Consider the following 47,700-nt stretch of genomic DNA (forward strand, 5'->3'; position numbering starts at 1 on the left):
GCTGGTGCATTTTAATACAGCTGGGCGCGGGTTATTAACACTGTTTTTTCTCTGAAACAATTTGGTCGCGTTACAATGATTTAAGCATAAGTTTTCACAAATTGTTCTAACTCAATCAAGACGTAAGATTTCTTTTCCTGTTTGCTGGACGGTTCGTAATGATTGAGCTATGTTAAAAAAGTCTTAGATTACAGCGGTTGTGAAAGCAACGCTGGGTCTTTGTTACGCAGCAGGGCTGTCTGGACGTGATGCGCATAATTGTGCAAAACCTGACAGGCACTGTTCGAATTTGTGCGGCGGATCGAGACATGTTTAAAAATGGCTTGCCATATTAAACATAGTGTGTGATAACACGTTTTGGGTCAAACGAGGTACAGTTCTGTTTATGTGTGGCATTTTCAGTAAAGAAGTCCTGAGTAAACACGTTGTCGTTGAATACCGCTTTTCTGCCGAACCTTATATTAGTGCCTCATGCAGTAATGTCTCAGTTTTATCTCAGTTAATGCCTGCGGGCCAAGAAAACACTCTAAGGAATTTTGCAAAATGGCAAAGATTAAAGGTCAAGTTAAGTGGTTCAACGAGTCTAAAGGTTTTGGTTTCATTACTCCTGCTGACGGCAGCAAAGACGTGTTCGTACACTTCTCTGCAATCCAGGGTAACGGCTTCAAAACTCTGGCTGAAGGCCAGAACGTTGAGTTCGAAATTCAGGACGGCCAGAAAGGCCCAGCTGCAGTTAACGTAACTGCTATCTGATCGAACCGCTGCTGACTGAAGCGCTTAGCACTTCACTCTCAGACATAAAGCCTCGCATAATGCGGGGCTTTTTTATGTCCTTAATCTTTCAAAATATTACCATTCACGGTCTTGTTAGTAACTTGTTGCAAAGCTGCGAGGTTAGTAGCACTGTTTCGCCTCCCTAAGCGCATCTTTTCCCGTTAAATCAGGGCGTTGTTTAACAGTCCTGGGGTTCAGGTGAAGAAGAAATTGATAATGACCGCTGGCAATTTCACGCCAGCGCGTTTTGCGCTGCTCTGTTTAGCTATTTTCTGTAGTCTGGCCTTTTTACTTGGCCGCGTAGCCTGGCTGCAAATCATCAAGCCTGACAATCTGGTGAAGCAGGAAGATATGCGCTCCCTCCGCCAGCTGGCGATTGATGCGCCGCGCGGCATGATAATGGATCGCGAAGGTCGTCCCCTGGCGGTGAGCGTGCCTGTACGGGCCGTTTGGGCCGATCCTAAAACGGTGCTGGCAAAAGGAGGCGTTGGCGTCGACGAACGCTGGCAGGCGTTGGCAAACGCGCTACATCTCTCCCTGGGCGCACTCTCGGCGCGAATCAACGCCAACCCGCAGGGCCGTTTTATTTATCTTGCCCGTCAGGTCGATCCGGCACAGGCAAAGTGGATAGATAAACTCAATCTGCCCGGCATCAATTTACGCGATGAATCCCGCCGTTTTTATCCTGCCGGCCATGTGGCAGCGAACCTGATTGGCTTCACCAATATTGACGGGCAGGGCATTGAGGGCGTGGAAAAAAGCTTCAACGCGCAGCTGACCGGCAAGGCGGGTGTGCGCCAGGTAAGGGAAGATCGCTATGGACGCGTGGTTGAAAACCTGACGGAAGTTGCGCCCGCGCCGGCGCATAACATCCAGTTAAGTATCGACGAGCGTCTGCAAACCATCACCGAGGATGCGCTCGATAATGCCGTGGCCTGGAACAAGGCCGAGTCTGGGGCCTCGGTGCTCATTAATATCCCCACAGGGGAAATACTCGCCATGGCGAGCTATCCGGATTTCAACCCCAATAACCGGGAAGGCGCAACGATAAACGATTTTCGCAACCGTGCGATCAGCGATACGTTCGAACCGGGTTCCACGGTCAAGCCGCTGGTGCTGATGACGGCCCTGCAGCAGGGGCTGGTGCAGCCGGACAGCGTCATTGACACGCATCCGTATACCCTCGACGGGCATCGTATCCGCGATGTGGGCTATTATCCTGAACTGACAATGACCGGGATCCTGCAAAAATCGAGCGACACCGGCGTGTCCCGACTGTCCCTGGCAATGCCTGTCCAGCATCTTATTGATACCTACCGAAATTTTGGATTCGGCACGAATACGGGGCTTGGCTTAACGGGTGAGAGCGCGGGGCTGTTGCCCCAGCGTAAATACTGGAGCCAGCTCGACCGCGCGACATTTGCCTTCGGCTACGGGCTGATGGTGACGCCGCTCCAGCTGGCGCACGTCTACGCCACGATTGGCGGCTTCGGGCTTGAGCGACCTCTCTCGATTACGCGTATCGATCCCCCTGTTATCGGGCAACGCGTCATGCCAGAAGAGATTGCGCACGAGGTGGAGCATATGATGGAGAGCGTTGCGCTGCCGGGCGGCGGAGGGGTTAAGGCCGCCGTTCGTGATTACCGGGTGGCGGTGAAAACCGGTACGGCGAAGAAAATTGACGATAGCGGGAAGTATGTCGATAAATACGTCGCCTACACCGCAGGGGTTGCACCTGCCAGCAATCCGCGTTTTGCCCTGGTGGTGGTGATTAACGATCCGCAAAATGGTGCCTACTACGGCGGGGCCGTCTCCGCCCCTGTCTTCAGTGAGATTATGGGCAACGTGCTGCGTCTGGAAAATGTGAAACCTGACGGGTTACCGGCAGGGTCCGATCACCTTATCGTTATGCGTTAACCGGGCGTTTATAACCAGGGCGAATAGCGGTACACTTCGCCCTTTGATTATGCTCCGGAGTCACCATGTCCTTCAGCTGTCCCCTTTGCCACGCCCCCCTGACGCACTCAGATAAAAGTTATACTTGTCCGCAGGGGCATCAGTTTGATAGGGCAAAAGAAGGCTACGTGAATCTTCTGCCGGTGCAGCATAAACGCTCCCGCGATCCAGGCGACAGTGCAGAGATGATGCAGGCGCGACGCGCATTTCTTGATGCCGGGCACTATCTGCCGCTGCGGGAGACCGTCGCGCAGATGCTGGATGACATTCTGCCGGATTCAGCCACCGCCATGCTCGATATCGGCTGTGGGGAAGGATACTACACCGCACGGTTTGCGGAGGTTGCTCGTGAGAAGGGCGCACAGACGTTCGGTCTGGACGTGTCGAAAGTGGCGATTCGCGCAGCTGCAAAGCGTTACGCGGACGTGACGTTCTGCGTGGCGTCCAGCCACCGGCTGCCGTTTGACGATGCCAGCATGGACGCGGTTATTCGCATTTACGCGCCCTGCAAGGCGGAAGAGCTGGCTCGCGTGGTAAAACCGGGCGGATGGGTAGTCACCGTGACGCCGGGCCCGCGTCATCTGATGGAGCTGAAAGGGCTGATCTACGACGAAGTGCGTCTGCATGCCCCGCATTCTGAGCAGCTGGCCGGTTTTACCCTGAAGCAAGCGGAATCGGTGGCGTACGAAATGACGCTGAAAGGGGAAGAGGCCGTCGCGTTATTGCAGATGACGCCGTTCGCGTGGCGGGCAAAACCGGAAGTATGGGAAGCGTTAGCGGCACACTCAACATTTGGCTGCCAGACGGACTTCAGTATCCACCTCTGGCAGCGCGAAGATTAACCGGCGAAGTGTGCCCAGAGGATTTGGGCACCAATGCCAATCAACACAATCCCCCCCAGGATCTCAGCGCGTTTACCCAGCAGCGGGCCGATAAACCGTCCGACCATCATGCCCAGCGTGGACATAATCAGGGTTGCGCAGCCGATGGCCAGCGCGGTGGCAATGATATTGACCTGCAGGAATGCCAGACCGACACCGACGGCCATCGCATCAAGGCTGGTGGCAATGGCCGTGGTGACCAGCAGCCAGAACCCGTGGCGGTGCTGAGGCTCCTCGTCTTCTTCATCGCTGCCGCGAAAACCTTCAATCACCATTCGGCCACCGAGAAATACCAGCAGGACGAACGCAATCCAGTGGTTCCACTCCAGCACGAACTGGCTGGCGAGCATGCCAAGACCCCAGCCGATAAGCGGCGTCAGCGTTTCGATAGCGCCAAAAATCAGACCGGTACGCAGGGCTTCTGAGAACTTAGGTTTGTGGAGCGTGGCGCCTTTTCCGATGGAAGCAGCGAATGCGTCCATGGACATGCCAAAAGCGAGAAGGATCGTAGCGGAGATATTCATAACAGCGTCCAGACCGGGGATATCCATATGACACATCACTGCCCCCAGTAAACAGCAGTTGATGTATCTATGGTCTCGCCTGATCGCGCTGCACATAAGATGTGCTGTCAGCGATCCGTACGTGCCACGTTTTTCAACGAGTATGTTGACACGTACATTTCCTGCGAACAGGAAATCGGCTACTCCCCAACGACGGGCGCAACCTTAACATATTTTGAGAATATAAAACAACATTGAAGAGGCATTATTTAAAACACTTGTTGATAACGATTTTCATTTGTCTTTAAGCGTGAAAATATCGTTAACAAATAGAGATAAAATTAACGAAGGAGATATAGCTTTGGCTATATTTCTTGCGCAAGATAAACGCAATATATAGCCATTGCTATATATCTAACTCATTGAGTTTTAACGATTAACTTGTATATCTTTTCCAGGTCGTCAATATTCTTCACCCGAATAAGCAGGCGGCGTTGTTCTAATTGCATCACCAGCACGCCGTCTTCGGATAAATTCATCTCTTTAATACGGTTATATTCTATCCACACATTGGCGAAGAAAAATCCGTGGGATTTAAAAATGATTTTCGGCGTGCGGATCCAGAACAGATAAATCGCCATTAATGCCAGCGCACATAATAACCATGTGGTTAATAATGCACCATGGCTGGTAACGTTATTGTAAATAAGAATGGCGATGAGACCCACGAAGATAAAGGCATCCACGCGCCCGCGTCGCAAAAGGGGAAGGGAGAGCAGCGTCTCGCCGTGACGGCGGGGCATGATGAACTCGTCATAGATCGCGTAAGCCAGAAGGGCAACAATAAATAAAACCAGTACGATGTCCGTGACAGTCATTCATCCTCCAGATAAAAAAAACCGGGGGCAAGCCCCCGGCCTATAGCATTGAAACTTACAGACCCAGCAGGCCGACAGCGTAGCCCGCGATACCGATGACGAAGAAGCCAACGATAATCCACAGCGGGTTCACTTTCTTACGCAGCAGCCACATGCAGGCGAAGGTCAACAGCAGCGGCACCAGGCCCGGCATCAGCTGGTCCAGAATCGTCTGCACGGTGGTGACGCGGGTCTGACCATCCTGTCCGGTGATGGTCGATACCACCAGCGGGATGTTCACGTGCGTCCACTTGTTAACCAGCGCGCCCATGACAAACAGGCCAAGGATTGACGCCCCCTCAGTCAGTTTCTGCAGGAAGCCGCCGCCCATGTCCTTAACGATGTCCACCCCTTTACGGTAGCCGTAGGCCACACCGTAGTAACGGGTCAGCAGACGCACGGCGTTGAACAGGATGAAGAACAGCAGCGGGCCAAGCAGGCTGCCGCTCATCGCGATACCGGCACCCAGTGCCGCGAAGACCGGACGCACGGTACCCCAGAAGATAGGGTCACCGACACCGGCCAGCGGACCCATCAGACCGACTTTGATACCGTTGATTGCACCATCGTCAATCTCTGCGCCGTTTGCACGCTGTTCTTCCATTGCCAGCGTTACGCCCAGTACGGGAGCCGCAACGTAAGGATGGGTGTTAAAGAATTCCAGGTGACGCTTGATGGCCTGACGGCGCGCTTCGTTGTTTTCCGGGTACAGGCGTTTGATCGCCGGTACCATGGAGAAGCAGAAGCCCAGCGCCTGCATACGTTCGAAGTTCCATGAACCCTGAAACAGGTTAGAACGGATGAACACGCCACGAATATCACCCGGAGTGAGTTTTTTCTCGGTGGTAGTTTTTGTCATATCAACCATTTCGCTCACCTGTTAGTCCAGTTCGTTATCGAGATCGTTGTTACCAGCAGCCTGCGCTGGGGCACCCGCGACGCGGTTATATTTCGGGCTGAGCTGGATGTAGAGAATCGCCATCACCGCACCAATCACGCCCAGTGCAACCAGATTGAAGTTGGTGAAGGCTGCAGTCACGAAGCCGAGGTAGAAGAACGGCATCAGGTAGCCTGCGCGCATCATGTTGATGACCATCGCATAACCAACAACCACGATCATACCGCCCGCGATGTTCAGGCCGCCGGTGACCACTTCAGGAATGGCGTTCAGCATGCTCTGGACTTCACTGGTACCGACAGAGATCGCCACGATAACCGCCGGGATTGCGATACGCATCGCCTGCAGGAACAGGGATGAAACGTGGATCCACGACAGGGCCGTGAGGTTGCCGTTGTCGGCCGCCTTATCCGCCGCGTGCTGGAAGGCAACGGTGATAGTACGAACGATGATGGTCAGAACCTGGCCTGCGGCTGCCAGCGGGATCGCCAGGGCGATACCGGCACCAATACTCTGGTGACCGGCAATAACCAGAACGGTCGAAATGATAGAGGCCAGCGCGGCATCGGGCGCAACCGCCGCGCCGATGTTCATCCAGCCCAGGGCGATCATTTCCAGGGTACCACCGATGATGATACCGGTTTTCATGTCACCCAGAACGGCCCCAATCAGCGTACAGGCCACCAGAGGACGGTGGAACTGAAATTCATCAAGTACGGATTCCATACCCGCAATACATGCGACCACGAACACCAGCACAATCTGAAGAGTGGTAATCTCCATTGCACTTCTCCTATTACGTAAACTTTATATGAGAACCGGCGCGGGCTTATTTCCCAACTTTGCCGATCAAATCCATCATTTTCAGTTTTTGATCCGTGGAAACCTTACGGGCTTCCAGCTCAATACCGCGCGCATTCAGCTTGTTGAATGCCTCGATATCTTTCGCATCGACTGAAATGGCGTTGTTGACCTGCGTTTTGCCCTGACGGAATGCCATACCACCAATGTTCACGGAGGTGATTTTCACGCCGCCTTCAACAATGCGCTCAACGTCTGTCGGGTTAGTGAACAGGAGCATCACGCGTTCGCCCGCGTATTTCGGGTTGTTGTAAACGCGGATCATCTTGGCGACATCCACGACGTGCGCGGTAACGCCAGGAGGAGCAACCTGAGTCAGAAGGGTTTTACGAACGGAATCGGCGGCCACTTCGTCGCTGACCACGATAATGCGTCGAACGTTGGTCTCTTTGGTCCAGCGCGTGGCGACCTGGCCGTGGATTAAACGGTCATCAATACGCGCAAGGCCGATAACCATGTAATCGTTCGGGCCCATCGGTTTTGCCGGTGCTACCGCTTTCGGTGCCGCTGCAGGCGCAGGGGCAGGTTTTTCAACCGGCTGCGCTTTCAGGGCCTTAACCCCTTCGCGACCAGTTTCAACGGCCAGTGCCACCAGCTCATCGAACGCCGGATTGTCGTCGCGCGCCATGAAGGTTTCCACCAGCATGGGAATGTTGACCCCGGCGACAACTTCATAGTGCTCTTTATCGACGACAATGCGGCTGGCAGCATTGAACGGGCTGCCGCCCCATGTATCAACGAGAAACAGCACGCCTTTGCTGGTATCCAGCTTCTCGAGTTGAGCGTTGTACTTCTCAATCAGCGTCTCGGCGTTTTCACCGGGAACGAAATCGATCCAGCCGACGTTTTCCTGCTCGCCCAACAGCATCTCTGCCGTTTTGAGTAGCTGCTCAGCAGCCCAACCATGTGTGCCTATGACAATAGCAATGGTCACTTGCTACCTCCTTTTATTATCATTAATACGCCTGCCAGGCAGTCGTACTGAGAATCGTATTGGCGAACCGAATCGATTCAGATAAGGGTTAGAGTTCAAAAAACTAAGACTTCCGCGAATTATTTTAGATAGTGAAAAAATAATTTATGTGATGAAGATCCGTAATTTAGCCACGCGTTACAGATTTATCTGTAGCGTAAAGCGGCTGTGTTACAGAACTTTGCAAAGGAACGTAAATCTTTGCTAAAAACACAGTGTCTCTGATATGTTTAGCCTCCGTTTAATTGTTCAGGAGTATAGGGCTACAGCCCACTATATGGACCGTCACCGACGTCAGTCATCTACCAGGCCATTTCGCGCCTTATTCACCGGCGATCCTCGCCACGTATCGACTCTGTTTACCTCTGTTTTGCCCACATTGAGTGGGGCACCGTTTCGTCATTCCTTTAGCAGGAGCTTGTCATGGAATTCTTAATGGACCCGTCAATCTGGGTGGGATTGCTCACGCTGGTGGTGCTGGAGATTGTTCTCGGCATTGATAACCTGGTGTTTATCGCCATCCTTGCGGACAAACTGCCGCCAAAACAGCGTGATAAAGCGCGTCTGATTGGTCTCTCGCTGGCGCTGGTCATGCGACTGGGGCTGCTCTCCGTCATCTCCTGGATGGTCACACTGACCAAACCGCTGTTCTCCGTCATGGATTACACCTTCTCCGGGCGTGATTTAATCATGCTGATCGGGGGGATATTCCTGCTCTTCAAAGCGACGACAGAGCTTCACGAGCGGCTGGAAAACCGTCAGCACGATGATGGGCACGGTAAAGGCTATGCCAGCTTCTGGGTGGTGGTACTGCAGATCGTGGTGCTTGATGCGGTCTTCTCGCTGGATGCGGTGATCACTGCGGTCGGCATGGTCAACCATCTGCCGGTAATGATGGCGGCTGTCGTTATTGCAATGGCGGTTATGCTGCTGGCCTCGAAGCCGCTGACGCGCTTCGTCAACCAGCATCCGACGGTGGTCGTGCTGTGTCTGAGCTTCCTGCTGATGATTGGCCTGAGCCTGGTGGCGGAAGGTTTTGGCTTCCATATTCCGAAAGGCTACCTGTACGCCGCGATTGGCTTCTCGATCCTGATCGAGCTGTTCAACCAGATTGCGCGTCGTAACTTTATTAAGCAGCAGTCGAATCAGCCGCTGCGTGCCCGTACCGCAGATGCCATTCTGCGCCTGATGGGCGGTCGTCGTCAGGTGAACGTTCAGTCTGATTCCGAAAACCATAATCCGGTTCCGGTCCCGGAAGGGGCGTTTGTGGAACAGGAACGCTACATGATTAACGGCGTGCTCTCCCTGGCCTCCCGTTCGCTGCGCGGCATCATGACGCCGCGCGGGGAAATCAGCTGGGTCGATGCTAATCTGAGCGTGGATGAAATTCGCCAGCAGCTGCTCTCTTCACCGCACAGCCTGTTCCCGGTGTGTCGTGGTGAGCTGGATGAGATCATCGGCGTCGTGCGGGCGAAAGAGATGCTGGTGGCCCTGGAAGAGGGCGTCAACGTGGAAGCCGTTGCTGCGGCGTCGCCTGCGATTGTCGTGCCGGAAACGCTGGATCCGATCAACCTGCTCGGGGTGCTGCGCCGTGCTCGCGGTAGCTTTGTTATTGTCACCAACGAGTTTGGCGTGGTGCAGGGGCTGGTGACGCCGCTGGACGTGCTGGAAGCGATCGCCGGTGAATTCCCGGATGAAGACGAAACGCCGGAAATTGTTGCCGATGGCGAAGGCTGGCTGGTTAAAGGTACCACCGACCTGCACGCGCTCTCGCATACGCTGGGGCTGGAAAACGTGGTCAACGATGAAGAAGACATCGCGACCGTTGCCGGTCTGGTTATCGCCGTAAACGGCCAGATCCCGCGTGTTGGCGATGTGATAGAACTGCCGCCGCTGCATATTACCATTGTCGAAGCCAACGACTATCGCGTTGATATGGTCCGTATTGTTAAAGAACAATCTGCCCACGACGAAGATGAGTAAGTCTGCTTAACGCAGCGGCATTAAGGGTACGATGTGCCCGTTATGACGCGCTGGCGGGGGAGCACTTCCCGCCAGCCAGTCTGGAAAGTCCCGTAGCGGCATCGGCCGCGCATAGAAAAAGCCCTGCAGGACTGGAACGCCATGACGGCGTAAATAGCGCGCCTGCTCTTCCGTTTCGACCCCTTCCGCAACCAGCTCGATATTCAGCCGCTGGCCCAGCGCAATGATCATGTCCGTCACGGTTGAATTCACGGCATCCGTACCAATGGCGGTGGTAAAGGACTGGTCGATTTTCAGTACGTCCGGGTGCAGCTTCTCAAGCCAGGAGAGAGAGCTGTTTCCGGTGCCAAAATCGTCGATGGCGAGCTTCACCCCTTTGTGATGCAGTTCGCGCACGATGCGATAATCCGCATCCAGCAGCGCATCCCGTTCCGTGAGTTCTATCACCAGCTGCTGGCGCGGAAAGGCGCTGAACCAGAGACGGTTCAGGTCCTGTATCAACACCGCGTGACGGAAATGGCTGGCGGCAACGTTAATGCCGATGTGAAAACTGGCGCTGGAAGGGAAGTAGCCTATCTGGCGCACCGTTTCGGCGATGACATAGCGGGTCAGGGGGACAATCTGGTTATGTTCTTCTGCCAGAGGAATAAACACCTCCGGGGTGATCCAACCCTGACGGGGGTTGTTCCAGCGCAGCAGGATCTCCACGCCAGTACACGCCTGGGTGCGGGCATTCACCAGCGGCTGGCAGAAAAGCTCAAATTCCCGCCCCGCAATGCCCATATCAATCTCCCACGTAAAGCTCATCCGGTTTGCCGTCGCCAGCCAGGCGAGATAGCCCAGCAACAGGCTCAGCATAAGCCCCAGCGGCAGCTGGGCTGGCAGGCTTTTTAAGGCTAATGCTCCAGGACCTGGCCCGCTGACCGTAATGATGAAAGGATTTCGGGTTGATGACTGCTGGAAAAGAGAGTCTTCATCATCAAACGTCAGGCTGTCGCTGACGCGTTGACCATAGCGCAGAAAGCGATCGCCCACGGTCAGCGCCACGTCATTGATAAGCGGGCGCTGGGGCTCGAGGATCATTTTGGCGATCAGATCGATATTGATGATCTCGATGACGCCTGCTTCACCGTCCTGAGAAACGGGATACCACTGAATCAATATCGGGCTTTCCTTAAGCAACCACTGGTCGGTGGATAAAATCAGCTTCGTCGTGCTGGCGGGGAGTTCTTTCAGAAAGTCACGAACGGGCACATCGCGGCTCCCGAAAATACTCGAGCAGTACAGGATACCGTCTTTAATCAGGGCGATAGAGCGTACCGTCTGCAAAATGGCGGCCTGCTTTCGCAGCGCCAGCTGCGCCTGGGGACAGGGCTGTCCCACCAGGGGCTGCAGCACGCTGCGGCGGTTCTCCAGAGAAAGGAGTATGTTATCAAGGGCGCGGACGGTGTGGCTGGTAAAATCGAGGATCCGCTGTTGGTTAACATTGCGCTGCGAAATAAAGCGAATGCCTAACGTCAGGATGAGTGTGAGGAGCGCAACCGTGACACAGACGATAACGCGTTTTCGGCGATAGTTTTTAATGATCGTTTGTGCAGTTTGCATGAACGGTCGCCTGATAAGCCACCAGCCACAAAAGCCGGACGCAACAGTGAAAGTGTAGTGGGGAAAACAGCGGGAGACGAGGAAGAAGAGGGAAATTCGCCCATCCGTTGCAGATGGGCGAAAGGCAGTATTAGTCGCACTGCACCTTAATGGCCAGGCCACCACGGGACGTCTCGCGGTATTTCGCGTTCATGTCTTTGCCGGTTTCGTACATGGTTTCAATCACCTTATCCAGCGATACGCGAGGTTCGCTGGTACGGCGCATCGCCATACGTGAGGCGTTGATGGCTTTCACCGAGGCAATCGCGTTACGCTCGATGCACGGCACCTGCACCTGGCCCGCGACCGGGTCACAGGTCAGACCGAGGTTATGTTCCATACCGATTTCAGCCGCCACGCAGACCTGCTCAGGGCTTGCGCCCAGCAGCTCTGCCAGACCCGCCGCCGCCATGGAACAGGCCACGCCGACTTCACCCTGACAGCCCACTTCCGCACCGGAGATGGAGGCGTTCATCTTGTACAGCGCGCCGATGGCACCTGCCGCCAGGAAATAGCGAATATAGATGTCCGGCGTCACGGGCTCAATAAAGTGGTCGTAATACGCCAGCACCGCAGGAACAATGCCGCACGCGCCGTTGGTTGGCGCCGTCACGACGCGGCCACCGGCGGCGTTCTCTTCGTTAACGGCCAGGGCAAACATGTTTACCCAGTCAACCACGTTCATCGGGTCGTTGGAAAACTTGTCCGTGGTCACCAGCATACGGCGCAGGGCGGAGGCACGACGCGGTACGCGCAGTGGACCCGGCAGAACGCCTTCGGTGTTCATCCCGCGATCGATACAGGCGCGCATGGTTTGCCAGACGTTCGCAAAATAGTCTTCAATCTCTTTTTTGCTGTACAGGGCCAGTTCGTTCTGCATCACCATACCGGACAGTGAAAGACCGGTCTCTTTGCAGTAGCCCAGCATCTCGGTAGCCGATTTGAACGGGTACGGTACGTTGACGTCGCCGACGCTGTCTTTGCCAAAATGCTCTTCATCCACGATGAAGCCACCGCCGATGGAGTAGTACGTCTTGCTGTAGATCTCTTTTTCACCGCTCCAGGCGTGAATGGTCATGCCGTTTTCATGCAGCGGCAGGTTGTCGCTACGGAAACGCATGCCGTCATCCTGCGGAAAATCGACTTCCTGCTGGCCGTTTGCCAGCAGCAGGCGACCGCGTGTTTCCACGTCGCGGATAAATGCCGGGATGGCATCAATATCAACGGTATCCGGCATGTTGCCTGCCAGACCCATAATAATGGCGATATCGGTGTGGTGGCCTTTACCCGTTAATGACAGCGAGCCGTAAACATCCACGGCGACACGGGTAACGCTTTCCAGTAATCCTTTTTCGACCAGATCATCGACGAACTGTTTACCGGCCTTCATCGGGCCAACAGTATGGGAAGACGAAGGGCCAATTCCCACTTTGAACATGTCGAATATACTAATCACTTTCACACTCCTGACAGGGTTACCGGGGTTCCAGTAACGATGTTATAACTGCGCATAGTGTAAGAGGGAACACCGACCTCGGCTTAACTATTCACATGAATTAAACTAATGGTTAACGATGGGTTTTGCTAATAGCGCGACGCAGATCGCAAACCTGGCAGAAGAGGGCGGAATGTAAAGTATAGTCAAGGCTTCAGGCCGATTTGCAACGCCAGCTCACGAATAATGCCCGCCGTCATGCCCCAGACAAAATAATGCTGATACCAGGACAACCAGACCCGATGGTCATGCCCGCGACGCTGAATATCCAGCGGGTGGTAACGACTCAGGCGGAGGGCCTCCTCCAGCGGCATTTCAAACACCGCAGAGACTTCATCGACGCTGGCGTGATACTGCAGGCCTGGCGGGATAATGCCCACCACCGGCGTGACCTGAAAACCGGTGACGCTGTCGACGGGCGGCAGCACGCCGATGACCTCAACGGCCTCCGGCGGAATGGCCACCTCTTCCTGCGCTTCGCGCAGCGCGGCGGCAATCAGCGAGGCGTCGGAGCTGTCTACCGCGCCCCCCGGAAAAGCGACCTGACCCGCGTGCTTGCGTAAATGGGCGGAACGCTGGGTGAGCAGCAGGCCCGGCTGCGCGCGACGCACGACCGGGATCAGCACGGCCGCCTGACGTTGATTCAGCGCTTCGCGGTTAACCTGCGGTCGTAATAGCTGAAAACGCGATAAAAAGTCATCCAGCGTCAGGTTCTCTTTTTCCACCCGTGATTACTCCAGTTGTTTCAGGATACGGTTAACTTTATCAAAGGTTTCCTGATATTCCGCATCGACCTCACTGTCGGCAACAATGCCGCCCCCGGCCGAACAGTAAAGGTTTCCGTTGCAGGCGGTCAGCGTACGAATGGTAATGCTGGTATCCAGCGTGCCGCACAGACTGATATAGCCGATGCTGCCGCACCAGGCGTTGCGGCGGTGCGGCTCCAGCTCATCAATGATCTCCATCGCCCGCACCTTTGGCGCGCCGGTGATGGAGCCGCCCGGGAACGCCGCGCGCAGCAGGTCGCAGGCCGTACGCGAGTCAGGCAGCCGCGCGGTAATGGTGCTGACCAGATGATGCACCGCCGGGAAAGGCTCGACGACAAACAGTTCCGGCACGCGGACGCTCCCCGGAACGGCCACCCGGCCAATGTCGTTACGCATCAGATCGACAATCATCAGGTTTTCGGCGCGGTCTTTCGGCGAGGCGGCGAGTTTTTCCGCCTGCTTGCGGTCGGCGTCGGGATCGGCAAGACGCGGCAAGGTGCCTTTAATCGGACGGGTTTGAATCGTGCCCTCGGCCAGATGAATAAAACGCTCGGGCGACAGGCTGAGGATCGCCCCCTGTTCCAGACGCACAAACGCGCTAAACGGCGCCTTATTGCTGGCATTAAGGCGGGTAAACGCCTGCCACTCATCTCCCCGGTATGTCGCCTGGAAGCGCTGGGCAAGGTTAACCTGGTAGCAGTCACCGCTTTGCAGATACGCCTGAACGCGCGCGAATTTTTCGCCATACTCTGCGGCGCTCATGTTCGAGCGCCAGTCGGAGGTCAGCGTGAACATCTCTGCGGGTGCAGGCTGCTGTGCCTCAAGCCAGGCCAGACGCGCCTGCACGTCACGATGGCTCAGCAGGGAAACCGTTTTTTTCTGGTGATCAACAATTAACGCCCAGTCATACAGCCCGACGGCCATGTCGGGCAGGGGAATATCAGCCTGCGCATGCTCGGGCAGCGTTTCGAAACGGCGACCCAGATCGTAGCCAAACAGGCCCAGCGCGCCACCCTGAAAAGGAAGGTCCGGGTTGGGTGTGGCAGATAAGCCCAGCGCGTTAATGTCGTGCTGAAGCTGCACCAGCGGATCGTCCGTCAGCGAAAGGTCATCGGTTGTCAGCGTCTTCAGCGGATCGGCGACCAGAATATCAAAGCGGCTATAGGGGTGATCCGCATGGCCGGAATGCAGCAGCATCGCAAACGGAAGATGGCTCAGGCGGGCAAACCAGTATTCAGCGGCGTCTGTCCGCCAGGGCAGGGTAATAACAGTGGGGAAGCGCATGTTCATGTATGGCATACTACCGGGCAGCGTGAAATAATTAGCGCGAATAATTTAGCAGGAGTTGACGATGTTTGCAGGTTTACCTTCTCTGAGCCATGAACAGCAGCAGAAAGCGGTTGAGCGAATTCAGGAACTGATGTCCCAGGGGATGAGCAGCGGACAGGCGATTTCCCAGGTGGCGGAAGAACTGCGCGCCACGCATACCGGCGAGCGGATCGTGGCGCGTTTCGAGGATGAAGATGAAGAGTAATCGGGCTTAAACCGCCGCGATAATCTTAATCTCGACCTTGTATTCCGGCTTCATCAGCGTGGCCTGTACGGTGCAGCGTACAGGCGCGTGACCCGCCACCACCCATGCATCCCAGGCTTTGTTCATTGCCGCGAAGTCATCTTTGTTTGCCAGGAAAATCGTCGCATCCAGAATGCGGGATTTGTCGCTGCCCTGTTTTTCCAGCACCGCGTCAATCTGCGCCAGGGTATTTGCCGTCTGCTCGAACGCATCCGCGTCCAGGTTAGCCGGGACGCCGGTGTAGTAGAGCGTCTGGTTATGGATCACCACATCAGACCAGCGGGCTTCGGCATCAATGCGCACAATTGTCATAAACGTTTCCTCGTTATTTTTCGTCATCAGGCGGCAAGACTGCCATATTGTTCTCCTGTCGTCACTATTTGGGGTGGCACATGAGAGGATGGGCTGACATAATCCCTGTGCAAAAATACAGTGAGAGAGCACCGTGGCAGACGATTTTTCCCCTGAAGGTCAATTAGCGCAGGCTATCCCCGGCTTCAAACCCCGTGAGCCTCAGCGACAGATGGCGCACGCCGTTGCACGCGCCATCGATAAGGCTCAGCCGCTGGTGGTTGAAGCCGGTACCGGCACGGGTAAAACCTATGCTTACCTTGCGCCGGCGCTGCGGGCGAAAAAGAAGGTGATTATTTCCACCGGTTCAAAAGCGCTGCAGGATCAGCTCTACAGCCGCGATTTGCCCACGGTAGCTAAGGCGCTGAAATACAAGGGACGTCTGGCCCTGCTGAAGGGGCGATCCAACTATCTCTGCCTGGAACGCCTTGAGCAGCAGGCGCTGGCGGGCGGCGACCTGCCTGTTCAAACCCTCAGCGACGTTATTATCCTTCGTGCCTGGGCGAACCAGACCGAAGAGGGCGATATCAGCACCTGCGCGAGCGTGCCGGAAGATTCCCCGGCCTGGCCGCTGGTGACCAGCACTAACGACAACTGTCTCGGCAGCGACTGTCCGCTGTATAAAGACTGCTTCGTGGTGAAAGCGCGCAAAACGGCGATGGATGCGGATGTGGTGGTGGTGAACCACCATCTGTTCCTCGCGGATATGGTGGTCAAGGACAGCGGCTTTGGTGAGCTGATCCCGGAAGCGGACGTGATGATCTTCGACGAAGCCCATCAGCTGCCGGATATCGCCAGCCAGTATTTCGGCCAGTCGCTCTCCAGCCGCCAGCTGCAGGATCTGGCGAAAGATTTCACCATTGCGTACCGGACCGAACTCAAAGATACCCAGCAGCTGCAGAAGTGCGCCGACCGCCTGGCGCAGAGCGCGCAGGATTTCCGTTTACAGCTCGGCGAGCCGGGCTATCGCGGCAACCTGCGCGAGCTGCTGGCGGACAAAAATATCCAGCGCGCGCTGCTGCTGCTCGATGACGCCCTGGAGCTCTGCTACGACGTGGCGAAACTGTCCCTCGGCCGCTCCGCGCTGCTGGATGCAGCCTTCGAGCGCGCAACGCTCTATCGCGGGCGCCTCAAACGTCTGAAAGAGATTAACCAGCCGGGGTACAGCTACTGGTACGAGTGCACCTCGCGGCATTTCACGCTGGCGCTCACGCCGCTGACGGTGGCCGATAAATTCAAAGAGGTGATGGCGCAAAAGCCGGGAAGCTGGATCTTCACCTCGGCGACCCTGTCGGTGAATGACGATCTGCACCACTTCACCGAGCGCCTCGGCATTGAGCAGGCGGAATCGCTGCTCCTGCCCAGCCCGTTCGACTACGAAAAACAGGCGCTGCTCTGCGTTCCCCGTAATCTGCCGCTGCCGAACCAGCCGGGTGCGGCGCGCCATCTGGCTGCGATGTTAAAACCGATGATCGAGGCCAACAACGGCCGCTGCTTTATGCTCTGCACCTCCCACGCCATGATGCGCGATCTCGCCGAGCAGTTCCGCGCCACCATGACGCTACCGGTGCTGCTGCAGGGCGAAACCAGCAAAGGCCAGCTGTTACAGCAGTTTGTCAGCGCCGGTAATGCCCTGCTGGTCGCAACCAGCAGCTTCTGGGAAGGGGTGGACGTGCGCGGCGACACGCTTTCGCTGGTGATCATTGATAAGCTGCCGTTTACCTCCCCGGACGATCCGCTGCTGAAGGCGCGGATGGAAGACTGCCGTCTGCGCGGCGGCGATCCGTTTGACGAGGTACAGCTGCCGGATGCGGTCATCACGCTTAAGCAAGGGGTAGGGCGCTTAATCCGTGACGTCACCGACCGCGGTGTGCTGGTCATCTGCGATAACCGGCTGGTGATGCGTCCTTACGGTGCGACTTTCCTCGCAAGCCTGCCGCCCGCGCCGCGGACGCGGGACATAAAACGCGCGGTGCGTTTCCTGGCAAACCCAACGGCGGAGTAATTTACCCCGGAGTGTGCTAAGATGCGCGCCATTTTGTGACTGACCCTTGCGAGAGCGCGACGACTGATGCGAATTCTGGCTATTGATACCGCGACAGAGGCTTGCTCTGTTGCCCTGTTGAACGACGGTGCTGTTTCTGCCCATTTCGAAGAGTGCCCCCGGGAACACACCCAACGCATTCTGCCCCTGGTAAAAGCCATTTTAACCCAGGGCAACACCTCCTTAACCGACCTCGACGCGCTGGCCTTTGGCCGCGGCCCCGGCAGCTTTACGGGCGTACGTATCGGGATTGGCATTGCGCAGGGGCTGGCGCTGGGCGCCGAACTGCCGATGATCGGCGTCTCTACCCTCGCCACCATGGCGCAGGGCGCATGGCGCATGACCGGGGCAACGCGCGTCCTGGCAGCGATTGATGCCCGCATGGGCGAAGTCTACTGGGCCGAATACACCCGCGACGAGCAGGGCGTGTGGCACGGTGAAGAGACGGAAGCCGTGCTTAAGCCAGAAGCGGTCACAGAACGACTGAAGCAGCTGTCCGGCGAGTGGGCGACCGTCGGCACGGGCTGGCCAGCGTGGCCTGAGATGGCGAACGACACCGGATTGACGCTGGAGGACGGCAACATGCTGCTCCCGGCTGCTGAAGATATGCTTCCGATTGCCAGCCAGCTGCTCGCAGCAGGAAAAACCGTGGCCGTTGAACAGGCGGAACCGGTTTATTTGCGAAACACCGTCGCGTGGAAGAAACTTCCGGGCCGCGAGTGAATCTCAGTAACAGGAACTGAGAAAAAGGAGTCGCATCATGGCGGTTCAGACTAAAGTAGTACGCCTTATTATGGCAGGCGCAGTTGCCATAGCACTGAGCGGATGCGTTTCCGTTCCTGATGCGATTAAGGGCAGCAGCCCGACGCCACAGCAGGATCTGGTTCGGGTGATGAATGCCCCTGAGCTGTACGTCGGCCAGGAAGCACGCTTTGGCGGTAAGGTCATAGACGTGCAAAACCAGCAGGGGAAAACCCGTCTGGAGATCGCCACCGTTCCGCTGGACAGCGGCGCGCGGCCTGTACTGGGCGAGGCCTCCCGGGGACGTATCTACGCGGACGTCAGCGGTTTCCTCGATCCGGTCGATTTCCGCGGACAGCTGGTGACCGTCGTCGGGCCGATTACCGGCGCCGTGCAGGGCAAAATCGGCAACACGCCGTACAAATTTATGACCATGCAGGTCAACGGGTATAAACGCTGGCGGCTGGCCCAGCAGGTGATCATGCCGCCTCAGCCGATGGATCCGTGGATGTGGGGTCCACATCCCTATCGTTATGGCTACCCGGGTTGGGGTTGGTACAACCCGGGCCCTGCACAGGTTCAGACGATCGTTACTGAGTAACTTACTGTTATTGTTAGAAAAGAGACAGCGGCTCAGCCGCTGTCTCTGTTTTTTTACGGATAAAACGAAAAAAAAGAGTGACGCGCTTCGCAACCTTAAATCTGAACAATTAATAAACTGGTACGCTGAGTTAATATAATGTTAACAAACTGTTTATTATCGGGGTTGTGATGACGACGAACACTCATTTCAGAGGTGATGCATTGAAGAAGGTTTGGCTTAACCGTTATCCCGCAGATGTTCCTGCTGAGATCAATCCTGACCGTTATCAATCCCTGGTGGAATTATTTGAACACTCGGTAAGGCGCTACGCGGACCAGCCCGCATTCGTGAATATGGGCGAGGTGATGACGTTCCGTAAGCTGGAGGAGCGCAGCCGGGCGTTTGCGGCGTATCTGCAGGAAGGGCTGGGGCTGCAAAAAGGGGATCGCGTCGCGCTGATGATGCCGAACCTGCTGCAATACCCGGTGGCGCTGTTCGGTATCCTGCGTGCCGGGATGATCGTCGTCAACGTCAACCCATTGTACACCCCGCGCGAGCTGGAGCATCAGCTGAACGACAGCGGCGCGGTTGCGATTGTCATTGTGTCCAACTTCGCCCATACGCTGGAAAAGGTGGTCGACAAAACCCAGGTGAAACACGTCATCCTGACGCGCATGGGGGACCAGCTCTCCACCGCCAAAGGCACGCTGGTTAACTTTGTCGTCAAATACGTCAAACGTCTGGTGCCAAAATACCATCTGCCGGACGCTATCTCCTTCCGCCGCGCGCTGCATGCGGGCTATCGCATGCAGTATGTGAAACCCGAAGTGGTCGCGGAAGATCTTGCGTTTCTGCAATACACAGGCGGGACCACCGGCGTCGCCAAAGGGGCCATGCTTACCCACCGCAATATGCTGGCAAACCTTGAACAGGTGAACGCCACCTACGGGCCGCTGCTGCATCCGGGCAAAGAGGTGGTGATCACCGCGCTTCCGCTGTATCACATCTTTGCGTTGACCATGAACTGCCTGCTGTTTATTGAACTGGGTGGTCAGAACATCCTCATCACCAACCCGCGCGATATCCCGGGCCTGGTGAAAGAGCTGGCGAAATACCCGTTCACCGCCATGACCGGGGTAAATACCCTTTTCAACGCGCTGCTTAATAACAAAGAGTTCCAGCAGCTGGACTTCTCCACGCTGCACCTCTCTGCGGGCGGCGGTATGCCGGTTCAGCAGGCGGTGGCCGAGCGCTGGGTGAAGCTCACCGGTCAGTATCTGCTGGAGGGCTATGGCCTGACGGAATGCGCGCCGCTGGTCAGCGTTAACCCGCATGACATCGACTACCACAGCGGAAGCATTGGTCTGCCCGTTCCTTCCACTGAAGCGAAACTGGTCGATGATAACGATAATGAAGTTGCGCCGGGCGAGCCGGGTGAGCTGTGCGTCAAAGGTCCACAGGTGATGCTGGGCTACTGGCAGCGTCCCGACGCGACTGACGAAATCATCAAAGACGGCTGGCTGCACACCGGTGATATTGCGGTGATGGATGACGAGGGCTTCCTGCGCATCGTCGATCGCAAGAAAGACATGATCCTGGTCTCCGGTTTCAACGTCTATCCGAATGAGATCGAAGACGTGGTTATGCAGCACAGCGGCGTGCTCGAAGTGGCGGCAGTCGGCGTGCCTTCCGGCAGCAGCGGTGAAGCGGTGAAGATATTTGTGGTCAAGAAAGATCCTTCTCTCACCGAGGAAGCGCTGGTAACGTTCTGCCGTCGTCAGCTGACGGGCTACAAGGTGCCGAAGCTGGTGGAATTCCGCGACGAGCTGCCGAAATCCAACGTCGGAAAGATATTACGACGAGAATTACGTGACGAAGCCCGTGGCAAAGTAGACAATAAGGCCTGAGCTTCACGCTAATCGCCCAGACGCCGGTTAAGCCGGCGTTTTTTATGGGCGCAAACAAAAGAGAACCCGTTTTGAATTACCAGATGATCACCACCAACGACGAGCTGGCTTCGCTGTGCGAAGTGACGCGCGACTTTCCTGCCATTGCCCTGGATACCGAGTTTGTCCGTACCCGGACGTACTATCCGCAGCTGGGGTTGATTCAGATGTACGACGGTAAACACGTGTCGCTGATCGACCCGCTCGGCATTACCGACTGGACGCCGATGCGTGAGCTGCTGCTCGATACCGCCGTGACGAAATACCTGCACGCGGGCAGTGAAGATCTGGAAGTCTTTCTGAACACCTTTGGCATCATGCCCCAGCCGCTGATCGATACGCAGATCCTCGCGGCCTTCAGCGGTCGTCCGCTTTCGTGGGGCTTTGCTGCCATGGTTGAGGAGTATACGGGCCTGACGCTGGATAAAAGTGAATCCCGTACCGACTGGCTGGCGCGTCCGCTAACTGAGCGTCAGCTGGAGTATGCGGCGGCAGACGTGTTTTACCTGCTGCCGATTGCCGGACAGTTAATGAAAGAGGCAGAAGCCTCCGGATGGCTGCCTGCGGCGCTCGACGAGTGTCGTATGACCCAGCAGCGTCGTCAGGAAGTAGTTGACCCGAAAGAGGCCTGGCGCGACATCAGCAACGCCTGGCAGCTGCGTACGCGTCAGCTGGCGTGCCTGCAGCTGCTGGCAGACTGGCGTTTGAGTAAAGCGCGCGAGCGCGATCTGGCCGTTAACTTTGTGGTTCGCGAAGAACATCTCTGGGCGGTGGCGCGCTATATGCCGGGCAGCCTGGGCGAGCTGGACAGCATTGGGCTTTCGGGCAGCGAGATCCGCTTCCACGGCAAAACCCTGCTGGCGCTGGTCGCAAAAGCGCAGGAGCTGCCGGAAGATGCGCTGCCGGAACCGCTGCTGAACCTGATGGATATGCCGGGCTATCGCAAAGCGTTTAAGGAGATCAAAGCGCTGGTGCAGAACGTTGCAGCGGAAAGCAAGCTAAGCGCTGAACTGCTCGCCTCACGTCGTCAGATTAACCAGCTGCTGAACTGGCACTGGAAGCTGAAGCCGCAGAATGGCGTGCCGGAAATGATGGCGGGGTGGCGCGGGAAATTGATGGCCGATCGCCTGAATACGCTGCTGGAAGCATACCCACGCTAAAGAAGTGTAGCCCCGGTAAGCGTAGCGCCACCGGGGAGATTGCCGGGCGGCGCGACGCTTGCCCGGCCTACAAAACCACAAACGGATTAACGTGACTCTTCCGCTTCCGGGAGCGTAACGTTCAGCTCCAGAATCGAAATATCCCCGTCTTTTTGTTCAAGCTGCACCGTCACCATCTCCGGGTCAATCTGCACGTACTTACAGATTACTTCCAGGATGTCCTTACGCAGCTGCGGCAGGTAGTGAGGCTCGGCGTCGCTACGACGACGCTCCGCAACGATAATTTGCAGACGTTCTTTTGCGATGTTGGCGGTGTTCTTTTTCCGCGAGAGAAAAAAGTCCAGTAATGCCATAACTTATCCTCCGAACAGGCGTTTGAGGAAACCTTTCTTCTCTTCTTCAATGAAGCGGAAAGGACGTTCTTCTCCCAGCAGACGGTCAACGGTATCGGCGTAAGCTTTACCTGCATCTGCCAATGTATCAAGGATCACTGGCTCGCCCTGGTTAGAAGCGCGTAACACGGACTGATCTTCCGGGATAACGCCCACCAGCTTAATGCGCAGGATCTCCAGCACGTCTTCCATGCTCAGCATGTCACCTTTGTTCACGCGGCCCGGATTGTAGCGGGTGAGCAGCAGGTGTTCTTTAATCGGGTCTTCGCCATTCTCCGCACGACGGGATTTAGAGGCGAGGATCCCCAGAATGCGGTCTGAATCACGCACGGATGAAACTTCAGGGTTAGTGGTGATGATCGCTTCATCAGCGAAGTACAGTGCCATCAGGGCACCGGTTTCGATGCCGGCAGGGGAGTCGCAGACGATGAAGTCGAAATCCATTTTTTTCAGCTCATCGAGCACCTTTTCCACTCCTTCACGGGTCAGGGCGTCTTTGTCACGCGTCTGAGAGGCCGGGAGAATGTAGAGGTTCTCGGTGCGCTTGTCTTTAATCATCGCCTGGTTTAGCGTGGCATCGCCCTGAATGACGTTCACGAAGTCATACACGACGCGACGCTCACATCCCATGATGAGGTCGAGGTTACGCAGACCGATATCGAAGTCGATAACGATGGTTTTCTTTCCCTTCTGGGCCAAACCAGTAGCGATGGCCGCGCTGGAGGTGGTCTTGCCAACGCCTCCTTTACCCGAAGTAACAACAATAATGCGTGCCATAGAAATTCCTTGTTAAAAAGGGATCAATTCAACGGTTGAACGGTCAACGCGTCGTCTGCCAGAAGCAGGCGAGCCGCTTTGCCATAAAATTCGGCTGGGATCTTGTCGCTCAGCCAATATTCACCTGCGATGGACACCAGTTCCGCCGTCAGGTGAGTACAAAATATTTGCGCGTCTCGATCGCCACTTGCACCCGCGAGCGCACGTCCACGCATCATACCGTATACGTGAATGTTGCCATCTGCAATCAGCTCAGCGCCAGCACTGACGTGGCTTGTAACAATCAGATCACAGTTTGGTGCATAAATGCGCTGACCGGAACGAACCGGCACATCAATCATTCGCGTTTTTGTGACGGTAGTAACGTTTTGCACCGCAGGAGGGGGCGTTTGCACGGCAACGGGTGCCGCACGCGAGGCTTTTTCTTTGCCCTCATTCAGAAGAGGCAGCCCCGCACGCTCAATTTCCGCTTTCAGCTCAGTATCTTTGCAGCCGCTGATGCCCACGATACGCAGTCCGGTCGAGGAGACGGCCTGCTGGAGAAGTTTCCAGTTAACCGGAGCCTCAAGACCGCTAACGTTGATAACAACAGGGGCGTGCTTCAGAAAGGCGGGAGCCTGGGCGATTTTGTCCTCTAACGCCTGACGAATAACCTCGGGTTTTGCATCATGCAAATGTACCACTGATAAGGTGAAGCTACTGCCTTTAAGCTCGATGGGCGTGTTTGACATCCTGGCCTTACTCAATTTGCTATTAACCGCAACCACTCGCTGCGATATTCCGAAGAGTATCAGGCATGTTATAGTCAGGAGTATATTGAGGCAAGCAACCACCCATTAATTCAGAGTAAAAACATGTTTTGTGTGATCTACAGAAGTACAAGCCGTGACCAGACCTATCTTTATGTCGAAAAGAAAGACGATTTTTCACGCGTGCCTGAAGAATTAATGAAGAACTTTGGCCGACCACAGCTGGCGATGCTGCTGCCGCTTGATGGTCGCAAGAAACTGGTGAATGCCGATCTGGAGAAAGTGAAAACGGCATTAGCCGAGCAGGGCTATTATTTACAGCTTCCACCGCCACCGGAGAATTTATTAAAACAGCATCTTGAGGCGAACGGAAAAAAATAGTCTCAACTGTTTTTGGGCACAACACATCAACCGTTTAGGGGTCGACCATGTATCAACATCACAACTGGCAAGGTGCATTACTGGATTATCCCGTCAGCAAAGTCGTCTGCGTGGGCAGCAACTATGCAAAACATATTCAGGAGATGGGCAGCGCGACGCCAGAAGAGCCGGTTCTGTTCATTAAGCCTGAAACGGCGCTTTGCGATATCCGCCAGCCGCTGGCCCTGCCGCAGGGGCTCGGCTCGGTGCATCACGAAGTTGAACTCGCCGTGCTGATCGGCGCAACGCTGCGTCAGGCCTCCGAAGATCATGTTCAGAAAGCGATTGCCGGCTACGGCGTGGCGCTGGATCTGACGCTACGTGACGTGCAGGGCAAAATGAAGAAAGCCGGGCAGCCTTGGGAAAAAGCCAAAGGGTTTGATAATTCCTGCCCGATCTCGGCGTTTGTGCCGGTGAGCGAATTTACCGGCGATCCGCAGGACACCCCGCTCAGCCTGAAGGTTAACGGTGAAATCCGCCAGCAGGGCACCACGGCAGACATGATCCATAAGATTGTGCCGCTGATCGCCTACATGAGCCGCTTCTTTACCCTGAAGCCGGGCGATGTGATCCTGACCGGAACCCCAGAAGGTGTTGGCCCGCTGCTCAGCGGTGACGAGCTTGAGGTCGGTTTTAACGGCCTGTCGCTGAAAACCCGCGTGCTGTAACCTCCTCTTGCCGCCTGAAAAGGGCGGCAAAACTTGCATCGACGTGCCAGACTCGTTATAAGGTGCGCTTTCTTTTGACGTGTGGACATCCTGATGAACGACATCCCTTTCTGGCAAAGCAAAACTCTCGACGACATGACGGACGCGGAATGGGAATCCTTATGCGACGGCTGCGGTCAGTGCTGCCTGCATAAGCTGATGGATGAAGATACGGACGAGATTTACTTCACCAACGTTGCCTGCAAGCAGCTAAACATAAAGACCTGCCAGTGCCGCAACTATGAGCGCCGCTTCGAGTTTGAGCCGGACTGCATCAAGTTAACCCGGGATAATTTGCCCACCTTTGAATGGCTGCCGCATACCTGCGCGTATCGCCTGCTGGCGGAAGGGAAAGGTCTGCCTGACTGGCATCCGCTGTTAACCGGTTCAAAAGCGGCGATGCACGGTGAGCGCATTTCAGTGCGCCACATCGCGGTGAAAGAGTCCGAGGTGCGTGACTGGGAAGACCACATCATGAACCACCCGACCCGTTGAGATTAAAAAACCCGCCGAGGCGGGTTTTTTATTGTGTTTGTGCGGCCTGACGCCCTCACCCCAACCCTCTCCCACGGGAGAGGGCGCAAACACTAAAAACGGCAACCGAGGTTGCCGTTTTGCTTTTACCTTCCGAACAAATCGCGTTTCTTCGGTTTGAACGGCTGGGCAATCAGCACCAGCAGCGCCACGACGAAGTAGGCGGCAAAAATACCCACCAGCCACTGCGGCATCTCCAGCGTCAGGAATTCCCACTGACGAACGGAGCAGTCACCGGATGCGACAAACACCTGCGGCAGCCATTTGTCCAGCGGCAGCCAGCTCGGGAAGCGGGCGGCAAAATCACAGGTCATAAACGGTGACGGATGCAATTGCATCATGGTGTGCTGCCAGGAGAGTTCAATTCCTTTCCAGGCGCTGTATATCCAGATGGCAATACCGGCATAGCGAAGCGGCGATTTTGGGGCAATCGCGCCCACCAGGCCCGCACCCATAATGCCGAACAGTGCGCAGCGTTCATAAATACAAAGCACGCAAGGTTTGAGTCCCATTACATGCTGGAACCACAGCGCGACCATTTCCAGCGCAAAGGCGGTCAGGGCCATTAACAACCACGCTCCGCGACCGCGGGAGCACTGGTTTAAAAATCTCAACATAATCATTTCCCTGGAACATGCTTAGAAATCGCAGTGTAAACGAATTCGTTTTTCGCGCCACCTGTACCTGGCGAAATAAAACGTAATTGGATGTTTATCGTGCGAAAAGGCAAACGGGCAGCGAACTGCCCGAGATGCAGTGTTTATTGCGCCGCAAGTATACCCGCTTGTATCAACCATTGCGTACAGGGAATGAGGGTAATTTTGACGCAAAGCAATCCCACGATCGTGAGCACCAGCGTATAGGGCAGCGCCATCCACACCATCCTGCCATAAGAAAGTCGTATGAGCGGCGCGAGGGCGGAGGTCAGGAGGAACAGGAAGGCGGCCTGGCCGTTTGGCGTCGCCACCGATGGCAGGTTGGTGCCGGTATTGATCGCCACGGCCAGCAGCTCAAACTGTCCGGCGCTGATAACGCCTTGCTCCATAGCCGCTTTGGCCTCGTTGATATAGACCGTCCCGACGAAGACGTTATCTGAGATCGACGAGAGCAGGCCGTTGAACAGGTAAAACAGCGACAGCTGAGCATCCGGCGATGCCTTTAAGACAAAGGCAATAATCGGCGCGAACAGATGCTGGTCGATTATCACCGCCACGACGGCAAAGAACACCGCCAGCAGGGCGGTAAATGGCAGGGCTTCGGTAAACGCCTTACCGATGGCATGCTCGTCCGTCACGCCGGTAAAGGTGGTGGCGAGAATAATGACCGACAGGCCAATCAGCCCCACTTCGGCAAGATGGAACGCCAGCGCGGCGATCAGCCAGACGCCGATGATGCCCTGCGCAATCAGACGCAGCGTCTCCTGGCGCGTCCGCTGGCGTCGGCTCTGCAGATCGAATTTATGCAGCTCCTGACGTACCGGCTCCGGGAGCTGGGCCCCATAGCCAAAGAGGCGAAACTTCTCCACCAGCAGACAGGTCGCCAGCCCGCAGAAAAGCACCGGTACGCTCACCGGCGCCATTCTCAGGAAGAACTCACCGAAGTGCCAGCCCGCCGCTTTGGCAATGATCAGGTTTTGCGGTTCGCCCACCATGGTCATCACGCCGCCCAGCGCGGTACCGACGCCAGCATGCATCATCAGGCTGCGCAGGAAGGCGCGAAACTGTTCCAGTACCTCACGATTATGCGCATCGACGTGGCTGTCATCCTGCAAATCCTCGCCCGGACGAGAGGAGGCCACGCGGTGATAAATACCGTAAAACCCCACCGCTACGCTTATCACCACCGCGACGACCGTCAGCGCATCCAGGAAGGCCGACAGGAAGGCGGCCGCAAGGCAAAACGCCAGCGAGAGCAACATTTTCGACGGAATGCTGAGCAGCAGGCGCGTGAAGATAAACAGCAGCAGCTGTTTCATAAAGTAGATGCCCGCCACCATAAACATCAGCAGCAGAAGCACTTCGAGATTGGCTGCCAGCTCGGCTTTGACGTGCTCGGCGCGGGTCATGCCGATGACGACGGCCTCAAACGCCAGTAGTCCGCCCGGCAAAAGCGGATAACATTTCAGCGCCATGGCCAGGGTGAAGATAAACTCCGCCACCAGCAGCCACCCGGCAATGAACGGGTTTACGCTAAAGAGGAGGGGGTTAACGACCAGGAACACCAGAAGTATAAGTTTGTACCAGTCCGGAGACTGGCCTAAAAAGTTGCGCCACAGTGCGCGCCCAAAAGAAATTTCCACGACAGACGTCCATCCCCGTCAAGTAAGACAAAACATCAGTATACGCAAAAATCGCGGCCTGGAGGCGGATAAGGCTGCATTGTAAATTTCACAAAAATGAAACGGCGATCCCTCTTTTCTCTCTTTGCCGTGCTACCTGCCACTGGCTGCCTCTGGTATGATGAGTCCAATTTGCTAAAGCTGTGTAATGGAAATCTCACTATGGTCATTAAGGCGCAGAGCCCGGCGGGTTTCGCGGAAGAGTACATCATTGAAAGCATCTGGAATAATCGTTTCCCTGCGGGGTCCATTCTTCCGGCTGAACGCGAACTCTCTGAACTGATTGGCGTCACTCGCACCACGCTGCGTGAAGTGCTCCAGCGGCTGGCGCGCGATGGCTGGTTGACTATCCAGCACGGCAAGCCGACGAAAGTAAACAACTTCTGGGAAACGTCCGGGCTGAACATTCTTGAAACGCTGGCGCGTCTCGACCATGAAAGCGTGCCGCAGCTCATTGATAATCTGCTCTCCGTTCGCACCAACATCGCGACGATCTTTATTCGTACCGCTTTCCGTCAGCATCCGGAAGACGCCCTTGCGGTGCTGGCCACAGCGAACGAGGTGGAAGATCACGCCGATGCTTTTGCCACCCTCGATTACAACGTGTTTCGCGGCCTGGCGTTTGCCTCCGGCAACCCGGTGTATGGCCTGATCCTCAACGGTATGAAAGGGCTTTATACCCGCATCGGCCGCCATTACTTTGCCAATCCGGAAGCGCGTAGCCTGGCGCTGGGCTTCTACCATAAGCTGAGCAAGCTCTGTACCGAAGGCCTGCACGATCAGGTTTATGAGACGGTGCGCCGCTACGGTCATGATTCCGGTGAAATCTGGCACCGCATGCAGAAAACGCTGCCGGGCGATTTGGCGATTCAGAGCCGCTGAAATAAAAAACCTCTCGTATGAGAGGTTTTTTTCGCCCGGTGGCGTTTCGCTTACCGGGCCTACAAAACCCGTAGGCCGGGTAAGGCGTAGCCGCCACCCGGCAAAAAAACTACAGCGTATTCAACCGCGCCGGGCAGCGTTCCAGCAGCTCGACGCTCCCGTCTTCATTCTGCTGCTCCAGCTGCACGTCAAAGCCCCACAGGCGATGCACATGCTTCAGCACCTCTTTGCGCCCTTTATCCAGCGGCGCGCGATTGTGCGGGATATAGCGCAGCGTCAGGGAGCGGTCACCGCGCAAATCAACGTTCCACACCTGAATATTCGGCTCAAGGTTGCTCAGGTTGTACTGGGAAGAGAGGCGAGAGCGGATCTCACGGTAACCCTCCTCGTTGTGGATTGCGGAGATTTCCAGATAGTTGTTGCGGTCGTCGTCCAGCACGGTGAAGAAGCGGAAGTCACGCATGATCTTCGGCGACATAAACTGGCTGATGAAGCTCTCATCCTTGAAGTCGCGCATCGCAAAGTGCAGCGTTTCCAGCCAGTCAGAGCCGGCGATATCCGGGAACCAGTACTTGTCTTCTTCCGTTGGCGATTGGCAGATACGCTTAATGTCCTGGAACATGGCAAAGCCAAGCGCGTACGGGTTAATGCCGCTGTACCACGGGCTGTTGTAAGGCGGCTGGAACACCACATTGGTATGGCTGTGGAGGAACTCCATCATGAACCGCTCGGTAACTTTCCCCTCGTCGTACAGATGGTTGAGGATGGTGTAGTGCCAGAAGGTCGCCCAGCCTTCGTTCATCACCTGCGTCTGCTTTTGCGGATAGAAATACTGGCTCACCTTGCGCACGATGCGCAGGATCTCACGCTGCCATGGCTCCAGCAGCGGGGCGTTCTTCTCCATAAAATAGAGCAGGTTTTCCTGCGGCTCGGACGGATAGCGACGCGCTTCGGCGACCGCTTTTTCTTCCTCACGCTTCGGCAGGGTGCGCCACAGCATGTTCACCTGGCTCTGCAGATACTCTTCGCGGCTTTTCTGCCGCGCTTTCTCCTCCTGCAGGGAGATTTTCTGCGGACGTTTGTAGCGGTCCACGCCGTAGTTCATCAGCGCGTGGCAGGAATCGAGCAGTTTTTCCACCTCGTCCACGCCGTAGCGCTCTTCGCAGTCGGTAATATATTTACGGGCGAAGATCAGGTAATCGACGATGGAGCTGGCATCCGTCCAGCTGCGGAACAGGTAGTTATTCTTGAAAAAGGAGTTGTGCCCGTAGCAGGCGTGCGCCATCACCAGCGCCTGCATGGTAATGGTGTTCTCTTCCATTAAATAGGCGATACACGGATTGGAGTTAATGACAATCTCATACGCCAGCCCCTGCTGGCCGTGCTTATACAGCCGCTCCGTTTCAATAAATTTTTTACCAAACGACCAGTGCGGATAGTTAATCGGCATCCCGACGCTGGAGTAGGCGTCCATCATCTGTTCGGACGTAATGACTTCAATCTGATGGGGATAGGTATCCAGACGATACAGTTTTGCGACCCGGTCGATTTCGGCGAGGTAAACATCCAGCAGCTCGAAGGTCCAGTCGGGTCCATCGCTCAGACGTGTGTTGTCCTTGTTCAGGGAATCAATAGTAGCCATTAGCGCGCCCTCGTTGTGGGTGCTCTCTCTGTCTGGAGAGCCTCCTTTCAAGCATAGATCAACGTGTTAAAAAGCGTGCTGAGGCAGAAATTTTTTCTTTGCGATTTCGCGTTTTTGATACGGCAAAAAAACGGTATGTCCCAGCATATTATGCTGGTTAAAAATAACGCGCAGCAGGAGATCCCAAATTAGCGCTATCCCCTGATGCTGGGGGATGTGTGAGGTAAGTCACCATAAAAAAGTCATATGTTGAATAATATTTTCAACTAGGTTATCAATCTGTAATTAGAAGATTGTTCTTTTGCACATAATGGAGTGGCTATGCGTGTTGTCATACTGGGAAGTGGTGTCGTTGGGGTAACCAGCGCCTGGTATTTAAGTCAGGCGGGACATGACGTAACCGTTATCGATCGTGAATCCGGTCCGGCGCTCGAAACCAGCGCGGCGAACGCCGGGCAAATCTCTCCCGGCTATGCCGCTCCGTGGGCTGCGCCGGGCGTTCCGCTGAAAGCGATTAAATGGATGTTCCAGCGCCATGCGCCGCTGGCCATCAGCCTTGACGGCACGCAGTTCCAGCTGAAGTGGATGTGGCAGATGCTGCGCAACTGCGACACCCGCCACTACATGGAGAACAAAGGGCGCATGGTGCGCCTGGCGGAATACAGCCGCGACTGCCTGAAAGCACTGCGCGCGTCGACGGGGATTGAGTACGAAGGCCGTCAGGGCGGAACGCTGCAACTCTTCCGCACCGAGCAACAGTACGAAAATGCCACCCGCGATATCGCCGTGCTGGAAGATGCCGGCGTACCGTACCAGCTGCTGGAAGCCAGTCAGTTAGGGCAGGTTGAACCGGCGCTGGCGGAAGTGGCGCATAAGCTGACGGGCGGCCTGCGCCTGCCGAATGACGAAACCGGCGACTGCCAGCTCTTTACGCAACGTCTGGCGCAAATGTGCGAGCAGGCGGGGGTGAAGTTCCTCTTCAACACCTCTGTCGACAAGCTGCTGTCGGAAGGGGAAAAAATTTACGGCGTGAAGTGCGGCGACGAGGTGATCAAAGCCGATGCCTACGTGATGGCGTTTGGTTCGTACTCCACCGCCATGCTGAAAGGCATTCTCGACATTCCGGTCTACCCGCTAAAAGGCTACTCGCTGACCATTCCGGTGAAAGAAGAGAGCGGTGCTCCGGTATCGACCATTCTGGATGAAACCTACAAAATCGCCATTACCCGCTTCGATAACCGCATTCGCGTAGGCGGCATGGCCGAGATTGTCGGCTTCAACACCGAACTGCTGCAGCCGCGTCGTGAAACGCTGGAGATGGTGGTGGGCGATCTCTTCCCGCGCGGTGGCTTTGTGGAGCAGGCGACGTTCTGGACCGGCCTGCGTCCAATGACGCCCGACGGCACGCCGATCGTGGGCCGCACGCCGTTTAAAAACCTGTGGACCAATACCGGCCACGGCACGCTTGGCTGGACGATGGCCTGCGGATCGGGCCAACTGCTGAGCGACCTGATTTCCGGGCGCACGCCGGCAATTCCATTTGACGATTTAAGCGCCGCACGCTATCAATCGGGGTTTACGCCTTCGCGTCCACAGCATCTGCACGGCGCGCATAACTAAGGAGCTGTCATGTCCCGTCCTGTTCTGGCCCAACTGAACCTGCAGGCCCTGAAGGATAATCTGCAGATTGTTCGTCGGGCGGCACCTGGTTCGCGCGTCTGGTCGGTGGTGAAAGCGAATGCATACGGCCACGGTATCGATCGTATCTGGAGCGCCCTGAGCGCCACCGATGGTTTTGCCTTACTCAATCTGGAAGAGGCCATTCTGCTGCGCGAGCGCGGCTGGAAAGGGCCTATTCTGCTGCTGGAAGGTTTTTTCCACGCCGACGATCTGCCGCTGCTGGATAAGTATCGACTGACCACCAGCGTGCACAGCAACTGGCAGATCAAAGCGATTCAGGATGCGAAGCTCCATGCTCCGCTGGATATCTATCTCAAGGTGAACAGCGGCATGAACCGCCTGGGCTTCCAGCCTGAGAGGGTGCATACGGTCTGGCAGCAGCTGCGCGCGCTGAAGAACGTAGGTGAAATGACGCTGATGGCGCATTTTGCCGACGCGGAACAACCCGACGGGATTGCCGATGCCATGGTCCGCATTGAGCAGGCGGCAGAAGGGCTGGACTGCCCGCGCTCGCTGTCGAACTCGGCGGCCACGCTGTGGCATCCCGAGGCGCACTATAACTGGGTGCGTCCGGGGATCGTTCTGTACGGTGCGTCTCCCTCAGGCCAGTGGCAGGATATCGCCAACAGCGGCCTGAAGCCGGTCATGACTCTGCGCAGCGAAATCATTGGTGTGCAAACCCTGAAGGCCGGCGACACGGTGGGCTACGGCAGCCGCTACCGGGCAAAGGGCGAGCAGCGGATTGGCATCGTGGCGGGCGGCTATGCCGACGGCTACCCGCGCATCGCGCCGACCGGTACGCCGGTCTGGGTCGATGGGGTTCGCACGGGAACGGTGGGCACCGTCTCAATGGATATGCTGGCCGTTGACCTGACGCCCTGCCCGCAGGCGGGCATCGGTTCACCGGTCGAGCTGTGGGGTAACGAAATTAAGATTGATGACGTTGCTGCCGCGGCGGGCACGGTGGGGTACGAATTGATGTGCGCCCTGGCGCCGAGAGTGCCGGTTGTGACGGTGTAACATATGTTCGCCGGGTGGCGCTAACGCTTACCCGGCCTACGTTCGAGGTTTTTTTGCCGGGTAAGGCGAAGCCGCCACCCGGCAAAAAAACCGCTACTCCGCTTCCTCTTCCATCGGCCTCAAACCGACTTTCCGCACCGCGTTATCCTCTTTTTCGGCAACCGTCCAGATCATCCCGGCAAACTCCACCTGGTCTCCCACGACCGGGGCCGCGCCAAGCCGCTGCTGGATGATTTCGCCCAGCGTTTGCTGGTTATCTCCGTCTTCAGCACCTTCATCCAGGCCGTAGATCAGCGCGACATCGGCAAACCTGGCGCTGGCTTCCAGAATAAAATCGCCGAAGAAACGCTGATCCAGCGCCACCGGAGGCGACTGGCTGAACAGTTTGCCCAGCGCGGGCAGGTCGCGCTCGCGGCCAATCACGCAGAGAATATCCCCTTCGCGCAGGCGGGTGCTGCCGGTAGGGTGCAGCAGAACGTTGTCGCGGAACAGGGCGGCAATGCGCGTTTCGGCCGGCATGTGCAAATCGCGCAGTGAAGCCCCTACGCACCATTTGTCGGCGCTCAGCTGATAGACGAACTGTTCCCACGGGTTTTCCGGATGAATGTCGAGCCCCACGCGGGAGACCGGCCAGCCCACGGGAGGGACAACCACTTTGGCTTTTTTCGCTGCCCACCCGAGCGAGGTTCCCTGGAACAGCAGCGAAATCAGCACCACGAAGAACGCCACGTTAAAGAACAGCCGCGCGTTATCCAGACCGGCCATCATCGGGAACACCGCAAGGATAATCGGCACCGCGCCGCGCAGGCCCACCCAACTGATGAAGATCCGCTCTCGCAGGTTGAAGCCACGAAACGGCAGCAGGCCTGCAAATACCGACAGCGGACGGGCAAAGAAGATCATCCATGCAGAGAGCAGCAGCGCCGGAACGGCGATCGGCAGCAGGTCCGATGGTGTAACCAGAAGACCCAGCACCAGAAACATGCCGATCTGCGCCAGCCAGGCCAGACCGTCGAAGTTCTGCAAAATGGCATGCCGGTTACGAATAGGGCGGTTGCCCATCAGGAACCCGCAGAGGTAGACGGCGAGAATGCCGCTGCCGTCCACTGCGGTAGTGACGGCAAAAATGAGAATGCCGCCGCTCAGCGCCAGCAGCGGGTAAAGCCCCAGAGGAAGCGATATACGGTTGATCGTCTGCTGGAGCAGATATCCCCCAGCCAGGCCGATGACAATCCCCAGGCCAAACTGCTGCAGAATATGTAACGCAAACGTCCAGCTCAGCCCGCTTTCGTGCTGCTGAATCATCTCGATAAGCGTGATGGTGAGAAACACCGCCATCGGATCGTTACTGCCGGATTCAATCTCAAGCGTTGAGCCAACGCGTTCGTTAAGCCCTTTTCCGCCAAGCAGGGAAAATACCGCTGCCGCATCGGTTGAGCCAACAATCGCGCCAATCAGCAAACCTTCCATGATGTTGAGATGGAAAAGCCACGCGGCCATCATTCCGGTGAGGCCAGAGGTAATCAGCACGCCAACCGTCGCGAGCGACAGCGCGGGCCCTAAGGCCACGCGGAAGGAGCTCGCCTGGGTGCGCATCCCGCCGTCCAGTAGGATCACCGCCAGCGCGAGGTTACTCACCATGTAGGCGAAAGGGTAGTTATCGAAAGGGATACCGCCAATGCCATCAATGCCGGCCAGCATGCCGATGGCGAGGAAAATGACAAGAATAGGTATGCCGAGACGCGATGAAAATGAACTTAATAAAATACTGCTGGTTACAAGGACCGAACCCAAAATGAAAAGGCTGATTATCGCTGCGGCATCCAATGTTCTCTTACTCCCACCTCAATGTTAACGCTGTTACTAAAACCCTAACATATTAACGACGGCAACAGCGTTTTATTAAGGGGGTATAACGGCTTTTTTATGCCTTTATGACAGGATGGCCGCTGATGGTCAGCCGACTGCCGGAATCATTGTGGATCAGCGAGGCGTGTGCCCCCAGTGCCAGGGTCACGGTGCGCTGCTCATGGCCGAAATCCAGACCGGTGATGACCGGAATATCCAGCCGCGAGCGAATGAACTCAACCATGCTCTCCAGGGAGTAACCCGCGTCATAGTCATTCGGCGCAGAACCGCTGAAGCTGCCCAGCACAATCGCGGACTGGCGTTCAAGAATACCGGCATGATAGAGCTGCAACAGCATGCGTTCGACGCGGAACGGATGTTCGTTGATATCTTCCAGCACCAGAATGCCGTCCTCGATGTGCGGCATCCACGGCGTGCCGATAAGTGAAACCAGCATCGCCAGGTTGCCGCCCCAGAGCTGACCTTCGCATTCCCAGTGCGGCCCATTGCCTTGCCACTCCACGCTGTAGGTGGGGTTGCGCAGCGCGCGCCAGAAGTGTTCCATGGTAAACGCATTCAGCTCCGGGGCGCCGAAGTTACCGGCCAGCATCGGGCCGCTGAAGGTGGTAACGTTATGTAGCGCCAGCAGCCCGAGCTGGATGACGGTGAAATCGCTGTGGCCGCATATAAGTAGCGGATCCTGCTGCTGGCGCTGCGCCAGACCCTGCCAGTCAATGCTCTCCAGCAGCCGGCTCGCGCCATATCCGCCGCGCACCGCCAGCACAATCCGGTTTTCACCCTTCAGGTTCACCAGGCTGTTGATATCATTCAGCCGCTGCGCTTCTGTACCGGCAAAACGCTGCTGGCGGCGGGGGATAATCGTCTGATTTTCTACCTGATGACCCGATTCCAGCAAACGCTGAACGCCCCGCTGCGCCGCGTCCTGGTTAATGCAGTAGCCCGACGGCGCGATGAGATGAAACTGAGACATGGCAATTCCTTGCTGAATGAGAAACTAATTGTCTATATCATGCCGCGTATACGACGCCTGCTTCAAGAGGCGGCGCACCGCGATGACCGGCTATAAGGATAGATGACGTGAAATTGAGATGGTTTGCTTTTTTGATTGTGTTGCTTGCTGGCTGTAGTTCAAAACATGATTATCAAAACCCACCCTGGAACCCGGAAGTGCCGGTGAAACGGGCCATGCAGTGGATGCCGATCAGTGAACAAGCCGGGAAGGCCTGGGGCGTCAGTCCGCGTCTTATCACGGCGATCATTGCGGTGGAGTCCGGCGGTAACCCCACGCTTGTCAGCAAATCCAACGCGGTGGGGCTGATGCAGCTTAAAGCGTCAACGGCGGGTAAAGAAGTTTACCGCTATATGGGCTGGAGCGGTCAGCCGTCAACCAGCGAGCTGAAGAACCCGGAACGTAACATTTCAATGGGCACGGCCTATCTGAGCATCATGGAGCACGGCGTGCTGAAGGGTATTAAGGATCCGGAGGTGATGCAGTACGCGCTGGTGGTCTCTTACGTTAACGGTGCCGGCGCGTTGCTCAGAACCTTCTCCTCTGACCGCAAAGAGGCGATAGAAGAGATTAACGGCATGGACAAAGACGAATTCTTTGAGCATGTGGCGAAAAATCACCCGGCACCACAGGCGCCTCGTTATATCTGGAAAGTACAGAAAGCGATGGATGCCATGTAATGCCGCAGACGGGCGGCGGTCACGCTGCCCGATTTTCTTACAGAACTTTATTTGCGCGTTCCCGCGCCTCCCGCTCCAGCGAATAGATGATGCGCTGAAGCTCACGCTCTGCACCGGGCCCCACGTTCAGGAAGCGGAAGCTCAGACGCGGCGTGGTGATGGTTTCATTTTTGCTGTCCACGACGGTACGGTCGCTGATGGCAATCAGCTGTGCATCGAAATAAAAGCGACCCCAGCCCCCCATATCCAGTTCAATTTGCGTAAACCGCATGCCTTCTACCAGTCCGTCGGGTTTCGGCGTATCCATCAGCGCACCCATGCCGCCCAGTGACAGATCGAAGAGGCGGAAGCGGATCTCTTTTTTATCCGGCATTTTGGCCTTACAAAAATAGGCGGGGTGAAGCGGAGCGCTAATGCGGAAATATTCACGACGCTGAACAAACCAGAGATTGGTGGGAAGTGGGGTAGCAAAAGCAGGGAGTCCCTGGTACTCGCTCAGTTCCAGTCGCGACAGGACAAACTCCACTTTGGCGCCCTGCGTTTCGGCCATCACCGCGATATTCTCCGCCTTCAGCGCCGCGCGGTTTTCATACTCCTGACTGCCTAAATCAATCACCAGCCGCTCCTGCGAGGCGTCAAGGATCTTGCTGATGAACTGATTATTCGACCAGCTGATGCGCAGCGGCACTTCACCTTTTTGCAGGTCGCGTAATACCCCTAATACAGCCAGCGGATTTTGCTTGAGGAACTGCTCACTGTAATGACTCACGCCGGATGGCTCCTTGATAGATGACAGACTGTCTTAGCGTTATCGGCAATCTGTGATGAAACTTAATACAAACCGGTGAGTTTTTTTTGCCTCTTTAGACAAAGATAAGTCGGTGAGAAGAAAATGATTTTCCGGCGATGACCTATACTTACGTTAGCTGTGCAGAAGGTTTTCTGCGCATGCGTTAAACCTGCAAGAGGGCATCGCTATGGGTATCATCGCCTGGATTATCTTTGGTCTTATTGCTGGCGCTATCGCGAAATTGATCATGCCGGGAAACGATGGCGGCGGCTTTATTTTGACCTGTGTACTCGGGGTCGTTGGTGCGGTTGTGGGCGGCTGGCTGGCGACGATGTTTGGCTTCGGAGGCAACATAAGTGGTTTTGACCTGCACAGTTTTCTGGTCGCTGTCGTGGGCGCCATTGTGGTGCTGGGCATATTCAGGTTACTGCGACGAGCATAACATGACGTAAACGGCTCTCTGCGGAGGGCCGTTTTTTTGCCTGTGTATTGATTTGTTAATCTAAATGATAATAATTGTCGTTCCGTATCGCATCTAACAACAAGACGACATTATGACTCCCTCACGTTTTACGCTATGCGCCCTGGCAGGCGCCGTCTCGCTCGCACTGCACGTTCCGGCATTCGCCGAAGAATCCACTATCGTCGTCACCGGCGCAGAGCAGGGCAGCGAGCTGCCGGCCTGGACGAACAGCGCCACGAAATCGGCCGTTGCTGAAAGTAAAACGCCGCAGGTCATCACGACCCTCTCTGCGCCGGAAATTGACAAGCGCCATGCGAATTCCGTGAATGAAATCCTGCGCTATGCGCCAGGGGTCTCAACCGAGGTGCGGGGAAATACCTCCTACATGAGCGAATATAAAATTCGTGGCTTTACCGTCGACCAGGAGTTCTACAACGGGCTGCAGCTGCCCTATAACGTCACCGGCAATACCAAAGCCCGCATCGATCCGCTGTTGATTGACAGCGTTGATATCCTGAAAGGCCCCTCATCGGTTCTCTACGGCGGCGGCTCGCCGGGCGGGCTGGTGAATATCCAGAGTAAAAAGCCGCAGCGTGAAGCGCGAACTGAATTCGGATTTAACACCGGCAACCGCAACCTGAAAGAGGGGTATCTCGACTCAACCGGGCAGATCGCCGATAGCGACTGGAACTACCGTTTGCTGGGGAAAGCGACGGAAAATGACGATCAGCCGCACACCACCCGGTATGAAAATTACCTGGTTGCCCCATCCGTCACCTGGCAACCCGACAGCAAAACCCGCCTGACTCTGGATGCGCTGGCGCAGAACTCCCCGAGCCTGACGCCGTCGAACCCGCTGCCGCTCGCCTACCTGCGCTCGAAATACGCGGGCAAGCGCGACTATGCCGGTGATGAGTGGAACGGATTTAAGCAGCGCCAGTGGATGCTGGGCTACAGCTTTGAACATGCGTTCGACAGCGGCTGGGGCTTTAACCAGAAGGCGCGCTATTTCGACGTCGATACGCATCAGCGCAGCGTCTATGCGACGGGCACGGGAAGCGAGGTCTATCAGCTTAACCGCTTTGCCTACACCACCGATGAAGATCTGCAGAGCTTCAACATCGATAACCAGGTGACTAAAACCGTGGCGCTGGGCGACTGGAAACACCATCTGCTGGCCGGGTTTGACTACCAGAAGCTGAACTCCCATTTCCACTACCGTTACGCGTCGACCACGCCGGGCATGGATATGCGTCATCCTGACTATTCGCAAATCAGTGAAAGCGCATTAGGCCTGTATACCGCCCAGAAAAACCGGCTGAGCTATCAGCAGAACGGCTACTACCTGCAGGATCAGGTGGAGTGGGGTGGCTTAAATCTGCTGGGTAGCCTGCGCTACGACGATTATCGCTCCGTCACCACCAATTATCTGCAAAACGGTGATAAGGACTGGGTATCGCAGGATCGCGTCACCAAACGCCTGGGCGCGCTTTACGCTTTTGATAATGGTCTGTCACCGTTTATCAGCTATTCCGAAGGCTTTGCGCCGGTGTCGCCGAAGGGAACGCTCGCGGCGAAAGACGTCAAGCCGACCACCAGCAAGCAGGTGGAGGGCGGCGTGAAATATCTGCTGGCCGACTACGCCACCACCTTTACCGCTTCGGTGTACAACATCCGTCAGAAAAATGTCGTCACCTCCGATCCGGGCTTTCTGAACTATCGTCAGACCGGGGAGGTGGAATCCAAAGGGGCTGAGCTGTCTGCCATCAGCCGCCCGACGGACAACCTGACGCTGATTGCTAACTATGCCTACACCCACGCGATCAATACGGAAGATGATAAATACAAAGGGAAACGTCCAACGCAGGTGCCGGAGAATGCCTTCAACCTCTGGGGGGATTACACCTTTGAAAACACGCCGCTGAAAGGGCTGATGCTGGGAGCGGGCGCACGCTATACCGGCCCGATGGAAATCTCTCCGGCAAACGATGCGGGTAAGCTGGGCGGCACCACCCAGTACGATCTGGCGGCCTCGTACCGGATGGGCGAGATCCTGCCCTCGCTGGCAGGGCTAACGCTTAAGGCCAGCGCGCAGAACATCACCAACAAAGAGACGCTGACCTGCTACGACGCGACCAACTGCTGGATTGGGCGCGACAGAACGTATCAGCTAGGGGCGAGTTACAGCTTCTAAGCAAAGCCCTGTGAGTTTAAAAAGTAGGCCGGGTAAGGCGTAGCCGCCACCCGGCAATACTCACTTACTGCGCCGTCGCTTTTACCGGCGCCACCTCATCATTCGCCGCAGGCCGATTCTCCGGCACGCTGTCGCACGGTTTCTCTTTCGGGCAGACCCGATCCAGCATCTTCAGCGTCACCCCGTTGCTCCAGCCGAAGCCGTCCTGCAGCGGATACTCGCCGCCGCCGCCGCCCGTACCGGTTGTCGACACGTCGTATTTCTCGACCAGTTTCTTTTCCCGGTCATAAGTATGCTGAACGTTTTTCAGGAAGCGCCAGGTCACATCCATCGAGACCTTCTCTTGCCCGTAATTCTGCAGCCCTTCCGCGGCCACCCATTGCAGCGGGGCCCAACCGTTTGGTGCATCCCACTGCTGGCCACTGTTGACGGTGGTGGTCGCAATACCGCCTGGTTTCAACAGGCGCGATGAGGTTGCCGCGGCGACTTTATCGGCCCGATCCTGCGCCGCTGCCTTCACGTAAAGCGGGAACAGGGCTGCCGCCGTGAGCTGATTGCGTACCTTCTTGCTCTTCAGATCGTAATCCGCGTACCAGCCCTCTTTATCATTCCACAGGTGGCTCTCGATGGCTTTCTGACGCGCGGTGGCCAGCGCCTCGTATTTGCTTGCGCTGGCGGCGTCGCCACTCTCCTGGCCTGCCCGCGCCAGCAGTTTTTCCATCTTGAACATCAGGGCATTTAGGTCCACGGGGACAATGCTGGTGGTCCGGATGGTGCCGAGTTTTTGCGGATCGTCCATCCAGCGGGAGCTAAAGTCCCATCCCGAGGCCGCGGCGGAACGCAAATCACGGTAGATTTCGGTCGCAGGTCGGTTAGGGTTACTTTTGGCGGTATTTACATCGTCAAGCCAGGACTCCGGGCGCGGAGTGTCGCGGTCATCCCAGTAGCGGTTGAGGACAGCGCCGTCATCCAGCTTCACCACGCGCTTGTTGGCCTGACCCGGCTGAAGGGCGTCGACGCCGTCCATCCAGTAGGCATACTCTTTCTCCATCTGCGGACGATACTTCTTCAGCGCATCGCTGTCGTGCGTTGCCAGCAGTTCCACCATCAGCGAGAAGAACGGCGGCTGGGATCGGCTCAGGTAATAGCTGCGGTTGCCGTTGGGAATGTGGCCGAAGGTGTCAATCTCATAGGCAAAGTTATCCACCATGTCGCTGATTTTGTCCCAATGATCGCTCTCTGCCAGGCCCAGCATGGTGAAATAGCTGTCCCAGTAGTAGACCTCGCGGAAACGTCCGCCGGGCACAACGTAAGGTTTGGGTAACGGCAGCAGGGAATCCCATTTGTTGCTGGCTTTATCCGTGGTGCGCGTCAGTACGGGCCAGAGATCGTCAATATGCTCACGTAGACTTTGTCCAGCAGGCGGAACATATTTTTCCCCTTCCGCAGGGAGCGTAAAGTTCATCTCGACAAAGTGGCGTAAGTCAAAGCTGGACTGCGTGTGCTGCATCCGATAGTCCGCCAGAATCATCAGCGGGTCGCTTTTGGGGACGGCATCCGCAAAGGTTTTCTGATCGGGAAACAGTTTGGCGCTCTGCACATCATTAAACAGCGGGCCCAGCAAAATATCGGGTGAGGCTGTCTGGGCTGCGGGGCTATCGTCGGCATAACCGAATGTCGTTACGCCGAGCAGTGCGCCGCCTAACGCAAGGGTCAAGAACGCGGGGCGTAGTGTACGAGGTCTTATCATCAGTTCGTCTCCTGTCTTCACTAAACAGCGTGACCGCTGTTGTCAATCACCTGAAAACATTAGACGAATATTGCCCGCTTCGCGTTAAATATTGCTGGCCAGTCAGACCTCTTCCGGCGTCTGGCTGGCTTCCCGCAGCGTGCCCGGCGCATGTCCAATAATGCGCTTAAATGCCCGGCTAAATGCCGCCAGAGAGCCGTACCCCAGCCGCAGCGCGACGGTTTCTATCGGCTGATTTTCATGGCGAATGTACTGGATGGCCAGGCGCATCCTCAGCTCGCTGAGATATTTTGCCGGAGTGGTTCCCGTCGCGGCCAGAAACCGTTCGGCGAACACGGAGCGGGACGTGCCCGCTTCTTTTGCCAGATCCGCGACGCTCCAGTTCAGGCCCGGCTGCTGGTGCATGGCGTAAATGGCCCGGCTCAGGCGCGGGTCGCGCAAAACCTGCACCCAGCCGGTGGCTTTACCACAGCCGCCTTCAACCCAGCCGCGCACAATTAAGGCCGCTACCACGTCGGCCAGTCGCGCAAGGATCCCGGCAAACCCGGCCTGACGCGCCACGGACTCCCGCTCCATCGCCGCCAGCAGCGGGTGGATCTCAGGCCAGGTGGACATTAACCGGCTGACCATCATCACTTCCGGCATTGCCTTGATCAGCGGCTGCATTCCGCCCAGCTCAAAATCCATGCACCCGCTAAAGATGAGGGTGTTCTCGCTCTCCGGGCAGGGCTCGCAGGTGATGGCGCAGACCGAGCTGCAGATAGGCTCACTGGGAAAGGCGTTGACAGGGGTAAGAGGGGCCTGCTCGTCAGAGAGCAGGGCATGGGAATTCCCGCCGGGAATAAAGAGGGCGTCGCCACCGCTCAGTTCGAACGTTGCTCCGCTCTCCATGCGCAACAGGGCGCTACCGTGGCTCACAAAATGAAACTGCGCCCGGCCGGGAGCCTGATGAAACGCGACGCCAAATGGCGCACTGGCTTCAATCCGCCGGTATTTCACGCCTGACAGGCGCATGCCGCGTAAAAGTTCGCTGATCAGATCGGGTGACTGTACGGTCATGGCGCAACTCCGGACGAATAATCAATAAGTGGAGATTATATGTCATAGATCGTCCAGGGTGAACCTTCTATTCTTTTGCGACTGTAGTCACATTTTTATAACGGGAGATCAACAGATGAGTTCATGTGTCGCGGCGAGCGAGGCGGTAGCGCCTGCAAAACCCGCCTGGCGGGCCGTTTATTCACTGGGGCTGGGGGTATTTGGTTTGATTACGGCAGAATTTCTGCCGGCCAGTTTGTTAACGCCAATGGCCGCGAGCCTGGGCGTGACCGAGGGGATGGCCGGACAGGCCGTCACCGCCACCGCGCTGGTGGCGCTGGTCACCGGGCTGCTGATCACCCCGGCAACCAAAAGTATCGACCGCCGCTGGGTGCTGATGTTTTTCTCGGTGCTGCAAATTATCTCCAGCCTGCTGGTGGCCTTTGCGCCCAACCTGCACGTCCTGCTGATGGGGCGCCTGCTGCTGGGGGTAGCCATCGGGGGATTCTGGGCAATGTCGACGGCCACGACGATGCGTCTGGTTCCGGCGGATAAAGTGCCGAAGGCGCTGGCGGTGATCTTCTCCAGCGTATCGATTGCCACGGTAGTCGCGGCGCCGCTCGGCAGCTATCTGGGCAGCCTGATCGGCTGGCGTAACGTGTTTATCCTCTGCATTCTGCCAAGCATGCTGGCACTGCTGTGGCAGCTCTGGGTCCTGCCGTCCATGAAACCTGAGAGCAGCGGCAGCCTGAGTACGCTGTTCCGCGTGCTGCGTCGTCCGGGGATGATCGGCGGCATGCTGGCGACCATCCTGATCTTCAGCGGCCATTTCGCTTTCTTTACCTATCTGCGTCCGTTCCTGGAGACGGTGGGGCAGGCGAGCGTGGAGACCATATCACTGATCCTGCTGGGCTTTGGTATTGCCAACTTTGTGGGCACCTCCGTTGCCGGGCATCTGCTGGCACGCAATCTGCGCCTGACGCTGGCGCTGGTGCCGTTTGCGATGGGCGTACTCGCGCTCATGATGGTCGCCTTTGGTCATCTGGCCATGCTGGACGGACTGCTGGTCGCGCTGTGGGGATTTGCATTTGGCCTGGTTCCGGTGGGCTGGTCAACCTGGCTTGCCACCACTGTCCCGGATGAAGCCGAAAGTGCAGGGGGGCTGCTGGTGGCCTCAATCCAGCTAGCGATAAGCGCCGGTGCGGCCGGAGGCGGGGCGGTATTTGACCTCAACGGCGCCAGCGGCGTATTCGCGGGCAGCGGTTTCCTGCTGGTGATGGCGATGGTGATTGTGTTTATGGGTGTGAAAGTGAAAGCGGAATGATTTTTTGCCGGGTGAGCGTTCGCGCCACCCGGCCTCAGGCTTACAGCCCTTTCTTATCCATCAGCACCGCCAGATCCACCAGGCGGTTGGAGAAGCCCCACTCATTGTCATACCACGCCAGGATCTTCACCATGTTCCCGCCGATGACCAGCGTGGAAAGCCCGTCGATAATCGACGATCGCGGGTCGCCCTGGTAATCGCTGGAGACCAGCGGCTCATCGCTATACCCCAGAATGCCTTTCAGGGGCCCGCTGGCGGCCGCGTTGCGGAACGCGTCATTCACCTCTTCGGCGGTCACGTTGCGGCTCAGCGTCACGGTTAAATCCACAATCGACACCACCGGCACCGGCACACGCAGGGAATACCCGGTCAGCTTGCCGTCCAGGGAGGGGATGACTTTCCCCAACGCTTTCGCCGCGCCGCTGGAGTAGGGCACAATCGACAGCGCCGCCGCGCGTGCGCCACGCAGATCTTTCTCCGGCTGATCGTGCAGCGCCTGACTGTTGGTGTAGGCGTGCGTCGTGTTCATCAGGCCATGCTCAATCCCGAACTGCTGGTGCAGCACCTGAGCGGCCGGTGCCAGACCGTTGGTGGTGCAACTCCCGTTGCTCACCACTGTGTGCCGGGCGGGATCGTACTGGTCATGGTTAACGCCCATCACAATCGTCAGGTCGTCGTTCTTCCCGGGGGCGGAAATGATGACGCGCTTAGCGCCACCGTGGGTGATATGTACCGCCGCTTTCTCCCGCTCGGTAAAGAAGCCCGTGGCCTCAATCACCACGTCGGCGCCGACATCACGCCACGGAATATTCGCCGGTTCGCGTTCGCTAAACACCGTGATCCGTTGCCCGTCTACCTGCAGCGCGCCTTCTGCCGCTTCAACGGGCGCGGGCAGTTTGCCCAGAAGGGAATCATGTTTCAGCAGGTGGGCGAGGGTTTTACTGTCCGTCAGATCGTTAATGGCCACAATCTGCAGGTCCGGGTTACCCAGCGCCGCGCGCAGGAAATTACGTCCGATACGGCCGAAACCGTTAATACCGACCTTAACCATGGTGCACTCCTTATCTCTGTTGTCTGGAGTCACTGTAGGCGTCGGGCCGGTTGGCGTAAACGACAAAAAAGGATCAGATTACGCCATCTTGCGGCAGTGGAATCGCTGGCGGTACTCGCCGGGGGTAAGGTGAAGCTGTTTCTCAAAGATGCGGCGCAAATTAATGCTGGTGCCAAACCCGCTTTGCTCAGCAACGCGCTCCAGGGAGTCATGGGTCTGCTCAAGCAACTGGCGGGCGGCGGCCAGACGCGCTTCGCTCACGTAGCGGGCAGGAGAGACCCCGGTCTCGCGGGTAAACACGCGGGTGAAGTTACGCGGGCTCATTGCCGCTTTCTCGGCCAGATTTTCCACGCACAGATCGGTGGTGAGGTTCTGCAGGATCCAGGTTTGCAGTTCGCTTATCGGGCCCGATGCGCCAGGCTGCTGCAGGCTGTAACGACTGAACTGCAGCTGGCCGCCGGGACGACGCAGATACATCACCATATCCTGCGCCACGTCGCGGGCGAGGGTAAATCCGTAGTCGTCCTCCACCAGCGCCAGGGTCAGATCGAACCCGGAGCTTACGCCGCCGGAGGTCCAGATGGGGCCGTCCTGAATATACAGCGGACCGCCTTCGACGTGGATAGCCGGATACTGGGTTTGCATCGTCTCAAGCAGCCGCCAGTGGGTGGTGGCGCGACGACCGTCCAGCAAGCCGGTCTGGGCCAGCAGCATCGCGCCGCCGCAGATAGAGGCTACCCGCCGGGCATGCGGGGCAGCGAGGTGCAGCCAGTCCACCACCGCCGTGCTCTCCAGCTCGTTCATGCCGCGTCCGGTGATGATAATGGTATCCAGCGGTTCACGCGGATCCAGCTCAGGCAGACGATAGTCCGCCAGCAGGTTCAGGCCGGACTGGCCGTGGATCACCTGGTGGGGCTGCGTGGTGGCGATGATAATCCGGTAGCGGGGCTGCGCAAGCCCTTCCGGATGCAGCCGGTTGGCCTGCATCAGAATGTCGGCGATACCGGCGGCTTCAAACAGCATGCCGCCGTCGGGAACGATAATCAGGATCTTCTTCATGTCCTGAAAAGTACCTTTATCACAGAATAAGTCAAGCGACGCGTGCGCTCTGTGTTTCTGGCAAAGCAAAGCGATTTAAGTTCTTTGTTATTTCAGGCGTTATCCCCGATCGTCAGGGCTCTGTCTCTGGCGAAACGGCGTCCGAAGGAATGAGTCAACGAAGCTCCCTCTATTTACATCCGCAACAACGCGAACAAATCCGCCATCTTGCATCGGGTTTTATATGGCGAAGCGAACTGCCCACCTGGCTTTTGATTATCACTGTTTATGCAGGCTGGTTTGCCACGCTGACGTTCTGGCAAACGCTCGGCCTGCTACCCGCCACGCTGCTGCTCGTCTGGTTTAGTGCCTGGTACATGTCCCTGCAGCATGAGCTGATCCACGGACACCCCACGCGTTTTGCCTGGCTTAACCAGCTGTTTGGCACGCTCCCGCTGGCGGTCTGGTATCCGTACGGCCTGTACCGGGACTCCCATCTTGCCCATCATCGGCACCATAGCCTGACCCATCCGGTGGATGACCCGGAGTCGTACTATTTTACCGACGAGAGTTGGGGGCGCTTTTCCTCCAGGCAGAAGCGCCTGATCCGGGCCCGAAATACCTTTGCCGGGCGGCTTCTGCTGGCGCCGCTGCTGGATATCGTCCAGACGCTGGGCAGCGCCGCGGCTGCGTTTCGTCATCTTCACCTGAGGGCGATGACGATGTGGCTGGTTCACATCACGCTGCTGGCGGTACTCTTCGCGTGGATGACGCATATCGATTTTTCACCCGTCTGGTTCGTGCTTGCGGTCACTTATCCCGCGCTGGCGCTGACCAAGGTGCGATCGTTTTTCGAACATCGTGCGGCGGACGATCCGCTGGCGCGCTCCGTCATTAACGAGGCCGGGCTGTTCTGGCGGGTGCTGTTTTTGAATCTCAACTACCATTCAGTACATCACGATCTGCCGGGCGTTCCCTGGTACGGGCTGAAGACGATCTACCAGCAAAACCGGGAGGCGTACCAGCAGCGTAACCGCGGTTTTCTCGTGAGAGGCTACGGTGAATGGCTGCGCCAGTTCTGGGTCAGACCCGTCGACGTCACCGTTCACCCCGGAAAACAACAGGGGGAAGGGTATGAGTAACCTGCTGGCGTTTCCCATGTATGCGGTGGATCGCGCCGATACCCGCGCGCTCTGGCTGGCGGTTAAGGGATTGCTGGCTGCACGCGGTGTGCCCGTCGATGATGTCCCCGACGGGCCGGAGTCCGATCTGCTCACGCACTGGCAACAGCCCGGGCTTATCC

45 protein-coding genes, 2 pseudogenes and 1 riboswitch are annotated in these 47,700 nt (G+C 56.8%); of the genes and pseudogenes, 24 read left to right on the plus strand and 23 right to left on the minus strand.

All coding sequences use genetic code 11. From position 1 onward, the window contains the following. The first annotated feature begins 385 nt into the window (after positions 1–385). The 4 genes and pseudogenes from DOU50_RS20810 to rlmA all read left to right on the plus strand — a co-directional run bounded on the left by DOU50_RS20810 (position 386) and on the right by rlmA (position 3,572). Positions 386–530, plus strand: a pseudogene (locus DOU50_RS20810) (DUF2627 domain-containing protein). Between the two features lie 13 nt (positions 531–543). After that, positions 544–753 carry a transcription antiterminator/RNA stability regulator CspE gene (cspE, locus tag DOU50_RS20815; RefSeq protein ID WP_001062678.1) on the plus strand — a complete coding sequence of 70 codons (210 nt, stop codon included), beginning with the start codon at positions 544–546 and terminating at the stop codon, positions 751–753. A gap of 237 nt (positions 754–990) precedes the next feature. Continuing rightward, positions 991–2,691 (plus strand): peptidoglycan glycosyltransferase FtsI, encoded by a 1,701-nt coding sequence (ftsI, locus tag DOU50_RS20820; RefSeq protein ID WP_090419808.1) that lies wholly within the window; start codon positions 991–993, stop codon positions 2,689–2,691. 65 nt (positions 2,692–2,756) lie between these two features. Next, a complete protein-coding gene (rlmA, locus tag DOU50_RS20825) occupies positions 2,757–3,572 on the plus strand; it encodes a 23S rRNA (guanine(745)-N(1))-methyltransferase (protein WP_048992199.1) in 816 nt (271 codons plus the stop codon). Here the strand turns inward: rlmA and mntP are convergent. The 5 genes from mntP to manX form a co-directional block, all read right to left on the minus strand. Further along, positions 3,569–4,135, minus strand: a complete 567-nt coding sequence (mntP, locus tag DOU50_RS20830) for a manganese efflux pump MntP (RefSeq protein ID WP_048992281.1) — start codon at positions 4,133–4,135, stop codon at positions 3,569–3,571. The genes rlmA and mntP overlap by 4 nt on opposite strands. Before the next feature lie 10 nt (positions 4,136–4,145). Continuing rightward, a riboswitch (yybP-ykoY riboswitch) is annotated at positions 4,146–4,335 on the minus strand. Between the two features lie 198 nt (positions 4,336–4,533). Further along, a complete protein-coding gene (locus DOU50_RS20835) occupies positions 4,534–4,992 on the minus strand; it encodes a DUF986 family protein (protein ID WP_148770119.1) in 459 nt (152 codons plus the stop codon). 55 nt (positions 4,993–5,047) lie between these two features. Beyond that, positions 5,048–5,899, minus strand: coding sequence for a PTS mannose transporter subunit IID (locus tag DOU50_RS20840; RefSeq protein WP_006810994.1), 852 nt, complete (start codon positions 5,897–5,899; stop codon positions 5,048–5,050). Between the two features lie 12 nt (positions 5,900–5,911). Then, the gene (manY, locus tag DOU50_RS20845; RefSeq protein ID WP_024909729.1) at positions 5,912–6,712 is read right to left on the minus strand and encodes a PTS mannose transporter subunit IIC; all 801 of its coding nucleotides are present in this window, start codon (positions 6,710–6,712) and stop codon (positions 5,912–5,914) included. Positions 6,713–6,758: 46 nt separating this feature from the next. Further along, the gene (gene manX / locus DOU50_RS20850; protein ID WP_148770121.1) at positions 6,759–7,724 is read right to left on the minus strand and encodes a PTS mannose transporter subunit IIAB; all 966 of its coding nucleotides are present in this window, start codon (positions 7,722–7,724) and stop codon (positions 6,759–6,761) included. Positions 7,725–8,040: 316 nt separating this feature from the next. Here manX and DOU50_RS24025 point away from each other — a divergent pair, with 316 nt between their 5' ends. Continuing rightward, positions 8,041–8,199: a protein YoaL gene (locus tag DOU50_RS24025; RefSeq protein WP_370883520.1), complete on the plus strand. Its 159-nt coding sequence runs from the start codon at positions 8,041–8,043 to the stop codon at positions 8,197–8,199. Beyond that, complete coding sequence (gene yoaE / locus DOU50_RS20855) at positions 8,187–9,746, plus strand: CNNM family cation transport protein YoaE (protein WP_008500492.1); 1,560 nt, start codon at positions 8,187–8,189, stop codon at positions 9,744–9,746. Before DOU50_RS24025 ends, yoaE begins: the two co-directional genes overlap by 13 nt. A gap of 6 nt (positions 9,747–9,752) precedes the next feature. On the opposite strand, the gene DOU50_RS20860 is transcribed toward yoaE, so the two are convergent. The 4 genes from DOU50_RS20860 to pabB all read right to left on the minus strand — a co-directional run bounded on the left by DOU50_RS20860 (position 9,753) and on the right by pabB (position 14,942). After that, entirely contained in the window at positions 9,753–11,351 is a 1,599-nt protein-coding gene (locus tag DOU50_RS20860) for a cyclic diguanylate phosphodiesterase (protein ID WP_148770123.1), read from the minus strand. Between the two features lie 130 nt (positions 11,352–11,481). Continuing rightward, a complete protein-coding gene (gene sdaA / locus DOU50_RS20870; RefSeq protein WP_148770127.1) occupies positions 11,482–12,846 on the minus strand; it encodes an L-serine ammonia-lyase in 1,365 nt (454 codons plus the stop codon). Between the two features lie 185 nt (positions 12,847–13,031). After that, complete coding sequence (locus DOU50_RS20875; protein ID WP_048029449.1) at positions 13,032–13,610, minus strand: CoA pyrophosphatase; 579 nt, start codon at positions 13,608–13,610, stop codon at positions 13,032–13,034. Positions 13,611–13,616: 6 nt separating this feature from the next. Next, positions 13,617–14,942, minus strand: a complete 1,326-nt coding sequence (pabB, locus tag DOU50_RS20880; protein ID WP_148770153.1) for an aminodeoxychorismate synthase component 1 — start codon at positions 14,940–14,942, stop codon at positions 13,617–13,619. A gap of 61 nt (positions 14,943–15,003) precedes the next feature. Between pabB and DOU50_RS20885 the strand changes: the two genes are divergently transcribed. Further along, on the plus strand, positions 15,004–15,186 hold the full coding sequence (locus DOU50_RS20885; protein WP_008500497.1) for a YoaH family protein: 183 nt from the start codon (positions 15,004–15,006) through the stop codon (positions 15,184–15,186). A 6-nt stretch (positions 15,187–15,192) separates the two neighbouring features. Here DOU50_RS20885 and DOU50_RS20890 read toward each other — a convergent pair whose 3' ends face one another. Beyond that, complete coding sequence (locus DOU50_RS20890) at positions 15,193–15,537, minus strand: RidA family protein (RefSeq protein WP_008500498.1); 345 nt, start codon at positions 15,535–15,537, stop codon at positions 15,193–15,195. 133 nt (positions 15,538–15,670) lie between these two features. Here DOU50_RS20890 and DOU50_RS20895 point away from each other — a divergent pair, with 133 nt between their 5' ends. From DOU50_RS20895 to rnd, 5 genes are all read left to right on the plus strand, one after another. Then, positions 15,671–17,581: an ATP-dependent DNA helicase gene (locus DOU50_RS20895; RefSeq protein ID WP_023293935.1), complete on the plus strand. Its 1,911-nt coding sequence runs from the start codon at positions 15,671–15,673 to the stop codon at positions 17,579–17,581. A gap of 66 nt (positions 17,582–17,647) precedes the next feature. Next, a complete protein-coding gene (tsaB, locus tag DOU50_RS20900) occupies positions 17,648–18,343 on the plus strand; it encodes a tRNA (adenosine(37)-N6)-threonylcarbamoyltransferase complex dimerization subunit type 1 TsaB (protein WP_148770129.1) in 696 nt (231 codons plus the stop codon). A gap of 37 nt (positions 18,344–18,380) precedes the next feature. Further along, a complete protein-coding gene (locus DOU50_RS20905) occupies positions 18,381–18,962 on the plus strand; it encodes a Slp family lipoprotein (protein WP_061714891.1) in 582 nt (193 codons plus the stop codon). Positions 18,963–19,165: 203 nt separating this feature from the next. After that, complete coding sequence (gene fadD, locus DOU50_RS20910) at positions 19,166–20,851, plus strand: long-chain-fatty-acid--CoA ligase FadD (protein WP_073961507.1); 1,686 nt, start codon at positions 19,166–19,168, stop codon at positions 20,849–20,851. Between the two features lie 71 nt (positions 20,852–20,922). Then, on the plus strand, positions 20,923–22,050 hold the full coding sequence (rnd, locus tag DOU50_RS20915) for a ribonuclease D (protein ID WP_148770131.1): 1,128 nt from the start codon (positions 20,923–20,925) through the stop codon (positions 22,048–22,050). 86 nt (positions 22,051–22,136) lie between these two features. On the opposite strand, the gene minE is transcribed toward rnd, so the two are convergent. From minE to minC, 3 genes are read right to left on the minus strand one after another with little or no spacing between them, the layout of a single operon-like run. Further along, the gene (minE, locus tag DOU50_RS20920) at positions 22,137–22,403 is read right to left on the minus strand and encodes a cell division topological specificity factor MinE (protein WP_024909868.1); all 267 of its coding nucleotides are present in this window, start codon (positions 22,401–22,403) and stop codon (positions 22,137–22,139) included. Between the two features lie 3 nt (positions 22,404–22,406). Then, on the minus strand, positions 22,407–23,219 hold the full coding sequence (minD, locus tag DOU50_RS20925; RefSeq protein WP_024909869.1) for a septum site-determining protein MinD: 813 nt from the start codon (positions 23,217–23,219) through the stop codon (positions 22,407–22,409). Between the two features lie 23 nt (positions 23,220–23,242). Beyond that, complete coding sequence (gene minC / locus DOU50_RS20930) at positions 23,243–23,950, minus strand: septum site-determining protein MinC (protein ID WP_023312186.1); 708 nt, start codon at positions 23,948–23,950, stop codon at positions 23,243–23,245. Positions 23,951–24,073: 123 nt separating this feature from the next. Between minC and DOU50_RS20935 the strand changes: the two genes are divergently transcribed. From DOU50_RS20935 to DOU50_RS20945, 3 genes are all read left to right on the plus strand, one after another. Further along, positions 24,074–24,349 carry a YcgL domain-containing protein gene (locus tag DOU50_RS20935; RefSeq protein WP_024909870.1) on the plus strand — a complete coding sequence of 92 codons (276 nt, stop codon included), beginning with the start codon at positions 24,074–24,076 and terminating at the stop codon, positions 24,347–24,349. 47 nt (positions 24,350–24,396) lie between these two features. Beyond that, on the plus strand, positions 24,397–25,056 hold the full coding sequence (locus DOU50_RS20940) for a fumarylacetoacetate hydrolase family protein (RefSeq protein ID WP_048992179.1): 660 nt from the start codon (positions 24,397–24,399) through the stop codon (positions 25,054–25,056). Between the two features lie 93 nt (positions 25,057–25,149). Continuing rightward, positions 25,150–25,590, plus strand: coding sequence for a YcgN family cysteine cluster protein (locus DOU50_RS20945; RefSeq protein WP_024909872.1), 441 nt, complete (start codon positions 25,150–25,152; stop codon positions 25,588–25,590). 125 nt (positions 25,591–25,715) lie between these two features. Here DOU50_RS20945 and dsbB read toward each other — a convergent pair whose 3' ends face one another. Together dsbB and nhaB are read right to left on the minus strand one after the other, a co-directional pair. Beyond that, positions 25,716–26,246, minus strand: a complete 531-nt coding sequence (gene dsbB / locus DOU50_RS20950) for a disulfide bond formation protein DsbB (protein WP_024909807.1) — start codon at positions 26,244–26,246, stop codon at positions 25,716–25,718. Positions 26,247–26,389: 143 nt separating this feature from the next. Beyond that, positions 26,390–27,928 (minus strand): Na(+)/H(+) antiporter NhaB, encoded by a 1,539-nt coding sequence (gene nhaB / locus DOU50_RS20955; protein WP_048992176.1) that lies wholly within the window; start codon positions 27,926–27,928, stop codon positions 26,390–26,392. A 201-nt stretch (positions 27,929–28,129) separates the two neighbouring features. Between nhaB and fadR the strand changes: the two genes are divergently transcribed. After that, complete coding sequence (gene fadR, locus DOU50_RS20960) at positions 28,130–28,849, plus strand: fatty acid metabolism transcriptional regulator FadR (protein ID WP_024909809.1); 720 nt, start codon at positions 28,130–28,132, stop codon at positions 28,847–28,849. Between the two features lie 109 nt (positions 28,850–28,958). Here fadR and DOU50_RS20965 read toward each other — a convergent pair whose 3' ends face one another. Next, complete coding sequence (locus tag DOU50_RS20965) at positions 28,959–30,491, minus strand: SpoVR family protein (protein ID WP_024909810.1); 1,533 nt, start codon at positions 30,489–30,491, stop codon at positions 28,959–28,961. Between the two features lie 321 nt (positions 30,492–30,812). Between DOU50_RS20965 and DOU50_RS20970 the strand changes: the two genes are divergently transcribed. Then, on the plus strand, positions 30,813–32,111 hold the full coding sequence (locus DOU50_RS20970; RefSeq protein ID WP_148770133.1) for a D-amino acid dehydrogenase: 1,299 nt from the start codon (positions 30,813–30,815) through the stop codon (positions 32,109–32,111). Positions 32,112–32,120: 9 nt separating this feature from the next. Continuing rightward, positions 32,121–33,191, plus strand: a complete 1,071-nt coding sequence (gene dadX, locus DOU50_RS20975; protein WP_148770135.1) for a catabolic alanine racemase DadX — start codon at positions 32,121–32,123, stop codon at positions 33,189–33,191. 93 nt (positions 33,192–33,284) lie between these two features. On the opposite strand, the gene DOU50_RS20980 is transcribed toward dadX, so the two are convergent. Then, the gene (locus tag DOU50_RS20980; RefSeq protein ID WP_032647718.1) at positions 33,285–35,018 is read right to left on the minus strand and encodes a potassium/proton antiporter; all 1,734 of its coding nucleotides are present in this window, start codon (positions 35,016–35,018) and stop codon (positions 33,285–33,287) included. Between the two features lie 97 nt (positions 35,019–35,115). Next, positions 35,116–36,030: a muramoyltetrapeptide carboxypeptidase gene (ldcA, locus tag DOU50_RS20985; protein WP_148770137.1), complete on the minus strand. Its 915-nt coding sequence runs from the start codon at positions 36,028–36,030 to the stop codon at positions 35,116–35,118. A 107-nt stretch (positions 36,031–36,137) separates the two neighbouring features. Between ldcA and emtA the strand changes: the two genes are divergently transcribed. Continuing rightward, positions 36,138–36,749, plus strand: a complete 612-nt coding sequence (emtA, locus tag DOU50_RS20990) for a membrane-bound lytic murein transglycosylase EmtA (protein ID WP_024909815.1) — start codon at positions 36,138–36,140, stop codon at positions 36,747–36,749. Between the two features lie 37 nt (positions 36,750–36,786). On the opposite strand, the gene ycgR is transcribed toward emtA, so the two are convergent. After that, positions 36,787–37,518: a flagellar brake protein YcgR gene (gene ycgR, locus DOU50_RS20995; RefSeq protein ID WP_024909816.1), complete on the minus strand. Its 732-nt coding sequence runs from the start codon at positions 37,516–37,518 to the stop codon at positions 36,787–36,789. 208 nt (positions 37,519–37,726) lie between these two features. Here ycgR and DOU50_RS21000 point away from each other — a divergent pair, with 208 nt between their 5' ends. Then, positions 37,727–37,981: a GlsB/YeaQ/YmgE family stress response membrane protein gene (locus DOU50_RS21000; RefSeq protein ID WP_008502662.1), complete on the plus strand. Its 255-nt coding sequence runs from the start codon at positions 37,727–37,729 to the stop codon at positions 37,979–37,981. 112 nt (positions 37,982–38,093) lie between these two features. Continuing rightward, complete coding sequence (locus DOU50_RS21005) at positions 38,094–40,196, plus strand: TonB-dependent siderophore receptor (RefSeq protein ID WP_148770139.1); 2,103 nt, start codon at positions 38,094–38,096, stop codon at positions 40,194–40,196. Positions 40,197–40,260: 64 nt separating this feature from the next. Here DOU50_RS21005 and DOU50_RS21010 read toward each other — a convergent pair whose 3' ends face one another. Both DOU50_RS21010 and DOU50_RS21015 read right to left on the minus strand, forming a co-directional pair. Further along, on the minus strand, positions 40,261–41,946 hold the full coding sequence (locus DOU50_RS21010) for an alpha,alpha-trehalase (protein WP_148770141.1): 1,686 nt from the start codon (positions 41,944–41,946) through the stop codon (positions 40,261–40,263). Between the two features lie 102 nt (positions 41,947–42,048). Next, positions 42,049–43,005: an AraC family transcriptional regulator gene (locus DOU50_RS21015; RefSeq protein ID WP_024909819.1), complete on the minus strand. Its 957-nt coding sequence runs from the start codon at positions 43,003–43,005 to the stop codon at positions 42,049–42,051. A 115-nt stretch (positions 43,006–43,120) separates the two neighbouring features. On the opposite strand from DOU50_RS21015, the gene DOU50_RS21020 reads away from it, so the two are divergent. Beyond that, the gene (locus DOU50_RS21020; RefSeq protein ID WP_148770143.1) at positions 43,121–44,308 is read left to right on the plus strand and encodes an MFS transporter; all 1,188 of its coding nucleotides are present in this window, start codon (positions 43,121–43,123) and stop codon (positions 44,306–44,308) included. Positions 44,309–44,348: 40 nt separating this feature from the next. Here the strand turns inward: DOU50_RS21020 and gap are convergent, their stop codons facing one another. Both gap and DOU50_RS21030 read right to left on the minus strand, forming a co-directional pair. After that, positions 44,349–45,359, minus strand: coding sequence for a type I glyceraldehyde-3-phosphate dehydrogenase (gene gap, locus DOU50_RS21025; RefSeq protein WP_148770145.1), 1,011 nt, complete (start codon positions 45,357–45,359; stop codon positions 44,349–44,351). A 78-nt stretch (positions 45,360–45,437) separates the two neighbouring features. Beyond that, the gene (locus DOU50_RS21030; RefSeq protein WP_148770147.1) at positions 45,438–46,418 is read right to left on the minus strand and encodes a GlxA family transcriptional regulator; all 981 of its coding nucleotides are present in this window, start codon (positions 46,416–46,418) and stop codon (positions 45,438–45,440) included. Positions 46,419–46,567: 149 nt separating this feature from the next. Between DOU50_RS21030 and DOU50_RS21035 the strand changes: the two genes are divergently transcribed. Continuing rightward, the gene (locus DOU50_RS21035) at positions 46,568–47,539 is read left to right on the plus strand and encodes a fatty acid desaturase (protein ID WP_148770149.1); all 972 of its coding nucleotides are present in this window, start codon (positions 46,568–46,570) and stop codon (positions 47,537–47,539) included. Further along, positions 47,532–47,700: pseudogene (locus DOU50_RS21040) on the plus strand (phosphate ABC transporter substrate-binding protein); the annotation flags it as partial. The gene DOU50_RS21035 and the pseudogene DOU50_RS21040, both read left to right, overlap by 8 nt.

This window comes from Enterobacter sp. C6 (assembly GCF_008122455.1).
In the GTDB taxonomy this organism is placed as follows: domain Bacteria; phylum Pseudomonadota; class Gammaproteobacteria; order Enterobacterales; family Enterobacteriaceae; genus Enterobacter; species Enterobacter pseudoroggenkampii.

Coding starts and splice junctions, on each gene's coding strand:
- manY (WP_024909729.1), bottom strand. CDS start 6,712: ATGGAGATTACCACTCTTCAGATTGTGCTGGTGTTCGTGGTCGCATGT.
- DOU50_RS20940 (WP_048992179.1), top strand. CDS start 24,397: ATGTATCAACATCACAACTGGCAAGGTGCATTACTGGATTATCCCGTC.
- DOU50_RS20890 (WP_008500498.1), bottom strand. CDS start 15,537: ATGACAATTGTGCGCATTGATGCCGAAGCCCGCTGGTCTGATGTGGTG.
- DOU50_RS21035 (WP_148770149.1), top strand. CDS start 46,568: ATGAGTCAACGAAGCTCCCTCTATTTACATCCGCAACAACGCGAACAA.
- minC (WP_023312186.1), bottom strand. CDS start 23,950: ATGTCAAACACGCCCATCGAGCTTAAAGGCAGTAGCTTCACCTTATCA.
- DOU50_RS20970 (WP_148770133.1), top strand. CDS start 30,813: ATGCGTGTTGTCATACTGGGAAGTGGTGTCGTTGGGGTAACCAGCGCC.
- DOU50_RS24025 (WP_370883520.1), top strand. CDS start 8,041: ATGGACCGTCACCGACGTCAGTCATCTACCAGGCCATTTCGCGCCTTA.
- DOU50_RS20885 (WP_008500497.1), top strand. CDS start 15,004: ATGTTTGCAGGTTTACCTTCTCTGAGCCATGAACAGCAGCAGAAAGCG.
- gap (WP_148770145.1), bottom strand. CDS start 45,359: ATGGTTAAGGTCGGTATTAACGGTTTCGGCCGTATCGGACGTAATTTC.
- DOU50_RS21015 (WP_024909819.1), bottom strand. CDS start 43,005: ATGACCGTACAGTCACCCGATCTGATCAGCGAACTTTTACGCGGCATG.
- pabB (WP_148770153.1), bottom strand. CDS start 14,942: ATGAACATGCGCTTCCCCACTGTTATTACCCTGCCCTGGCGGACAGAC.
- DOU50_RS20935 (WP_024909870.1), top strand. CDS start 24,074: ATGTTTTGTGTGATCTACAGAAGTACAAGCCGTGACCAGACCTATCTT.
- DOU50_RS20835 (WP_148770119.1), bottom strand. CDS start 4,992: ATGACTGTCACGGACATCGTACTGGTTTTATTTATTGTTGCCCTTCTG.
- DOU50_RS21020 (WP_148770143.1), top strand. CDS start 43,121: ATGAGTTCATGTGTCGCGGCGAGCGAGGCGGTAGCGCCTGCAAAACCC.
- cspE (WP_001062678.1), top strand. CDS start 544: ATGGCAAAGATTAAAGGTCAAGTTAAGTGGTTCAACGAGTCTAAAGGT.
- DOU50_RS20905 (WP_061714891.1), top strand. CDS start 18,381: ATGGCGGTTCAGACTAAAGTAGTACGCCTTATTATGGCAGGCGCAGTT.
- yoaE (WP_008500492.1), top strand. CDS start 8,187: ATGGAATTCTTAATGGACCCGTCAATCTGGGTGGGATTGCTCACGCTG.
- DOU50_RS21010 (WP_148770141.1), bottom strand. CDS start 41,946: ATGATAAGACCTCGTACACTACGCCCCGCGTTCTTGACCCTTGCGTTA.
- DOU50_RS21030 (WP_148770147.1), bottom strand. CDS start 46,418: ATGAAGAAGATCCTGATTATCGTTCCCGACGGCGGCATGCTGTTTGAA.
- fadR (WP_024909809.1), top strand. CDS start 28,130: ATGGTCATTAAGGCGCAGAGCCCGGCGGGTTTCGCGGAAGAGTACATC.
- ldcA (WP_148770137.1), bottom strand. CDS start 36,030: ATGTCTCAGTTTCATCTCATCGCGCCGTCGGGCTACTGCATTAACCAG.
- DOU50_RS20945 (WP_024909872.1), top strand. CDS start 25,150: ATGAACGACATCCCTTTCTGGCAAAGCAAAACTCTCGACGACATGACG.
- DOU50_RS21005 (WP_148770139.1), top strand. CDS start 38,094: ATGACTCCCTCACGTTTTACGCTATGCGCCCTGGCAGGCGCCGTCTCG.
- dadX (WP_148770135.1), top strand. CDS start 32,121: ATGTCCCGTCCTGTTCTGGCCCAACTGAACCTGCAGGCCCTGAAGGAT.
- DOU50_RS20965 (WP_024909810.1), bottom strand. CDS start 30,491: ATGGCTACTATTGATTCCCTGAACAAGGACAACACACGTCTGAGCGAT.
- ftsI (WP_090419808.1), top strand. CDS start 991: ATGACCGCTGGCAATTTCACGCCAGCGCGTTTTGCGCTGCTCTGTTTA.
- rlmA (WP_048992199.1), top strand. CDS start 2,757: ATGTCCTTCAGCTGTCCCCTTTGCCACGCCCCCCTGACGCACTCAGAT.
- DOU50_RS21000 (WP_008502662.1), top strand. CDS start 37,727: ATGGGTATCATCGCCTGGATTATCTTTGGTCTTATTGCTGGCGCTATC.
- dsbB (WP_024909807.1), bottom strand. CDS start 26,246: ATGTTGAGATTTTTAAACCAGTGCTCCCGCGGTCGCGGAGCGTGGTTG.
- mntP (WP_048992281.1), bottom strand. CDS start 4,135: ATGAATATCTCCGCTACGATCCTTCTCGCTTTTGGCATGTCCATGGAC.
- minD (WP_024909869.1), bottom strand. CDS start 23,219: ATGGCACGCATTATTGTTGTTACTTCGGGTAAAGGAGGCGTTGGCAAG.
- minE (WP_024909868.1), bottom strand. CDS start 22,403: ATGGCATTACTGGACTTTTTTCTCTCGCGGAAAAAGAACACCGCCAAC.
- DOU50_RS20860 (WP_148770123.1), bottom strand. CDS start 11,351: ATGCAAACTGCACAAACGATCATTAAAAACTATCGCCGAAAACGCGTT.
- DOU50_RS20840 (WP_006810994.1), bottom strand. CDS start 5,899: ATGGTTGATATGACAAAAACTACCACCGAGAAAAAACTCACTCCGGGT.
- tsaB (WP_148770129.1), top strand. CDS start 17,648: ATGCGAATTCTGGCTATTGATACCGCGACAGAGGCTTGCTCTGTTGCC.